The following is a 56,269-nucleotide window of genomic DNA, read 5'->3' as shown; positions in this document are numbered from 1 at the left end:
ACGGTCCAATCGCTCACGAATGCCCTCAAGAACAACGGGACACTGGTCCCGGCCGGAACAATCGAGGATCAGGGCAAGACGCTCTCCCTGCAGATCGGCAGCCCGGTGGACTCCCTCGACGTCATCAAAGGCTTGCCGCTCAGCGGGGCGAAGGCCGGCACCACAATCGGCGGCGTTGCCGACGTGAGCATCCAGGACGACGCCGCAACATCGATTACCCGGACCAACGGTAAGCCGACACTGGCCCTGTCCATCACGAAGAAGCCCGACGGCGATACCGTCGCCATCTCGCACGCCGTCAAGGATTCCATTCCCCAGATGGAAGCCGAACTCGGCTCCAATGCGCACTTCACCCCGGTGTTCGACCAGGCCCCGTACATCGAAAAATCCATCAAGGACCTCACCACGGAAGGCCTTCTTGGACTCGGCTTCGCGGTGGCAGTCATCCTCGTGTTCCTGATGTCCGTGCGCTCCACGCTCGTGACGGCCGTGTCCATTCCGTTGTCGCTCCTGATCACATTCATCGGAATATCGGCGACCCATTATTCGCTCAACATCCTCACCCTCGGCGCGTTGACCATCGCGATCGGCCGGGTGGTGGACGACTCGATCGTGGTGATCGAGAACATCAAACGGCACCTCAGCTACGGCGAGCACAAGCTCGCGGCCATCCTCAATTCCATCCGGGAAGTTGCCGGCGCCATCACGGCGTCCACCCTCACCACGGTTGCCGTCTTCCTGCCGATCGCCTTCGTGGGCAACCTGGCGGGCGAACTGTTCCGGCCCTTCGCCCTGACGGTGACCATCGCCCTGTTGTCCTCGTTGCTCGTGTCCCTCACCATCGTTCCGGTGCTGGCGTACTGGTTCCTCAAGTCGCCGTCGACGGCCGCGGAGGCGGAGGACGCCCGTGCCGCGGAGGACGCCCGGACCAAGGCGCACGAGGCAGAGCAACGCAGCCGGCTGCAGCGCGGCTATTTGCCCATCCTCGTCAAGACCCAGAAGCACCCGGTCCTGACGATCGTGGCCGCGGTCCTGGTGCTGGGCGGAACTGCGGCCATGTCCCCGCTGCTCGCCACGGACTTGCTGGGCGACTCCGGCCAGAACAGCATGACTGTGCGCCAGGTCCTTCCTGCCGGCACCAGCCTGGACCAAACCGGCGCCGCCGCCGCGCAGGTGGAATCGGTCCTCCGCGGGATCGATGGCATCAAGGACGTCCAAGTCACTTCGGGCAACGCCCAAACAGGTTTCGCCGCGCTCACCTCAAGTGGCGCTTCCAACTCGACGTTCACCGTGGTGACGGACGATAAGGCTGACCAGCAGAAACTGCAGGACACGGTCCGCTCCCGGCTCGCCAGCGCCTCGACTGCCGGGAAGGTCACCGTTGGTGCGCAGCAGGGTGGCCTGGGCACGTCTTCCAGCGTGGACATCACCATCAACGCCGCCAACTCCGCGGATCTCAAGACCGCAAGCGACGCCGTAGCGAAGGCTATGGACGGCGTACCCGGAAGTGCCGAGGTAGCCACCAACCTGGACGCCAGCCAGTCCGTGGTCCAAGTAAAGGTTGATCGCGCCAAAGCCGTCGCCGCCGGGCTGAACGAAGAGCAAGTTGCCGGTGTCCTGGCGTCCACGGTCAGTCCCATCCCCGCAGGCACTGTCCGTATCGACACCACTGACTTCCCGGTACAGATCGGCGAAGGCACGCACTTCAGCAGCATTGCCGACGTCAGGGCCATCAGTCTCCCGACGCCGGCTGGCCCCGTTCCGCTGTCAAGTGTCGCGTCGGTGGACCAGGTGGACACTCCGGTATCCATCACCAGCAGCAACGGCCAGCGGAGCGCGAAGGTGACCGTCACGCCGTCGGGCTCCAACCTTGGTGCCGTCAGCACGGCAGTCAGTGACCGGCTGGCCTCCGTGCAGCTACCGGCAGGCGTTACAGCCACGATCGGTGGCGCCACCACGCAGCAGGCCGACTCGTTCCAGCAGCTCGGCCTCGCGCTCCTGGCCGCCGTCGCCATTGTCTATGTCATCATGGTGGCCGCGTTCAAGTCCCTCATCCAGCCCCTCATCCTGTTGGTGTCCGTGCCGTTTGCGGCGACTGGCGCCATCGCTTTGCTCCTGGTCACGGGTGTTCCGCTCGGACTACCTTCACTGATCGGCATGCTGATGCTGGTGGGAATCGTGGTGACCAATGCGATCGTCCTGATCGACCTCATCAACCAGTACCGCAAACCACACGATGGCAGCCCGGGAATGAGCGTGGCGGACGCCATCACCCACGGCGCCCGGCAGCGGCTACGTCCCATCCTCATGACGGCACTTGCTACCGTATTCGCCCTGACGCCCATGGCTTTGGGCCTCACGGGAGGCGGCGGGTTCATTTCCCGGCCGCTCGCGATTGTCGTTATCGGTGGCCTTGTCTCCTCCACGGCTTTGACCCTCGTCCTTGTGCCCGTCCTCTACAAGCTGGTTGAAGGCCGGCGGGAGAAGAAGGCGCTGCTCAAGGCACTCACGCAACGCCCCGACGTCGCGAACGACGGCGTGGCCGGCCATGGCGACGGCGACCACCAGGACTGGACCACCGGAATGATTCCCAAAGTCACCGGCCGCCGATCCGCATCCAGCCCCGCGGAATAAGGGCGACACACCGGGAACAAAATGATGCTGTGCCCTGTTACAGGCGGTGATACATGCAAATACATCTATTTTGGGATAGACTGTTGACAGAGCCCGAACACCAATAGGGCAGGCAGAAAGGCACATCATGGAGATCGGCGTATTCAGCGTCAGCGACATCACCACTGACCCCACCACGGGCCACACCCCCACGGAGAACGAGCGCATCAAGGCCGCCGTGGCCATCGCAAAGAAGGTCGAAGAGATCGGCATGGACGTCTATGCGATCGGCGAGCACCACAACCGCCCCTTCTTCTCGTCGTCCCCCAGCACCACACTGGCGTACATCGCGGCGCAGACTGAACGCATCACGCTGTCAACGTCCACCACGCTGATCACGACGAACGATCCCGTCAAGATCGCCGAAGACTTCGCGATGCTCCAGCACTTGGCGGATGGCCGCGTGGACCTCATCATGGGCCGCGGCAACACCGCCCCCGTCTACCCTTGGTTCGGCAAGAACATCCAGGACGGGATCGAACTCGCCATCGAGAACTACTCCCTGCTGCGCCGGCTGTGGGATGAGGACACCGTCAATTGGAGCGGCAAGTACCGCACCCCGCTGCAGAACTTCACCTCCACGCCCCGCCCGCTCGACGGCGTCGCCCCCTTCGTCTGGCACGGCTCCATCCGCAGCCCGCAGATCGCAGAACTTGCCGCTTACTACGGCGACGGCTTCTTCGCCAACAACATCTTCTGGCCCAAGGAGCACTACCAGCAGCTGATCGGCCTGTACCGCGAACGCTATGAGCACTACGGCCACGGCAACGCAGACCAGGCAATCGTTGGCCTCGGCGGGCAGTTCTTCATGCGCAAGAACTCCCAGGACGCCGTCAAGGAGTTCCGCCCCTACTTCGACAATGCACCGGTGTACGGCCACGGGCCCTCGCTCGAAGACTTCACGTCCCAGACCCCCCTGACCGTCGGTAGTCCGCAGGAAGTCATCGAGAAGACCCTGACTTTCCGGGAGTCCTTCGGCGACTACCAGCGCCAACTGTTCCTAGTGGACCACGCAGGCCTGCCGCTCAAGACCGTCCTGGAGCAACTGGACCTCTTCGGCGAAGAAGTCCTGCCGGTCCTGCGCAAGGAATTCGAGGACCGCAAGCCTGCCCATGTACCCGACGCACCCACCCATGCATCCCGGGTGGCAGCGTCCTTCATCGCCTCGGCCAGCGAGGCGGTTGCGGATTCCGCTGGGCGGACGCCGTGACTACCAAAGCGCCCACCTCGTCCGCCGTGCGCCTCGCCGCCGAAACCTGGGAGTCCTTGTTCCGCTCCCAGGTGGCGGTGATGCGCCGGCTCCAGGCCGGCCCGGCCTTCAAGAAGCTGCCCATCAAGGAGTATGACGTCCTGTTCACGCTCTCCCGGTGCCCCACGGGCAAGCTGCGGCTGAACGAGATCAACGATCACGTCCTGCTCAGCCAATCGAGCCTGAGCCGGTTGGTTGACAGGTTGGAGACGCGCGGGCTCGTGGAGCGCAGCATCGCCCCCGACGACGGACGCGGGATCCTGCTGGGGCTTACCGCGGCCGGGCAGGAACTGCAGAAAGAGATCGGCCGGGAGCACGTCCGGGACATCGCCGAACTTGTGGCGCCGGCCCTGACAGCCGACGAACAACGTGAGCTTTTACGCCTGACCGAAAAGCTGCAGGCGTTCGTCGCAAGCAAATAGCCGCGCCGCAGCTGGCCGAAGGTCGCGCTAGCGCAGGACGACGAGCTTTGCCGGATCTTCATCCGGCAGCTCGTCGGCCACCACCGCGCTGACCTTCAAGCTCTTCAACGACAGGCTGCCGCCCACCGTGGATAGGAAGGCGGTGTCCGAGGAATCGCGTCCGGCTGTGATGCGGAGCATGGACTCGCGCGGAGCCAAGCCTGTGGGATCGATCACGTACCACGTTCCGTCGATGTGGGCCTCAGCCACGGCATGGAAGTCCATGGGGCTCAGCCCGGGCGCATACACCGCGGCGAGTCTGGCGGGGATGTCCTTGGAGCGCAGAAGGGCAATGGCAAGGTGGGCGAAGTCCCGGCAAACACCTTTGCGGTGCAGGAGCGTTTCCACCGCTCCATCCGTCCCCCGCGAGGAACCACTGACGTACCGGAGTTCGTCGTGGACCCAGTTCCGGACGGCCTGCAAAAGCTCTTCGCCGTGCAGCCCGCCGAACTCGGCATACGACGTCGGAAGGAGCCGATCGGACTCGGCGTAGCGGCTGGGCCGCACATAGCGGATGAGCTCCATCCGGGAGGACTCATCGGGGACACCAAAGCCCGCCACAGAGGCGCGGTAATCAACCGTTACCTCGCTGGGTTCGGCGAACTCCATGTAGTGGAAACGTCCGCCGTGATGGTCCGCCAGCTCAGTGAACGGAACAGCTTCGCCTTCCACCGTGACTGACAACTCTTCGGTCAACGATTCGTAGCCTGGATTGCGGGCAACAGCGATTGCCATCGCCACCTTGGTGTTGGCGACGGTCTTGAAAACGAGCTGGGCAGCAACGTTGCGTTCCATGGATCTCCGGAGTGTCGCGGCTGGACAACCCCCCGCTGTCGCCGATCTGTTTGTGTCAATCGTGGTTCTACAGATTGATCTTCAGAGACAGTAGCATCCGCTGGACGTTGGCGAATTCCGAACTCTGGTCAACGTACTTGGCGGCTTGGTCCAGGGTGTCAAAGGACTTCGCCGGAGCAACTACTTCATCCGTGGCGAAAGCATGCACGGCGGGCACGTCCCCGAAGTAGTAATTGCCCTTTCCTGCGGGCCCCACCACAAGGTTCCGGAGCTGGCAGGCCTGGCCATCAGATCCGGCCACCAAGTTGGTGATGCCGTACGAACCGAAGAACTTATAGCCCTGGATGACCCGGAACACCACATGCGGGGGGATCGTGGAATCACCGTCCGCATGGGGAAGGTCAATGGGAACGCTGCTGACCACCACGTAAGGACGCTTGGCGGCCGGATTGCAGTCCGCCGCATTTGCCGAGGGCAGGCCCGTGTGAAGGGTCGCCAGATACCCTCCCTTGGCGTCTTTGACCTCGATCTTCAGGGCGCCCGGCATGGAACCGGCGTCGGGCGTGACCGATTGCGCAATCCAGTCACTCGGAAGATCGAAGCTGACCTTCTTGGCCGCATCCGAGTACGTCTTCCACGCCGAGGCGGTCGCCCCCGCCGTCGCTGTGCTTCCTGCGGAGGGGCTCCCCGAACCGGTGGAGACGCCCGACGTCGGGGCCGTACTGGAGCCCGACGGCGTCGCGCTCCCGGGAGCCGCACTGTTGGACCCGGCTGTCCAGACGGGTCCGCCCTTGCCCTCGGAACTACAGCCAGTCGCGGCGACCACGATGAGCGCACCCAGGACGGCGACTGAAATCTTCAACGGGATCCGCTTTGCTCTCATGCGCACCAGCCTAGCGGCGCCGATCCGCCGCCTGCCCGTCCGGTTCGGCGTTTCGCACGTGCAAACCTCGCCGATGCACGCCGGGCCGCCGCTTCGGCTCGCATCGTAGGACTAGGCTGGACGCATGGCTCCCGATCAGCTTGATGAGGACGAAAACAGTGTGGCGGACATCTCCGCCCTGGACATCGCGGACTGGCGTTTGCGCACGTTTGCCTTGTACGACGACGTCCGCAAGATCGCGATGGACGATCCCTTCCAGGCCCACGTCTACTGGCGCCAGGAACGGGACCGCATGTTCGGAACCCACCCGGCCTCGGCACTGACTACCGCCAGCAAGCAGGCATTCTCGGGATTGCGCACCGCGGACTACGATTCCCGGTTTCGCCGCTATGCTTCCCTTTCTCCCGAAGGCGCGGGCCAGGAGATGAACGTCCAGACCGGAACCGACGGCGTGGTGCCGTTTGTCCGCCTCGGCACCTTCGACCTCGACGAGCTTGGCTCGTTGGCCGTGTGGCGCCTCCGGAGCTACGGCGGCGGCATCTTCGTGCCCTTCCGCGACGCTACAGCCGGCAAACCCGGAGGAAGCTACGGGGCCGGCCGGTACTTGCTGGACACCATCAAAGGCGCCTTCCACGGCCTTCGCGGATCCGGGCAGCAGGAGTTCGTGCTCGACTTCAATTTCGCCTACAACCCGTCCTGCGCCTACAACGAGGCCTGGGCTTGCCCCTTGGCCGGGCCGGCGAATCGCCTGGCCGCTGATATCCCGGTTGGCGAGCTCTACCTGCCCGTCTAAACCTGCCGCCTAAACACGCGCGAGGACGTAGGATGTCTTCATGACTTCCTCACGTGCACGCCGGATCGCCCGCGTCCGCCCGCTCTCGCCCACCGCGCCCGACGAACACTTCTTCGTGGCAAACGACGCCGTCGACTTCGCTTCCGCAGAAGGCCGGAGCTGGACTGTGGTGGACAGCCCGTTCCCGGGCTCGCCGGCAAATAGCGGCAGTGCCGGGCGGCCGGGGTGGTTTCGAGGCACTGAGGTTTCCGAGGATGCGTTCACGTTCCTGGCGCCGTCTGTTCCCGCCAACGTCTTCGGTATGGCGCACAACACCGGCCAGCCGGGCCGGGACCTGCCTGCGCAGGCGTTCCACAAAGCCGCCACAAGTGTCGTCGGACCGGGCGATGCCATCGAACTCGCCTCGGACGTCGGCTACGTGGACCCCGAAGCGGAACTGACCGTCGTCGTCGGACGCAAGGTCCGGGGGCTCACACTCCACAACGCTCGCGAGGCCATCCTCGGTTTCACGATCGGCAACGACGTCTCGGCGCGGGACCTGCAGAAGACCGACGAACTGTGGATCAGCGCGAAAAGCCAGGACACGTTTACTCCTGCGGGACCGTGGATCGTCACGGATCTCAACGACGGTGATCTTTCGATCGGCATTGTGCACAACGGCAGGGAATTGCGCACGGCCAGCACCGCGGACCTCGGATGGAAAGTGGACGAGATCCTCGTCTACCTCACTTCGTTCATGACCTTGCACCCCGGCGATCTGGTCCTTACCGGCTTCCCGGCCGAGTGCGCCAGGATCGAGCCCGGAGACATTGTGACCTGCCGCATTGAGGGCATTGGAGAGCTCAGCAACCCCGTAATAGCAGCATCTTGGGAGAAAATTCCCAGTTTGATATGACAGGCTTGAGCCATGGAGCCTCCTGCCGTGCCGGCAATTGAGACGCGGCAGACGTCCCTTTTCAGGCCAAATACAAGCAACCGCCGCAAAGGCGCGCTGCGCTATCCGGTGGTCAGGCAGCTCATCCGCTTCACCGGCGTCGGGATCATCTGTACCGTCGCCTCGCTGGCGCTGTACGCGCTGTTCCGGCCGTGGATGGGACCCCAACCTGCCAACGCCGCAGCACTGATCATCACTTCACTCATGAACACGGCCCTGAACCGGCGGCTGACCTTCAAGATCAGCGGCAACCGCAATAGGACACGGGACCACTTGAACGGGCTGATCGTGATCGCCGTGGCGCTGGTCATCACGGGCGGGAGCCTGGGCGTGCTGCATGCATTACGGCCCGAGGCCACCCTCGCCGAGGACCTCTGGACCACCACGCTGTCCGGATTCGTCGCGACCGCCGTACGGTTCACCATGCTGCGGCACTGGATTTTCCGCAGGGCCCGCCACGTTTGATTCCCAACTGATCCCCACCGCCACCCTCGCCTCGCAAGCTCGGCCAGGGAACCCTGGCGGCGTGGGCCCACGCAGTTGATGTCGTTTTGAGCCCTCAAAACGACATCAACTGCCAGCTAGTTGGGTGGGGACAGTCAGCGGCGACCGAGCCCCTGTACGCTCCCGACGGCGGCAGCCACGGCTTCCGCCGCTTGCTCCAGTTCCGCTGAAGTCACAGTGGAGTCGAAGCTGAAGCGGACAGCAGTGTGGGCCACCTCGGGCTCAATTCCCAAGGCCAGCAGGACCGGCGACGGGGCGTCGGATCCCGCGGCGCATGCCGATCCGCTCGAACAGACCACGCCAAGCCGCTCAAGCTCAAGCAGGACCGACTCTCCGCTGGTGCCCGGGAAGCAGAAGGACGCGACGGACGGCAAACGCTGCGACGGGTGGCCGGTCAGCACGGCACCGGGCACAGCCTCAAGGACAGCGCGGATGAAGGCATCCCGCAACTCCGAGACACGCCCGGCCAGTCCGGGCGGCTCGGCATGGGCGAGCGTCAGTGCCGTGGCCAGCGCAACAGCACCCGCCACGTTTTCGGTCCCGGAGCGCCTGCCCCGCTCCTGGCCGCCGCCATGGACCAGCGGTTCAAGGCGCAGCCTTCCCTTGGCATAGAGCACGCCGCTTCCCTTGGGCGCGCCGAGCTTGTGGCCCGAAATACTCAGGGCGTCTACTCCCAGTTCCTTGACGCCCAGCGGCAGCCAGCCCGCAGCCTGGACGGCGTCCGTATGGAATGGCACGCCATGTTCCGCGGCCACCTCCGCGAGTCGCCGCACGGGCTGCACCGTCCCGATCTCGTTGTTTGCATACATGATGCTGACGAGGGCCGTCTCCGGACGCAGGGCAGCCCGGAGCGCTTCAGCCGTCACAACACCGTGCCGGTCCACGGGGACCACGTCCACCTCAAACCCATGGACCCGTTGCAGGTAGAGCGCGGATTCCTCGACGGCGGGGTGCTCGATAGCGCTAATGACCACGCGATTCAGGGAAGGATCCGCCGCACGTCTGGCGAGGGAAATTCCTTTCACCGCCAGGTTGTCCGCCTCGGTGCCGCCGGAAGTGAAGGTGATCTCCCCCGGCCGGCAGCCAAGTGCCTTCGCGACCGCCGCGCGAGCCCCGGACAACGCGTTCGCAGCCGCTTCGCCGAGGCTGTGATGGCTTGAGGGATTGCCGAACTCCCCCGTCAAATACGGCCACATGGCTTCGAGGACTTCCCTGCGGACGGGTGTGGTCGCCGCGGCGTCGAGGAAGATCATCGCGTCAGCCGAGACCCAGGGTTGGGTCCTGTGCCACGTCGAGCGTCACGTCCAGGCCCAGATCCAGCGCGTTGACACTGTGCGTGAGTCCGCCGATGGAAATGACGTCGACTCCAGCGGCGGCGATGTCCGCCACAGTGTTGACGTTGACGTTGCCGCTCGCCTCGACGACGGCGCGGCCAGCCACCTGCTTCACACCGGCACGGAGCTCCTCGAGGGAAAAGTTATCCAGCATGATCGTGTCCACCCCGGCCGCGAGCACGGGTTCGATCTGCTCGGCGCGGTCCACCTCCACCTCGAAGTGCGTGGTGTGTCCCAGCTGGGCCTTGGCGGCCTTGAGCAGTGCGGTGAGCTTGGCGGAATCGCCCCCGGTCATCACTGCCAGGTGGTTGTCCTTGGCCAGAACGGCATCGGACAAGCTGTAGCGGTGGTTGGCTCCCCCGCCGCAGCGCACGGCGTAGCGTTCGAGCACCCGCAGCCCGGGGGTTGTTTTCCGCGTGTCGGTAATACGGGCCTTGGTGCCGTCGACCAGCTTGACGAACTCCGCGGTCTTGGTGGCAATGGCGCTCATGCGTTGGGCCAGGTTGAGCCCGACGCGTTCGGCCAGCAAGACCGAGCGGGCGCGACCGCTGACGCGCGCCAGGTGGGTTCCGGCGTCGAACGCTTCACCGTCGGCGAGCAACAGCTCCACTTCGGTGTCCGGGTCGACGAGCAGCATGGCGTCGCGGAACACCGTTCCGCCGCTGAAGACCCCCGGAACCCGGGCATTGAGCACGGCGGTGGCCCGGGCTTCGGCGGGAATGAGCAGCTGCGAGGTGATGTCGCCGCTCGGCGCGTCCTCCGCAAATGCCCGCTCCAGAATGTCCCGGACGGGTGCTGCGGGGAGGGTCAGGCTAGTCATTGACGAGGCTCGCTTTCCGGCGGATCGTGTATCTCTGTTGTGGTTCTTCGACGACGGTTTCACGCTGCAGTTCGGCCGTGTCACTCCGATAGTGCGCCCCCATCGATCCCCGCCGCGCCCCCGCAGCCCGCACCAACAACTGCGCAGCAAGAAGCAAATTGGCATCTTCATGCACCAAAGGATCCGCCGAATCAGCAACACCCTCAGGAACCACGACGTCGGCCCAAGCGTCGAGTGCCTCAGCAGCCTCCCGAAGCAACCCCCCGGTCCGAAGCACCCCGGCCTTGGCAGTCATCAGCCGACGAAGCGCGGTACGAGAGAAGGGCTCGGGGACCAACTCAGGCTGCCACGCGGTGAGCACCCCGGCCGGCTCGGTGGTTCCCGAAAGCGCCGTTGTTGCGTGGAGGTCCACGCCGGCCGTCGAGCTTGCGAGGCGATCGCCGGCGAGAGACCGGAGCGCAGGCGCCGAGGGAACTAGCGAGTCGGTCACCCCACCGCTCGACCGCCCCCAGCCAAGGAACCCCTCTACAGCCCGCCGTCCAAAGACAAGCCCTTCGAGCAGCGAGTTGCTGGCCAAGCGGTTGGCACCCTGGACCCCGGTGCACGCTACTTCTCCGGCAGCGAGCAATCCAGGCACAGAGGTCCGGCCGTGGAGGTCCGTGACCACCCCACCCATCCAGTAGTGGGCTGCAGGGGCAACCGGAACGGGCTCGAGGGTCCAGTCGACGCCGGCTTCGCGGGTCCGGGCGCTGATCGTCGGGAAGCGCTTCTCAAGGAAGCCCTCCCCCTTGTTCGCTTCCACGACCCGGGCGTCAAGGAAGACGTGGCCGTTGGGATCACCAAGTGAAGCCAAGTGGAGGGCGATGCTGCGGGAGACGACGTCGCGCGGCGCTAGTTCGGCGTCCGGGTGGTAGCCAGGCATGAATCGCTCGCCGTTCGCGTCCACCAGGATGGCGCCTTCGCCGCGGACCGCTTCGGAAATGAGGAGCGGATCGGCGCCGATGGGAGCTGGTCCTCCGGCAGCGGACAGGACCATGCTCGTGGGGTGGAACTGGAAGAACTCCAAGTCTGCGAGCTCGGCGCCTGCCCGCCATGCGAGCGCGAGTCCGTCAGCCGTTGCCACCGAGGGATTGGTGGTCTGGGCAAACAGTTGCCCCGCGCCACCGGTGGCGAGCAGCACGGCATCGCCGAATACGCTCTCGAGACGGCCGTTGCGCAGGAATTCAACGCCTGTCACCCGCCCCTCGGACTGGATCAGGGCGGTGGCCTGTGCATGTCCGAGCACCTGGATCTTACCGGCGTCTTGCGCGTCAAGGACCGCAAGGATCAGGGCCTTCGCGACCCCGGCGCCGGTGGCGTCTCCGCCGGCGTGCAGGATCCTCGGCGCAGAGTGGGCGGCTTCGAGCCCCAAGGCGGGATCGCCGTCGTCGTCCGCGTCGAAACGGACACCGAAACGCTCAAGCCCCACGATGTCGAGGCGCGCTTCGGTGCACAGCACACGCACAGCCTCCTCGTTGCAGTGGCCCGCGCCGGCTTTGAGGGTATCCGTGATGTGCGCGGCGACGGTATCGCCGGGGGCGGGCTCCTCCAGCACCGCCGAAATCCCGCCCTGGGCGAAGAAGGTGTTGCTGTCCGCCAGCGCCCCCTTGCTGAGCAGGACGACGTCCGCACCGGCCTCGGCGGCCAGGAGCGCGGAGTAGAGGCCGGCGATACCGCTTCCGACGACGACGAGTCGCCGCCGCGCCGGAGCGCCGGGAATGCGTTCTGCAGTCATGTCAGGCTCGATTCGACTGGTTGGTACGGGGTGCGGCCTAGAGCGGCCGTGCTGCAAGCATGCGTTCGAGGGCGATCTTGGCGTTGTCCTTGACGGAGTCGTCCACCGTGATGCGGTTGACCACACGGCCTTCCACCAGTTCCTCGAGTACCCAGGCAAGGTAGCCGGGGTGGATGCGGTACATCGTGGAGCAAGGGCAGATCACCGGGTCAAGGCAGAAGATGGTGTGCTGCGGGTTCTCCGCGGCCAAGCGGTTCACCATGTTGATCTCGGTGCCGATCGCGAAGGTGGTGGGTTCGCTTGCGGCGGCGATGGCCTTCTTGATGAAGTCGGTGGAGCCAGCGCCGTCTGCCGCGTCAACAACCTCCATGGGGCACTCAGGGTGCACAATGACGTTCACGCCCGGGAATTCGGCGCGGGCCTTCTCGATCTGGCCCACGTTGAAGCGCTTGTGGACGGAGCAGAAGCCGTGCCAGAGGATGACGCGGGAATCCAGCAGGGTCTGTTCGTCGTTTCCGCCGAGTTCCTTGCGCGGGTTCCACATTGGCATCTGCTCCAGTGCCACGCCGAGGGCCTTGGCTGTGTTGCGGCCCAGGTGCTGGTCAGGGAAGAAGAGCACCCGCTGGCCACGTTCGAATGCCCATTCGAGCACCGTCTTCGCATTGGAGGAAGTGCAGACGATACCGCCGTTGCGGCCACAGAAGGCCTTCAACGCGGCCGAGGAATTCATGTAGGTGACCGGGATGACCGGGGCACGGCCTTCGGAATCAGGGGTTGTCCCGAAGAGCTCTTCGAGCTGCTCCCAGCATTCCTCCACCGAGTCCTCGTCCGCCATGTCCGCCATGGAGCAGCCGGCGGCCAGGTTCGGCAAGACCACTGCCTGGTCCTCGCTGGACAGGATGTCCGCAGTCTCTGCCATGAAGTGCACACCGCAGAAGATGATGGCCTCGGCGTCGGGCTTGGTCAGGGCAGCGTTGGCGAGCTGGAAGGAGTCGCCCACGAAATCCGCGTACTGGACAACTTCGTCGCGCTGGTAGAAGTGGCCCAGGATGACAGCCCGGTCCCCCAGCGTCTCCTTGGCGGCGCGGATCCGGGCGTCGAGCTCGGCATCGCTGGCCAACTTGTACTCTTCGGGCAACTGGCCCTGGCGGGGCGTGGCCTTTGGAGCGTCGTCAGAGCTGGAAGCGCCGGGACCGTAAGCCGGGATGCCGGCGAGAGCTTCAGCGAGGTCGTACTCCCACGGACCCTCGGCCAGAGCGGGGCTGCACGTCGAGCCGGCAGCGGAACGGCCGCTTTCGGCTTCTTCCCGCGTGATCAGCTGGATAGCTGTGTTGACGCTGCTCATGGTGTACTCCTGTTGTCTGGCCCGAGTCCGGGCGTGCCGGTGAAGCGGTAGAGGCGGGGCGGGCGGTGTTTTCCGCCCTGGAGGTATTCACCGGTTTCCTCGATTTCCGGTGTTCCCTTGATTTGCCGGCGGAAGTTCGCCGGATCCAGCTGACGGTCCAGGACAGCCTCATAGACTTCGCGGACCTGTGCCAGGGTGAAGAATTCCCCCAGCAAGTGATAGGCGATGGACCCGTAGGCCATCTTGTTGCGCAGCCGCCACAAGGCGTAGTCCACGATCGCATTGTGGTCGAAGGCCAGTTCCGAGAGCCGGTCTGCCCGGAACCAACGGACGTTCTCGGATTCGTCGGCCAGGGCGGCTTCCGTGGGCTGCACCAAGGCCCAGTAGACAATCGAGACGACCCGCTGGGCAGGCGAGCGATGCAGGCCGCCGAAGGCATAGAGCTGCTCGAGGTATTGGGGCACCAGCCCCGTGGTTTCGCGCAGGTTCCGGGACGCGGCATCTTGGAGGGATTCGTCGTGCTGCAGCGGACCGCCGGGTAGCGCCCACATGTCCTTGAACGGTTCGCGGATGCGGCGCACCAACGGCAACCACAGCGTGGGGCGGCCGGAGCTTTCACTCGGGCGGAGGGCGAAGATCACCGTTGATATGGCCAACGACGGCGGTGCGAGCCTGCGCTCTGCGACATTGGCGGAGGTGGCGTACACGGTATTCACCCCGCTTCTTTGCTGTAGGGACCAGAAAGTTAGTTATAGTCAAAATGACTAGAACTAATGGTACGACTGTCAGCGGACAGTTTCCAAATGTTTCAGCCCGCATGCTCCTTGGCCGCAGCTTCAAGGAGCGGCAAAGTTCGGCCTTGGAAGTGGGTATTCAGCACTATCACCGACGACGAGCGGAGCACGGTCTTGGTGGCGATGAGCTTGTCCAGCACGCGTTGCAGGTCCGAGTTCGACTTACCCACTACCCGCACCATGAGATCCGAACTGCCGGAAACGGTATGGACTTCAATGAGCTCGGGAATAGCGGCCAGGGCTTCGACAACGGCGTCGTGGCCCAGATCTTGGTTGATGGTCAGCGAGCAGAAGGCGACCACGGGGTAGCCGAAGCCGGCAGGATCGGGCTGCGGAACCCAGGGAGCCACCACCCCGCGCTCGGCCATCCGGTCCAGCCGGGACTGGACCGTGGCGCGAGCGACCTTCAAGACCCTCGATGCCTCCAGAACGTATGCACGCGGGGAGTCCGTGAAAAATCGGACAATCTTGGCATCCAACTCGTCCACAACCATCAGTTTTTCCTACTTCCAACCATGAGCTATACAAATCGGCACTCCATGCCCAGATGTCGCGCCAGCTTGTAACCATCCTCTCACGAGTGTTTTTCGCCACTTCGCTTGGGGAAGCGGTAAATTCGATAAGTCCCACGAGGACCAGCTGACAAACCATCCACAAGAAGGCAAACACGAATGACAACGAAGTCCACCGCTGTTCGACCCGCCATTCCTTCGCCCGGCCTTGGCCACTCGATGAAGCCGCGCCAGCTCACCATGATGGGCCTGGGCAGCGCCATCGGCGCGGGACTCTTCCTCGGCTCGGGCGCCGGAATCCACGCGGCCGGCCCGGCAGTACTCATCTCCTACCTTGTGGCGGGCACCCTGATCATCCTGGTGATGTGGGCACTGGGCGAGATGGCAGCCGCCAACCCGAACAGCGGCGCATTCTCCGTCTACGCGGAAAAGGCCATGGGCAAGACGGCCGGATCCACCGTCGGCTGGCTTTGGTGGCTACAGCTGGTAGTGGTCATCGCCGCGGAGGCACTCGGCGCAGCAGGGCTGCTGTTCTCCGTCTGGCCGGTCATCCCGGTGTGGGCACTGGCCCTGGTGTTCATGGTGGCCTTTACCGCGATCAACCTCGCCGGGGTCCGGAACTTCGGTGAGTTCGAATTCTGGTTCGCCATCCTGAAGGTCGCAGCCATTGTCGCCTTCCTCGTCATCGGCGCAGCCTTGCTGTTCGGCTGGCTGCCCGGCGCAACTTCCCCCGGGCTCGGAAACCTCACGGGCAACTTTGCACCCTCCGGCTGGTCCGGAATCGCCGCGGCGCTCTTCGTAGTGATTTTCGCCTTCGGCGGCACCGAAATCGTTAGCGTGGCCGCGGCGGAAACGCAGAACCCCGTACACAGCGTCGGCAAAGCCATCCGCACGGTGGTGTGGCGCATCCTGGTTTTCTACATCGGTTCGGTCTTCGTCATTGCGGCAGTGCTGCCCTCCGACTCCGAAGGATTGAAGTCGCCTTTCGCCGGTGTCTTGAACCTTGCCGGGATCCCGGGAGCCGGCACGGCCATCACCCTCGTTGCCGTCGTGGCCCTGCTTTCCGCGCTCAACGCCAACCTCTACGGCGCCTCGCGCATGGTCTTCTCTTTGTCTGAGCGCGGCGAAGCGCCGGCTTTCCTGTCGCGGCTGCGCGGCGCCCAGGTGCCCATGGCCGCCGTCGGGGTTTCCGTTGCCTTCGGCTTCATCGCCACCATCCTGGAACTACTCTTCCCCGACCACGTGCTTCCGGCACTGCTCAACCTCGTAGGCTCCACCTGCCTCGTGGTCTGGGGAACGGCACTCGTGTCCCAGTTCATCCTGCGCCGCCGCGCCGATCGCGAAGGAACCGAGCTGCCGCTTCGCATGAAGGGTTTCCCCTTCCTCACCGTATTCGGACTAGCGCTGCTTGCCCTGATCTTCGTGGTGGGCTTCTCGAATGCCGAGAGCGCGGGCCAACTGATCGGCACGTTCCTGTTGATCGCGTGCATCGCCGTGGCCTGCCGGATCGGGGCAAAGGTCAAGTCCGCACGAAACGCCTAAGCAAACCCAACTGACTGGCAGTTGTTGTCGTTTTGACGCCTCATAACGACAACAACTGCGAGCTAGTTGGGAGGGGCGCCGGGTGCACAAACTGCTATGTGTTCCCACGGGATAGCTGGCAGTTCATGGCAGTTTGACTAGCCTCGAATAGGCGGATTGCCTACAATCCAAACAGTGACTACGGTCACGTCCATGGACTCACTTCTTCCCGCCGTGGCCGCAGCCGACGCCGCGCCCCTGTCCCCCGGACAACTCAGGGAGCTCTATTCCCTGATGGCTGCCGTTCGATACCTGGATACCTCGGCCGTCGCCTGGCAGCGCCAGGGAATCATCCCCGGCTACGCTCCGGAACTCGGCCAGGAAGCCGCCCAGGTCGGCAGCGCCTACGCCCTCGACACTGCACGCGACTTCGCCTTTCCGACGTACCGCGAGATGGGCGTCGCCAGGACAATGGGGGTGGACATGGTGGCGTACATGTCCACCCACAAGGCAACGTGGCACGGCGGTATGTACGATCCCCTGGCAAGCCGCCTCGCGCCCATCCAGGCCGTCGTGGCAGGATCGGTCCTTCATGCCGTTGGCTGGGCCCACGGCCAGACCCTGAGTGGTGGACAAGGAGTGGCCCTCAGCTACTTCGGCGACGGCGCTTCCTCCCAAGGCGATGTCCATGAGGCCATGAACTTTGCCGCCGTGATGAAAGCACCCGTTGTCTTCTTCATCCAGAACAACGGCTGGGCGATTTCCGTGCCCACCGAACGGCAGGTTGCCGGCGGCTCGGTGGCTGCACGTGCCGCCGGCTATGGAATCCCGGGCACTCAGGTGGACGGCAACGATGTGGTCGCTGTCCATGAGGCCACCCGCAACGCCTTCGCCCACTGCCGCGCAGGAAACGGTCCGGTTGTGGTCGAGGCCATGACCTACCGCCGCGGGCCGCATTCCACCGCCGACGATCCCGGCCGGTACCGGAGCCTCGACGACGAGCGCATCGACGCCGGCGAGGACCCCCTGGAACGCCTCCGCGAGCGCTTGCTGGCTGAAGGCGTCGCCGACGAGGCATTCTTCATGACCGCCAACCAGGCGGCCCGGGCAGAGGAAGAAGCGATCCGCACCGGAATCGAAGCCCTCGGCCCGAGGCCCGGCAACGAGATGTTCGATTTCGTCTTCCAGGAAACCACCCCCGCCCTTGAAAACCAGGCCACCCGTTGGCGCGAGGAGTCCGAACATGTCTGAGAGCACAACTGCCCTTCTTGAAGCCGGGGCACGAGACGAACAATCCGTAAAGCTTTCCATGCAGCAGGCACTCAACCGCGCTTTGGACGAGATCCTCTCCACCGATCCAAAAACGGTGGTCTTCGGCGAGGATTGCGGCCAATTGGGCGGAGTCTTCCGCATCACGGACGGACTGCAGGCCAAGCACGGAGAGTCGCGGGTCTTTGACACGCCGCTCGCAGAATCGGGCATCCTGGGCATGTCCGTGGGCCTGGCCATGGCCGGCTTCCACCCGATTCCAGAGGTACAGTTCGATGGCTTCGCGTATCCCGCCATCAACCAGATCGTGTGCCAGATCGCCCGGATGAACTACCGCAGCCGCGGCACCTTGCCGATGCCGATCACCCTCCGGGTCCCCAGCTTCGGCGGCATCCGCGCCCCCGAACACCACGGCGAAAGCCTCGAAGCACTCTTCGCGCACGTTCCGGGCCTCAAGGTTGTTTCGCCGTCGGACCCGCACGATGCCTATCACCTGCTCAAGTACGCGGCCTCGCGGCCGGACCCGGTGATCTTCATGGAACCGAAGTCCCGGTACTGGCAAAAGGGCGACGTCGACACATCCGACGCCGGGCCCCTTACCGGCGCCCGCATTGTCCGGCCAGGCCGCCACCTGACCCTCGTAGCCTGGGGTGCCATGGTGGCGCGATGCCTGCAGGTTGCGGAACTCGCGGCGGAGGACGGAATCGACGTCGAGGTCCTTGATCTGCGCTGGCTCAAGCCGATCGATGCCGAGGCACTCGCGACTTCCGTCGGAAAGACGCGGCGCGCCGTCGTCGTTCATGAAGCCCCGCTGACCTCCGGACTGGGGGCCGAAGTAGCCCAACTGATAACGCAAAGCTGCTTCGACACCCTGAAGGCACCCGTCGAGCGGGTCACCGGCTTCGACGTGCCGTATCCCTCCGGCGACCTGGAGGACGAATACATTCCGAACATTGACCGCATCCTCCTGGGGATCCAACGAGTACTGGAGTACCGACGTGGCTGAAATCAGCTTCCCCCTGCCCGATCTTGGCGAAGGCCTCATCGAGGCGACCGTGCTGGACTGGCTCGTCTCCCCCGGCGACCAGGTGGAACGGAACCAGCCGCTCGTGGAGCTGGAAACGAGTAAATCCGCCCTCGAGTTGCCGAGCCCGCAGGCGGGTAAAGTGATCCGTATCCACGGCGCGCCGGGCGAGACCATCAACGTCGGCGAGCCGCTGGTGGTGTTCGAAGTGCCGGACAATACTGCCGGCATCGTGGGCACCGTTCCGAAGGATGACGCACCGAAGCGCCGGGTCCGCCTGAGCGCTGTACTTGATGAGGACTGACACCATGAGCGGCAGGCACACCGGAGAGCACATCCACACTGTGGAAGGAACAGACCCGCATCTGTTCGTGGAAGTCCATGAGCCTGCCGAAGGCACCGACGCCAGGCTGCGTCCCGTCCTGCTGTTGCACGGCTTCTCCTCGTCCACCAAACTCAATTGGGGCGACACCGGCTGGATTTCCACCCTCAAGTCCGCCGGCCGGCGGGTCATCACGGTGGACCTTCCAGGGCACGGCCGGAGCAGTTCGCCGGAGGATCTGGACTCCTACTCCCCGAGCCGGATCCGCGCGGACCTGCTCCAGATAGTCGCCGACGCCGGTGCGCGCCCCGTGCGCGCCGGTGACCCTACCAGCGGACTCGACGTCATCGGCTATTCCTTGGGCTCCCGGCTCGCCTGGGAATTCGGGGCGACCCAGCCCGAACTCGTGCACCGGCTCGTGTTGGGCGGTCCGAACAAGGAAGACCCTCTGGCCTCCTTCGATCTCGTCGCCGCCCAGCACTACCTCGCGGACGGCACACCTATTGAAGACGAGTCCACCGCAGGGTTGCTCAAGATGGCACAGCTCTTGCCGAGCAACGATCTTTTTGCGCTCTTGTCGCTCATCGAGGCCATCAAGGGCGAACCATTCGATCCCGCCGAAGCCGTGCCCCACATGCCGATGCTCCTGGTGGCCGGTGATAAGGACGAACGCGCCGTCACCATGCCGGAGCTCGCTTCGATCGCCGCCCACGCCGGTGGCATGGTTGAACAGCTGCTCGTCCCGGGACGGAACCACAGCAACGCCGTGACCAGCCGGGTTTTCAAGGACGCTGCGGTGGCGTTCCTCGGCGTCTAATGGTGGCGGAGCGGCTGGCTTAGCCGGCCAGCCGCTCCGCATTGAGCGTCATGCGCTCCAGCACGCTGAGGGCCATGGCGTATTCGTCGATACCGATCCCCATCGAGAGGTCCTGGCGGGAGTCCTCAACGAGCCTTAGGGCTTCCGCACGTTTTGCGTGGCCCAGTTCGCTGAGACTGATGCGAGCGTCCACCATGATGATCATGCCGCGGCCTACCAGCGCGGCGAGTTCGCTTTCGCGACGCCGCGTGTCGCCGCCCCAAAAAGGGTTGAGTATTCCGTCAAGATCCTCGGGGCTAAGGGGTGTCTCGGCCAGGACATTGAGGGTCTGCCACTGCCTCCGGCTGAGTTTCAACCTCGCCAAGGTGCTGTCCAGATGCGCCTCCAATGCGGTATCCAGGCGTTTGATCCAGTAACCGATGGGCTTGTTCACATGGCCCATCGTGGCAGCGCAGAGCGGTCCCGGCAAGAAAGGTAGGCTTGATCCAGCGCTGGATGACGTGGAAGTGAGACGAATGGGCATGCGGTTCAAGGACCGTGCGGAAGCCGGACGCCGCGTGGCAGCAGGGCTTCCGCAGCTCCGGCAACGGCCGGACACCATCTTGCTGGGTCTCGCCCGTGGTGGGGTCCCCGTGGCGGCCGCTGCCGCCGTCGAGCTCTACCAGCCATTCGGCGCCATTCTGGTGCGCAAACTCGGCATTCCGGGGCGTGAAGAAACAGCGTTCGGCGCCCTTGCCTGGTCCAACGGCAGGATCGTCCGCATACTCAACCGGCCCCTCGCAGAACGCATGCTGCGGCACGGAATCACCCAGGCTTCGCTTGACGCGGTGGAGGTACGCGAGCGGGGAGAACTCCTGCGGCGCGTGAAGACCTACCCCGGTATCAGCTTCGATCTCTCGGGCAAGACCGTGGTTCTTGTCGACGACGGACTCGCGACCGGCGCAACCATGCGTGCCGCAGTCGAGGCCGTCCGCGCAGGCGGGGCGGCGACTGTGGTGACTGCGGTCCCAGTGTCATCCCTCGAAGCCCAAGCGTCCATCAGCCGGGTGTGCGATTTCATGATGTGCCTGCACACGCCGGGCAAGTTCCATGCCGTGGGCGCGTTCTACGAGCACTTCGAGCAATTGACCGACGACGACGCGGTGCGGCTTTTGGAACAGGCGGGGTAAGCTCGCTCCCAGCCGGTGCGTCGAGTCGATTCGGCTTGCAATTTTCGCCAAATCTTCACGTGGGGTTCAGGTTACCGCAGGCTTACAGGCATAAATTCGTAGTCAAGCAGGTCATTTGTTTGGTTCGGGCAGGAGAAGCCATGAGGGCCGCAGGTGTTCGCAACGGGGCGCGGTTACAGGCAACGCCTGGGCGGTATCGCCCGGGTCCGGGCCGCATACTGCTGATTGATTTCGGGCAGCAACTCTTGCTCTCGGTCTGTATGGATGGGCCGGTGCCGGGGCCGGAAGAATTCCTGTTGGGCTTGACCTGCGCCGATGTCTTTGGCGGAAGCGTCCGCTGCCTGGGCATCCGGTTCCGTGGCGGAAGCGCGCCGGGATCGTTCGACTTGCTGCATGCATCGCCTTCGGGGCGATTAAGCGCGTCGTTCGCACGTGTTGGCGTTTCAACGGATGCACCTATGTTGCACGGTGACACGGTTTCGGCGTTCTTCCCGCTCGGTGGGCTCAAAGAATCGGACGTCGCACGGATGTATCCGTTCACGGTACGTGACGGCAGACTGGCCGGCGGGAGCCCTGCTTTCGCCCGCCTCGGCGGATGAGAGACGACCACCATGCAGTTAACGGCGAGCCCCCAGGCGATCGAGGACTGACACGATTACGCTGTCGGCCGCTGATTGCTCATCACGATGTGGCTCGAGGGCGGAACCTGCGTAAACGGGAAGCCGCCGACGGCGTTTTGGCGACCGCTCGCCCCGACGGCACCATGAATGAGCTTGGCGAGTGATGGTGACGGGCCTACGCCGAATTCCTGCCTCAGCTCGGCGGAGTAGCTCTTGTAGGTGCGAATCGCGGATACGAGGTCACCGGTGGCAAGGTGTGCCTGGATCAGCAACCGGTAGGAGGACTCCCGGAATGGTTCCAGGGAGATCGCCACGGTAGTGGCGGCCTTGGTTTCCTCGGCGTTTCCATGGCTGAGGTGGTATGCGGCGATGGAGTCGAGGGCTGCTGTCCGCACTGCTCGGAAGCGTTCCTGTTCGGCCAGGATCCAGTCCTCGTACCATCCCGGAAGAAGCTCCGCTGTTCGAAGCCGTTCCCACCTCGGGTACCAATCGCTCAGTTCGGAGGCCGGGGCGTGAAGCTCGCGTTCAAGGTCGGTGATATCAACGAGTACCTGCTCACTGAGCGCCACGGAAACATCTGTGGTTCCGTCGGCGTCGAGCAGGCCGGGGAGCTCGTGATTGATGTGCCAGATGCTCACCCTGAGGCCGACCGCGGCCTGGGCATCGGAGGAGTCCGGCCAGAGAAGTCCAGAGAGGAACGTGCGCGGCCGCTCGCCGAACAGGGCCAGCGCGGTGAGAAGGCGTTGCTGCCGATGCGCTACCTTCTGCCGCCGGCCATCCCGGCTCAGTGTCCACCCATTGAGCAGGGTCAGGGACCACTGTGGATCTGGTGATGAAACCACGTCTCGTACCCCAATCGAACGTCGGATTCCTGGTGGGCAAAACGGTACGTTGTCAGAGACTAGCCAGCGTTGACTGACCCGGTCACGAGTGGCCACTACTTGAATCAAGGAACCCTGACGGATGTCCTACTTACTCGTTATCGATTCCTGCCCCGGCTGGCCTCGGAAGCCCTCGGCTGAAACGTTCACAACAAAAGCCGCGCCGCCTTGTAACGGTGCTGTAACGGGTTCGGTCCCATGCTCATGCCAACATGCACCTGACCTGGTGCATGTAACGGCGAGCGAAATCGAGGTGCGGTCATGAACGATCCAGGCCCACTTTCCCGGCGACTGTCCAAAAGAGGACGCCGTATGCTTCCCAGCTGGTGTTCCACATTCGTGCGGGTAGACGGACGGGGGTGAGAGCGGTGTCCATTGGACAGTTGGAGCCTGCCAGCGGCCGGACCCCTGTTGCTTCGGCCCCGGGGACTTCGCTCCCGGCGGCTTCGATCAGTGTGGTGATTCCCACTTTGAATGAGGCATTGAATCTGCCGTGGGTGCTCAGGCGGATGCCGTCGTACGTTGACGAAGTGATCGTCGTGGACGGTCGCTCGGAAGACCTCACCGTGGATGTAGCGCGCGCGCTTCGCTTCGACGTCGTCGTGGTGAACGAGCTGCATGCCGGCAAGGGCGCCGCCATGCGGGCAGGTTTCGCCGCGGCCACCGGGGACATCATCGTCATGCTCGACGCGGACGGCAGCATGGACCCGAGGGAGATCGGCTGGTTCGTTTCACCCCTGCAGCACGACCACGATTTCGTCAAGGGCTCCCGTTATGTCACCGGCGGCGGATCCGATGACTTGACGCGTTTGCGCAATCTAGGCAACCGTGCACTCACAGGGCTGGCGAACAGAGCCTTGCACTGTAACTTCTCGGACCTTTGTTACGGGTATATCGCTTTCCGCAGGGAATGCCTGGAAGTCCTTGAACTCAAGTCCGATGGTTTCGAAATCGAGACCGAACTGGTGTCGCGGGCGGCACGGGCGGGGCTTCGCATCGCTGAGGTGCCAAGCCATGAGCTGTCCCGCATTTCGGGCAATTCACACCTGCAGACCTTCCGCGACGGGTGGCGCGTCTTGCGCACGCTGACCCGTGAGTGCGTCGGATGGGACGCGCCGACGGCGGGAGTTCGGCCGGAGGCCCTTCGGCGGGTGAAGTACCGGTATCCGGACATGAGGTTTCCCCATGTTCCTACCGACCCGCAGACGGTCCTGACGATGCTGGCGGACGGCTAATGCCCGGCGGTGCCGGCTGGCCCACCGTCAGCGTCGTGATCTGTTGCTTCACCGAAGCCCGGTGGGAGTTGCTGCTCCGCGGGATCGCATCGGTTCAGTCCCAGACGTTCCGGCCGGAACAGTTTGTTGTCGTCGTTGACCACAACGAGGATCTGTACCGGCGATTAGGTCTGTACCGGCGGCTGACGGGTGCGCTGCTGGGGGTCGAAGTGGTGGAGAACTCGGGTCCTCGGGGCCTTTCCGGCGCTCGCAACACCGGGGTGGGAGCGGCAACCGGTGACGTCGTGGCCTTCCTCGACGATGACGCCGAAGCCGCCCCGGACTGGCTGGCGCGGCTCGTCCTGCTATATGACGATCCAGACGTGTTGGCGGTCGGGGGCCGGGTTGAACCCGTATGGGAATCAGGTCGGCCGGCGCACTTTCCTGAAGAGCTTGATTGGATTGTCGGGTGCACCTATAAAGGGTTGCCCAGAGTCGCGGCGCAAGTGCGTAACGTGATCGGCGCGAACATGTCCTTCCGCTGCGATGTCTTTGGGCGGGTCGGCGGATTCAATGCGTCCCTTGGCCGGCAAGGTGATCGTCCCCTTGGCTGCGAGGAGACCGAATTGTGCCTGAGGGCATCCATCGGTTCGCCCGGAACCCGCGTGGTTTACGAACCGGCAGCCGTGGTTCGCCACCATGTGCCGGCTACGCGCGGCACCCTGCGGTACATGTTGTCGAGGGCCTGGTCAGAGGGTGTTTCGAAGGCCCAGGTGACCCGGCTTCTCGGGCAGCGCGAAATCCTCGGACCGGAACGCCGATATGTTCGCCGTGTGCTGCCGCGCGCTGTCCTGGCCGGACTACGCTCCTACACGCACGACGGCGACGTGGGAGGTCTGGCCAGGGCGGGAGTGATCGTAGCAGTTCTGGGTGTCACCGCGATTGGCTATCTGCAGAGCCTATGGCAGTCGTCATCGTCTCCGGCGCGCGTATCCGGATCCGTCTTGTACCGGCTCATTCGCGACAACAGTGGAGGCAGGCCCAGTGATTAGCCAGCAGATCGCCACGTCCCCGGCAGTTGCCTTCGACGTCCACGGACGGGTCGCAATCAGGGTCGCTCAAGGGACGCCAGGTGAGGCGCAGCTACGTGACATGCTTGCTCCGTTCCTCGGCCCTTCGGCGTCAAACCTGCAGTTGAACATCAGCGGCGGCGTCACTCCGGTTCCCGCGCAATCCCATGCCGAAGACGCCTACCGGTATACGGACGATTCATTGTTCCTCCCGGAGGACCGGGTTCGGGTCACCCGCACGGAAAACGGGTTCATGGTTGAAGGGGCGGGCGAACTGCTGACGGCGGTCGTGCCGCTGTTGGACCACCTGTGCATCAGGCAGGATACTGCAATGGTTCACGCGGCGATGGTGAACTATCGGGGAGCGGGCATCCTGATGCCCGCATGGGGCGGCGTCGGGAAAACAAGTACGGTAGCGAAACTCTTAGCGATGCCGGGCGTCGGCTTCATGGCCGATGACTGGGGATTCATCACTGCGGAGGGGACGCTCCTGTCCTACGCAAAGCCGATGTTCATCAAGCCCCACCACCGGCCGATCTATCCGGACCTGTTCCAAGGACTCCGCAAGCCGCTCGCGCCGGGCTGGCTAACTTCGACGATCAGCAGCGTGGCCACCGCTGTACACCCTGTCATCGTCCGCTATCCACGCACGGCCGCGTTCACGCGGCGGTGGTCACCCGAGCACAGAATGGTCCATCCGGTAGACGTATTCGGCCCAGGGAAAATCGTTCCCGAGGCGCCTGCCCGGATCGCCGTCTTCCTCGAACGCTTCGACGGAGCGGAGGCCCGGTTGGAGCGCCGGACAGAAGCCTGGATGGCTGCGCGCATTGTGGGCAACTTTCATTCGGAATTGCCTTTGGTGTCGCGGCGACTCATCGAGGCCCTCGGGGCCACGGGCCTCGTGTCATTAGGCGAGCATTTCTCCGCAAAAACCTCCGTCATCACCCGTGCGTTGGGTGATGTTCCGTGCTTCGTGCTGCGCCTTCCCGCGACGTGGTCCGCCGACCGGACCTCGGACTATGTCGCAGGCACCGTCACCTCCATGGTGGACGGCCGGCCGTGAGCAGGAAGGCGGACGCCGGCAGCGTCCTGGACGTGTCTGTCGTCATCCCGGCCCGCAACGCCGCCAACTGGCTCGGCGAATGCCTGAAGTCCGTCTTTGACCAGAACCCCCGCGAGGTGATCGTCATAGACGGATGTTCGCACGACTCCACCGTGCAGATCGCCCGTTCCTACGGGGCACGCGTCATCTCCGACAGGGGGCGCGGACTGCCGGCGGCGCGCATGCTCGGTGCCCGAGCCGCGCACGCCGATCTAGTCGCGCTCATCGATGCCGACGTCATCGTGCCTCCAGGCGTTCTGGAGAAGCTGATGACGGAGTTCCAAGAAGGCGGCTTCGATGGTTTGCAGTTTGGACTAGTGAGCGAGCCCGACGGCGCCGGCTACTGGGGAGCCGCCCTTGCCTGGCACCATAACCACAGCCGGGTCCGCTCCTGGTTCGGCGTCAGTGCCACCCTGATGCGCCGAAGTGTGCTCCTCGACGCCGGGTTCGATGAAAGCTTCCGGTCGGGCGAAGATATCGAGCTCCGGATCCGGCTCGAGGAGGCCGGATGTCGCCTCGGGGTCTCTCCCACGACCTTCGTCAGGCACCGGTTCGCTGACAGCTTCGAGTACGCCCGCGACCAGTGGCTTCAGGACGGGGCCGGTTTGGCGCGCACGATGCACAAGCACCCCCGCCGCGCCGGCTGGCTGGTATTCCTGCCTTTACTTGCTACGGCTCGTGGCGTCCTGCTCTCCCTGGCCACCGCCCCCCGTTACCTGCCCTACTGGGCTGGCTTCGTCCTCTACAACTACGGGGCTTTCGGCAGCACCTTGCTTCGACTTCCCAGGCAGGGACTATCCCTCGGCGGGAACGCCATGTGGCTCGCGGCGGCCCGTATCGCCCCCATGGCTGCCGGTCTGCTGTTCTGGGCCCTTGCGGCCGTCGTGATTCCTGCCGACCATCTGGGGTTGGCCTCTGCTGTGGTCTCCGCAACAATGCTGACGGTGCAGCTGGGAATGCTCGGCGTCGGCCCAGCGACCCTTTCCGTACTGCCCGCCCAGGCTGACCGGGGCCGGACCCTGATACCGGCAAGCGTCGCAGCCGTAAGCTTTTCGTCGCTCGTCATGGCCACCGGCTTACTCGTCGTGACCTCTTTCCAGGGATCCGGCGTCGGGACTGCTTGGACGAATCCGGTCATGAGCGCCGCCTTTTTCGCCGCAGCACTCCTCGCCGCCGTCGCCTACCAGTTCGACCACATCGCCGTCGCCCAGGCCCGGGCAGATCGTGCATTGACGCGCAGTCTCGTGCAGGCCTTGTTCCAGCTCGCCACCCTCGCCGTTTGCCTTCTTACCGGCTACCGGGATCCGGCCGCGATCGTCGTTGCCGTGGCCACGGGTGCCTTGGCGAGCGTGCTCCTCGGCCTGGACCAGCTCAGACGCACCGATACGGCTCCGGAGTGGACGCAGGTGAATTGGCGCGAAGTGATGAAAGTCTGGGGTCCAGGCCTCCGCCAGCACGCACTCATGCTTGCCGACCGCGCGCCGGGCTACGTCCTTCCGCTAGTCGTGGCAGCGGCCCTGAACACCTCGGCTGCGGCGGCTTGGTACGTCGTCTGGATGCTTGCTTCAGCGATCTTTTTCGTGCCCCAATCGGCGGGCTACTCACTTCAGACCGCTATCGCGGCGGACACCTCCGACCCTCGCGCTTCTTCACGCCCAGGCTTGGTTCGGAAGGCCCTGCAGATGAGTCTCTTCCTCACCGCGCTTGCCGGGGTGCTGCTGCTGGCGGCCGGCTCACTGCTGCTGCCGTTGTTGGGGTCCAGCTACGCGTCGGCGTGGGTGCTGTTACCTTTCCTGGTCCCGGCCCTGATGCTCACTTGCGTCACACAGGTCTACTACGGGGTGTGCCGTTCCACCGGACGTTTGGCTGAATCCACGATGGTCGCGATTGCGGCGTGCGTCCTCGCGGTGGCACCAGCTCCCGCGGTCGCCCAACACTATGGGCTCACCGGAGTTTCCGTGCTCTGGCTGGTCGCCCAAATGGGCGCAGCCGTGGTCGCTGGCGGCCGGCTGCACCGTTTCTCACGGGACCACAGCCCCGCCCGGGCCGGACAGAATATCGAGCGCACGTCCGGGTCACGTGCGCACGGAGTACCGGCGCCGTGATGGTCGTACAAACCCCTTGGAGTGTCTCCACCACCCGCTTGCACCGATCCGACGTCGGCATTCTCCCCGTCGTCACCGGCCCGAAGCGTCCCCGTCCAGCCCAGCATCGGGCCGACCGGGGTGACCCGCGGGTTCCGGGCGCCCTTGCGTTGATGGCGGCGAGCGCCCTGGTCCTGGGGGTGTGGGCGCTCAAAACCGTGAACGCGCAGGACATTGGCGGGGCCGGCCTGATCCAAGTCCTGCCCTTCACCTATTTTTTTGCCCTGGGCCTGAGCCTGGCCGGTTTTGTCGGTTCACTCGGCCTCAAGGTTCTTCGCCCGTGGTTGCTCGTCGTTCAGCTTCTGGTTTTGATCGTCATTCTGCACGGGGCCGATCCGATCATTCACGGATTGCCCCGATTGGAAGCCAGCTACCGCCACTTGGGCATCACCGACTACATCACGCAGTCCGGAGGCCTGGACCGGAAGCTGGACGCATATTTCAACTGGCCCGGGTTCTTCGGACTACTGGCGATGCTCTCGAATTCCACCGGAGTCCACGATCTGACATGGGCTGCTACTTGGGCGCCGGTCGGCGTCAACGTCCTGCTCATGCCCGCGTTGCTGGCTCTGGCCCTGCGCCTTAGCTCCAGCCCAAGGCAAGCGTGGGCCGGCGTGTGGATGTTCTATCTGGCCAGCTGGGTGGGGCAGGATTACCTTTCCCCACAGGCCTGCGCCTTGCTGCTGCTGCTGACCCTGATCGCCTGTGTTCTGACAGTATTCCCCGGGTGGCCGTGGAAGCCGGCGGGCAAACTCGCTAGTCGGCTCAGGAATCTCGTGCGTCGGCTCGAACCCGGGAAGCCGGCGCCGATTCCAGCCGAACTGCCGCGGTCAGCCTTCATCATATTGGCCGCGGTGTGCGTGGTGCTCTTGGCTGGGATGACGGTCGCCCATCAACTCACACCTTTCGCAGCTATTCCTATCCTGGCGCTGCTCGCCCTGAGCGGAAGGTGCCGGCTGCGGTTCCTGCCGGTCCTGGCGTTGCTGCTTCCGGTCTGCTGGCTGGTCCTGGCCGCCACCCCTTTCCTCCTCGGCCACCTGCACACTCTGTTCGGGTCCATCGGCAACATCAACGCCGCCGCCTCTGCCTCGTTGCTCAACAGGGTGGGCGGTAGTCCGGCCCATCAGTTCATTGTCTACTCCCGGCTCGCGGAGGGCGCCGGGGTCTGGGTCCTCGCGGGACTAGGTAGCTTCCGGGGACGACGGCTACGGACGCGGTGGCTAGCCGCTGCGTTGGGGACCGTGGCACCATTCGTCATGTTCCCGCTCCAGTCGTACGGCGGTGAGCTCCTGCTCCGGATATACCTTTTCAGCCTGCCGTTCGCCGCCATCCTCGTCGTGCTTCCACTACTTCCCCGTGGCCCCAGTCCGCCCGGCTTGCGCCAGATGGCCGCGCTCATGCTGCTCGGATCAGTCATCGCCACGGCCACAGTCGCCACCCGGTATGGCAATGACGCCATCGAGAATTTCACTCCTGACGAGATCGCCCTGGTCAACCAGCTTTACACCACCGCGCCCCACGGCTCGGTCCTCATCGAGGCAGTCCACGACACGGCCTGGCGGTATGAGCACTACGCCGGATACCGGTACCAGACCCTCCTCCAATCGGAGCCGGCACGCCCTGGCGACCCCCAACCCGGCTGCGCATCGATAACCCAGCTCGTCCCATCCACAGGTGCTTACTTGATAGTCACTGCAAGCCAGGTCACCGCCGCGGACGTTCTCAACACGGGGCCGAGCGAAGGCTTGCAACACTTGATCGACAGGTGCGCCCTCCAAGGGGGCTGGTCAATGGAGTACCGCAATGCCGGCGGAGTGATCTACCACCTGCAAGGAGCACCGAATGGCATCTAAGCGCAGGAGCGTCGCTACCATCGGCGCCGTCGTGGCCGTTGTGGCACTGGCTTCGATTCCATTGTCCTTCACGGGCCCGGAGGAACTGCGCCTTGCGGTCATAGGACCGTTCCTTCTCGCCGGCCCCGGAACGGCCCTCATCCTGCTCCTGAAACCCCCTCGAATCCGAAAAGGTGCCGGATTCGAGGTACTCCCGTTGGCAGTGGCAATTGCGGTGAGCTTCAGCATTGGCTCGGCTATCCTGCTCTCAACGGCGATGCTTTACGCCGGTTTCTGGCATCCATCGGCGGCTGTGTCCCTCCTGGCCGTACTCACTCTGGGCCTCCTCGCCGCCGTGGACCGCCGGTCCCGGCGAAAGGAAACGGCGCCGTAACGAAGGGGCGGGCAATGCACCTACGCTTTCGCCCAGATTGCCACCCAGGCCACCTGCAGATGCCCGGCTGTGGCCGCCGCGGGGCAGCCGGTCAGGCAGGATTCGGTCTGGAGGATGTAATGCATCGGCGTGCCGGGGATGCCGACGGTGCTGACCCCAATCGAGACACCATCGAGGAAGAACTCAACGCGCCCAGGCGTCCATTCGGTTGTCGCGGTATGCCAGGCCGTGAACCGCGCACCGGACTGGTTTTCATGGAAGATGTTCTTGTCCGACCCGGCCTGATGGACGGCACCGTAAAAAGACTTGGACAGATCACCTTCGGGGTAATCGATCTCTCCGTCACGCGGCCACACTCCGCTATCCGGCCACAGCAGCCACGCCGTCTTGAACCCCTGCAATGCCTCGGACCTGAACCGTACCGAATACCGCCCGTACAACAGGCTGTCGTACGGGCGCCCGTTGGCCGGATGCAGCTTCGGGGAGGGTGCCGCCCCCATCGAAACACCCTTCTCGGTGTGCAGGTACATGTCGAGCATCCCATCCTTGACGCTGAGCACCTTCGATGGGTAATACCCCGACCTTCCGCCGCTTTGCTGACCGGCCGTGTCCGGTGTCCCGTCAGCGTAGTTGACGCTCCATTTTGCGCTGTACGCCGGCCCGGGGAAACTCCCAAGCGGGACGTCCCCCTCGCTGAAATCTTCACTGAATACCTGCCGCCATCCGGGCAGATCACCCACCGGCATTTGCCCCGTCGCCTGGGACTGCCCTGTGCCGGCCCCCGGCGTCGAAGTTCCGGCCGTCGCGCTTGCGCCAGGGGAAGCCGGGCCTGTCGACGGGCCGACGCATCCGGAGGAAGCCAGCGCCAACGAAGCAACGAGCACGATCATCATGCCCAGGCGCTGGACAGTCTTGAAGCTCTTGCCGTTTCGCCGATCCTCCACGTGCATGGGAGCCAGTGTGGCGGCAAACACACACCGAAACAAGTCCCGGACCGTTCCTCCATCGTCCGGGCCCGGAGCCTCTTCATCCACGGCCTCGTCTGCGAATTCACAGGGAACCCGAAGCCGGGAACCATAGCCCCGTTGAACTTAGTGTGCAACAGTGTCCGGACCGGAACGCTTCCGCGATACCCGCTACCGCCAAGACGAGGCGTGACCCTTCGGCGCAGACCTGCCGGCATGCCTGCCAGGGCCACTGCCGGCGGTCAGAAGGAATTGGGAGGAAGCAGATTCAGATGAAACCCAACATGAAATCCGGCAGAAAGGTCCTGGGCAACGGCCGTCCGCGGCACCGCCGTTCACGGGCTGAGCGCGTCGTCATGACGGCTGCGCTTTTGGTCATCACTACGGCTTGCCAAGGTCCGCCGGGTGGCAGAACACCGGTTCCGGATCCCACCACAACCATCACCGGCTCCTCCACGTCCCCGACGTCGGACTCGTCGCCCTCTTCGTCGCCGTCCGACAGCCCCGTGGCCACGGCGGCAGCCGGGAAGATCGGCCACGTCTTCGTGATCAATCTGGAGAACCAGAGCTACAACAAGACCTGGGGTCCGGATTCGGCCGCCCCCTACCTCTCCCGGACTCTGCGCAGCCAGGGCGTCCTCCTTACCCAGTACTACGGCGTCGCCCATCATTCCAACCCCAACTATCTGGCCCAGATCTCCGGACAAGCATCCAACCCGATGACGCGCAATGACTGCACCACCTACGCCCCGTTCATCCAGACCGGCACCGCGGACCCGGGCCAGGTACTCGGATCGGGCTGCGTCTACCCCGCTTCAGTCCCGACGCTCGCCGGGCAACTTAGCGACGCCGGGAAAACCTGGAAGGGATACATGGAAGATATGGGCACGCCGTGCCGCCACCCTAACCCAGGTGCAAAGGACGACTCCCAGAACGCCAAAATCAATGACCAGTACGCCACCCGCCACAATCCCTTCGTCTATTTCACCAGCATCACCGCCTCCCCCGGCTGCCAGAACAACGTGGTGGACTACACCAACCTCGCGAAGGACCTGCAGTCTGCCGCCACCACTCCGAACCTCGCTTACATCAGCCCCAACCTCTGCCATGACGGCCACGACAGCCCCTGCGTCGACGGACAACCCGGCGGACTGCAAAGCGCCGACGCCTGGCTTAAAGAGCAAGTCCCCGCCATCCTCAACTCACCGGCCTACCGGCAGGACGGCGTGCTCGTCATCACCTTCGACGAGACGGACGGTAACTCAACTGGCCCCTCCGGCCTGCCAGGAGGAACAGCTGGAGGCCTTATCGGCGCGCTTGTACTGTCTCCATTCAGCAGCCCGGGCACCAGCACCGGAACGATGTACAACCACTACAGCCTTCTCGCCACCATGGAGGACATCTTCTCGGTCCCCCGTCTCGGATATGCCGGAGCGCCTGGACTGCGGAGCTTCGGGCGGGACGTGTTCAACACGCAACCTTGACCTTGCGGAGAAGCTGCATCGGCGCTACCAAAGCAATGCTGGATTTGGTAACGCAACTGTAACCGCCCCCATGGTGCCATTGGTTCTCGACGGCATAGCCGGGTGCCTGGGCCGGTACCGTCGCAACGAGCTCGCCGCAGGCAGATCGACCCTGGCTCCCCGCTGAGCGGGATGCCCGGTACCGACCGCAGCTTGGAGGACGGAACAATGAAACGACTGTACCGGCTAGGACTCTCCGGAATGCTCGGCCTCGCGCTCGGTGCGGGCGGGATGATCGTTGTTGCGCCCGCCGAGGCAGCCTCGGTCTCCTGCCAGCCAGGAACCGCAGCACCTACTGACAGCATTCCCGGCACCACTGTGGTGGCGGACAACTTCGAATCCGGGTCCTTGTCCCCCTACACCATTGTCACCCAAGGGACGGGCACAGCCGCGGTCAGCTCGACGCTTGCCCACGACGGCTCGTGCTCCGCCTACCTGCACGCAACGATCGACGCCGGTTCGATCTCGAATATGGCGGTGCCCCTGCCAGCGGGGGCCACTCACGCCTACGCGGCCGGGTGGTTCAACATCACTACCGCCGGTGTAGCAGGCAACGACGTCCCCTACTTCCGGTTCTTCTCCGGCGCTACACGGATCATGGACATCTTCCGTTACAACAGCACTTCCAACTTCGTGCTGAGAGTCACTGCGCCAAACGGAACCTTCAGCTACACCACCATGGTCTCCACCGTTGCCCTCAACAGCTGGCACCACATCGCCATCGACGTCACCGCCAACGGGAGCGCTACGGCCGCACAGGTCTGGTTCGACGACAAGTCCGTCTATTCGTCCAGCACCCTCAACGTCCCAGCAACGTCCCTGAGTAGTGTGATGCTCGGCTCCGAACACCCGACCCAGCAGGCCGACATTTACGTCGATGACCTGATCATCAAGAACGAGTCCGCATCTTCGTCGTATTCCTTCACCGACGTGCCTTCGAACTATCCCTTCTTCAAGGAAATCACCTGGGCCGCCGACCAGGGTATTACCACCGGCTGGGTCATGCCCGACAACAGCCGCCAGTTCCGGCCCCTGGAGTCCATCAGCCGCGAAGCGATGGCAGCATTCATCTACCGCTACATGGGCAGCCCTGCCTACACCCCGCCAGCAACACCCAAGTTCGCCGATGTGCCGACGAACAGCCCCTACTACAAGGAAGTGTCCTGGTTGGCCGACCAAGGTATTACCACCGGTTACAACGACGGTCCTAACGGCACGGCGACCTTCCACCCACAGGGCTCGGTCAACCGCGACGCCATGGCGGCTTTCATCTACCGCCTGAACGGCAGCCCCACGGTTTCCGTAAGCAGCAACTTCACCGACGTTCCGTCCAACTACCCCTTCTACAAGGAGATCACCTGGCTCGCCAGCAACAACATCACCACCGGCTGGGCGAACCCTGACGGAACCACGGAATTCCGGCCCCTCACCCCGGTTGCCCGCGACGCCACTGCGGCCTTCCTCTACCGCACCAACGCCAAATACCCCAAGCCCTGAGCACGGTCAGGCAAGCGCCGGAGGGACTGACGGTTAGCACCGTCAGTCCCTCTTTCCTTGAGCGGTCCTTGGTCTGTTCACGGTTCCGAAAGCAAGCTCCTCAGTTGTGCTCGTGCCCGGCTCAGACGTTTCCACATGGCTACTTCGCTGCACCCGCAGAGGATTGCCGCCTCCGCGGCGGACAGACCGAGCCAATAAGTCAGAACGACGGCCGCCCTGTCATCAATGTGAAGCCTTTCCATCACGATCTCAAGATCGGTCGGCTCACAGGGATCCAGGGAACTTCGGGAGATTCTGCCTATTGCAAGGATCAGCCTCTCCTTCTGGGCACGGCGCCGATATTCGGTGCCAATCAGATTCCGGGCCGTCACATAGAGCCATGAGGCTGAATCCGTGCATTCTCGCCCGAGGATCTTCCATGCCAGCAAGAATGACTCACTGCAGATGTCCTGAGCCGTCTCATGATCATCGACCCTCCGCTTCACAAACGCCAAGAGTCGCGGATAGTGGATCCTAAAGTAATCAGCAAAATCGTCTTCGGGATGTTCCCCCACAGCGCCCCAAGCCGCCTTCCCTAGCTCAGTTGCATACGCCGCCGTACATCGGCACGGATATGGTCGATGTCGTCCCCGCCACGGGGTCGGTGACCCTGATTACAACGCAGGCCTGTCCACGGACAAGAATCATCCCTGGAAAAACCGTTCTGCGGCCTTGGCACCCTTTGATGGAATAGGATCGGTTCACAACCACGTTCCCCTCCTGCAAGGCAGGATTAGTTCCCCAGTCCTTGCTGGAGACAACCATCAGAACAGCGTCGTCCGGCCCTTCAATGCTCACAACACGCTCACCGATGCCCGGCTCCAGGGTCAGAGGCGCTTTCCATCCGCCGTATTGGATCCCCGCGATGGTGACCGCGAAACCGCTTAGACCGTCCTTGATCGGCCACACATATCCCGCCGGGCTGCCGATCCAAGATCTGGATGAGACCCCAATCGCTCCGGGCGTGCCTGACCCCGGAGGTTCTGGCTCGCGACCCGCGTCCTCGCTAAACGCATCCGGACATTCGAGGTTCGACGCTAATGTGAGCGCCTTAGGTGAAGAAGCTTCCGTTGGTGGCGACGTGTTTAAGGGCTGACACGCTGAGAGCCCCAACATCACGGATAACACGACTATCATTCCTTGGCCCGATTTCACTCGATTTGTCTCCCTCATCGGCGGACGGCAATCGGTCTCTATATCAACATCAGCACGCCGGTCGCTGCGCCTGCAATGCCTTCGATGATTCCAAGCGGTGAGACAGCGCGCACGATTTTGTCGGCTGCCGATGTATCGCAGGCGAAGGATTCGTCAAAGGTAGTCGCGACGGTGGTCGTCAATCGACCTACCGCGAAGGCGAGAAAAGTGAATACCGCCACCGCCCAATGCCCTTGTGAGAGGGCCCACAAAGCACACACGACAAACAGTGGAGATGCCATCGTTGTCACGAATCCAAGGCCTAGGAACCATCCAAAAACGGCCATGTAGCGTGTGGTTCCCCAGCGTTCCCATTCCCGTCGGACTTTCCACCCACCTGGCGCCACCGACATCGGGCGGGCAATGCGGAACGGCGCCAGCACCAAAAGCAGCAATCCGACAACCACAGCGGGGACCTGTATCCACAGTGCCAATGCCATCAGGACCGTAGCGGTCGTAAGCGCCCCAAGCACAAGTCCGACGGAATGGACCAAGATCGTGACCTCGGATTGTCCAGGCTTGCCAGCCAAGCGGATTGCGGCATTCCATCCACAGTCCGTTCGAGCACCTTGAAGGCCAACCAGAAGTGCGACGATCGCCATCCCGACAACCGGTGCCGCGTTTGAACCCCTCCCAAGAATAGCTAGCGAACCAGTTGTGACAACGGCGCCCACGCTCACGGCTACTAAGGCAAGGCCGAGCGCAATGACGCTCGGTCGCATATCAACGCGGCGCTGGCCAGTGATGATTTCGGTCATGACAATCCTTTCTCATCCATAACAAATGCAATTGACGGTTCCGCTCCCGCCCCCGTACCACGAGCACCTGCAGTCGCAGCATTTCCCGCCTTGGGACGTCCAGCAGTAATTGCCTGCGGAAATGCAGCCAAGGTTGAGAGGACTGCAGCTGTGGTAAGTTCCGCTGGCACAGTTGCTACCTGAGCAAAACGCACTGCTCGTGGTGCGACAGTCGGGGAGCGTGTAACAGGGAATTGCGGCGACGGCCGCCTTCTGGCCCAGGCTAACGCCAGCAACAGCCCCGAACACTGCAGCCAAGCCACCGCCGATGGCCTTTCGTCGGTTGATGGAGCGGGTGAATTTCATAATCGCCTTGCTCATGGCTATTCCTCCTCTTCGGAATGCGAATGCTTGATACCAGAGACTTCCACGCTTGAGTCCGGATCCTCGGCGATTCGAACGGCCCAATCGAGACCAGCCCTGCCGTTGATGATTGATTTCCCCACTACTCTTGCGTTCGCATCCACCACCACAGCAAAAGGCGTTCCGTTGACTTCGTTCCTTGCCGTCAGCGCTGACTTGTGGTCCCAAATGACATCTGCGTGTCCGGCGAGGGGCCGCGCCCAAGCCACGACGTCGCTCCTCCGTCCCGAGCACAGGAGGACGAATCGAACCGAATGCTCCTTGAAGTGGATCAGTTCGTCTCGAATCTGAGCACAATACTCACAGTCGGTATCAGCGAACACAATTACCGTCGGACGTCCGTCGGGAAGGTAGACGTCCCGCCCGTCAAGGCTCTTTTTGCCTAGAGACAGGACCGAACTTCCGAGGGCCGGGCCTTGCGCAGACTTGTTTTGGCTAGTGTTCATATAAAGCTGCCCGAAGTGCCGATACAGCGCCAGCACAGCGAGCGTGAGCAGGATCAGCAGCACCCACGTGGCAAGATGACTGATGATGAGCGGCGTCATGCCGGCTCGGTCCTTTCCTGCGTTGCCTGGCCGCTCCTGGGATCCCAGCTGAGTTCTTTGCGCAACCTCTGCCGATAGTCGACCAAGCGAAGCAAACTGTTCGCCAATCCGAACGCCTGAATAAACGAGATTGCCGCCAAAATGCCAACCAGCAGTTGATGCCAGTCCATGAAGCTGCTCTCGATGTCGCCCAAGAGAACTGCTGAAGCCGCCAGAAGGAGTACTGCCCGAACCGCCCCAACTCCCGGCATTTGATGATCATCTATATGTCCGAAGCAGGAGCACGCTCCTGAGCGCCGTCTCAGCCCAAGCAGTTGGAGGATTACGAATCCCAGGCTCAGCGCGGTCGCGCTGACCGGGCCTACGGGATCCAGTTCAGGTAGCAGCAGGAGACCAGCAGTACTAAGTTCGGCGACGACGATGGTAGCGAACACAGCACCAATCCATGTGCCTGCTACCCCTAACCCCCGCAGATAGTTGCTGAAGCTCCGTGGGGCGCTGAGTTTACCTGCGACCGCAAGCAGAAAGACCATCGTCACTGCGACTCGTAGAACGGTCATACAACTGCCTCGACGATCGGAACAGATCGCGCGATTCCAAGCAGGGAAGCCAATCCAGGAAGGTACTGAGGGCTTGATCGAATCGCCAAGGAAGCCCCACTAGGCAGGCTAACGGCAACGGAATGCTGAGAATCAGTGTCCCAGTGGACAGGACCCACGATTGTGTCCCATTGGCCGGAACCGGGACCCGGCACCCAATGACCGTCGAAGTAGAGGGCGCTAAGCCGCCCCAACTTAATCTTGATGGGCGGCTTCGTCTCCACGCACGTCAACGTGGCCCCGGCCGGTGAGTAGCAAATTGAGAGCATTTTAGCCTGCGCGAATCCAGACCCAGTCTTGTACCTCACGATCAGCTGATCAGGGTCATCATGGAACTCGATAGTCGAATCGCCCTCCGCGACACCGAAATATGCGTAGCCGTCGGGGATAGTTCTCAGCTTTAAAGAACTGACGTAGATCATTGCCACATCCTTCTTTTGCTTGTCCCGCCGCCCAAAGGGTGGCGGGACAAAGTCATTGCCGGGCTTTATGACCTAGTAGTTGCGCGGGACAACGGATTCCTGACTTCTTGTCGTAAAAGCGCGACCGGCTATCTTTGCGGAGTCTAGTCTTGGTCGCGTCGCGACCCGTGTCGGCTAATCGTCACCGAGTCAGCAGACGCGCAGGATCGAGCCGACTGGACCCGGGCGGCACAAAATGACGACGACGGCGAGGATCGCCGCCGCCGTCGTCGTACGCGCCGTGGCGCCTTCAGTCCTGCCGCTCGAGGAACTCCCGCACCCGGGCGCGGGCCGGCTCGCGGTCGTAGCTGTTCACGAGGGCGGCCGCCATGCGGACGGGGTCACCGAAGAAGAAGTACTCATACAGGGCCTGGCGCCCGGCGAATGCGGAAATGCTGGCATCGAAAGCAAGCTTGAAGAGGCGCACGCGCTCCGGCCCGGTCAGGGTCTTCGCCTGGAGGTACAGCTCGATGTCCGGCAGTGCCTCACTTGCCACGTCCGCTTCGCCCGGCAGGGCCATAAGACCGGACGCCGAGAACTTCCGGATGATGGCGGGGAAACGCTGGGCAACCTTGGGGTACCAGTTGCGTGCCGCATTCAGGGTGGGCCAATGCGGCAAGAACACGCCATCCGGGCTTGGAGCCGCCTGGGCTTCCGCAGCTACCATGAGGGCCTTGCCGATTTCAACGGTTTCGATCAGCTCAGCGAGGTCTTCCTGGATGTGCTGGAAACCGTCGATCCCGATCGATGCCGCAATCTCCGAGGCAAGGCCCAGGAAGAACTCGCTCTTCGCGATGGTCCGCGTGACCACCTGGTGGGTCATCAGGGCCCCGGCGCCGGTCTCGGAGTAGAAGGCATTGCACAGTTCAGGATGGCCGAGCATGAAGATGCGCTCGTTGGGAACGAACACATGGTCGAAAACGACGACGGCGTCCATCTCCTCGAAGCGGCTGGCGAGCGGCTCGTCGTGGGTGCCTCCACCGTTGTAAAGCGAGGTCCGGCACAGGTACCGCATGCCCGGCGCATCATTCGGAAGGGCGAACGCGTAGGAGTACGGAGCATCTTCCGGCGTCGAGCGCAGGAGTGTCGATGGGAACACGAGAAGCTCGTCGGCGATAGGTGCGATCGTGGCGAGCATGCGGGCGCCGTGGACCACGATGCCATCTTCCCGCTCCTCCACCACCCTGGCCGAGAGTTGGCCGCCGAGCTGCTCGGAACCTGACACCGAGCGGTTGACTTGCGGCGGGATCAGCGTATGCGTAGCCAGGAGATCGTTCTCGCGGCAATGCTCGTAGTATTTGCGGATGTTTTCGCCGAACATCGGATCGGCCTGGGCAAACCACTTTTCTGCGGCTGCGAGCGCCGTGAGGGCGCCGTTCATATAGTCACCGGTCCGGCCCAGGAATCCGAGGGAGTATTCAGCCCAGGTGCGGATGGCTGCATGCCGATGTTCGAGGTCTTCTTTGCTGCGCGGCACCAGGAACGAGGCACTCACCCGGTCACCCGTCGTCGGGGACTCATAGGTGAGGGCGTCCGCATATTTCGGGTCATGCTGCATGTCGAAGAGCTTCGCGTACGTGCGGGCCACGTTCCTGAAGGACGGGTGGTCGGCGATCTTCTCGGTGACCATTTCGCCGTCGATCAGGACGTGGGGGTTCATCGAGTTGAGCTTGTCCAGGTACTGCTGTCCGGTCCGGATTCCCATGGTTGTCTCCAATGATGGTTGAGCTGAAACGGCATGTGGCTGCGACGTTGACGGGCGCCGCGGCAACTACAGAAGATCCTCCATTCCCAATTGGCTTTCCGGGATGGTGGTGAAGGAGCTGTTGGCGAAGGCGAGCGCGTCGCCGCTGCGGTAGTTGAAGTCCACCACTTCACCCAGGTAGAGGGTGTGGTCTCCGCCGTCGTAGGCTGCCCATGGCGTGCATTCGAAATACGCGAGGACGTTGGATAGCCGGGGCGCGGTGTCGCCTTCGACCCAACGGGGTTCGGGCCCGGGACGGCCCGCGAAATGCAGGGCGAGCTGCTTCTGTTCGGCGCCCAGGATATTGACGCTGAACGGGCGCCCGGCGAGCTCGTCGTGGGCTTTGGTGTTGCGGGCGATGCTGACCAGGACCAGCGGCGGTTCCATGGACACTGAGGTGAAGGAATTGACGGTGATGCCATGCCGCTTGGTGGCGCCGTCGAACGTCACGATGGCAACGCCCGTGGCAAAGCGGCCCAGGCTACCGCGGAAATGATGTGCCCGCGGCCGCGAAGTGCGGCCCAGGGGTCCCGGTTCCGCATTCTGACTGGACTTGGCAATCATCGTTGATTCCTGGCTGGAGATTGTTCTACATGTGAGCTTGTTCTATATTTGAACAACAAATTCTCATACAGAACCATAGCCTCTCGTGTCCCACAGCACAAGACGGCGGGCCAGCCGCGTGAGACCCCAACATAGGATGGAGCGCATGATGTCTCCCAGCGCCGCGAAAAGTCTGCAGGAAACGACGGCGACGGTCTCGCCGTCGCAAACCCTCTCCCGCGGAATCCAAGCCCTGGAAATCCTGGCCGCCGCCGAACGCCCCCTGACCATTGCAGAACTTGCTGGCGCCCTGGGCGTTCATCGCTCGGTGGCCTACCGGATCCTTCGCACGCTGGAGGATCACTCCCTGCTGGTGCGCGACGACGCCGGACGCGTCCAGCCCGGTCCCGGCCTTGCGGTGCTGGCTCGGGGCGTCTCCCGCGACCTCCAGACGGCCGCCCTCCCGGAGCTGACCCAGCTTGCCAACACCCTGAACATGACGGCCTTCGTAGCAGTCTGGGACCATCAGGACTGCGTCACACTGGTCACGGTCGAGCCGCGCCACTCAGCCGCGACACTGGCACAACATCCCGGCACACGCCACCCCGTGAACACCGGGGCACCTGGAATCGCAATCCAGTCCACCATGAGCGAGGAAGAATGGGCCGCCCGCGCTCCGGCCCTGCCCTATCGGCCGGAGGCGGCCGAAGCGCGCCGGCTCGGCTACGCGGCGAGCCACGACGAAGTCATCGCAGGCTTGTCATCCTTGGCGGCCCCCGTCCAGGTGCCAGGCGGCCGACCCGCGGCGATCGCCGTCGTCTACATCCGCCGCGAACAGGACCAGGCCGCCGTCGGCGAGGCACTGGCAGCGAGCGCGGCTCGCATAGAGTCCCAACTGGCGTAAGGTCACCTACCCCTCCGAAGCGTTGGCCTCGATGCGGCCCAGGACTTCCATGAACTTGGCTTGCTCCTCCGCACCCAACCCCTTGATGAGCGAGCGTTCGGTGGCCAAGTGATCGGGCAATACGCGCTCTACCAACGCCTTACCTTCCGGCGTCAAAGTCACCACGGTGCCGCGCTTGTCATCCGGGTCCTTGGATCGCACCACCAGGCCGCGATCTGCCAGCTTATTCAGGCGCTGGGCGATGGCGCTTGAGGTCACCATGGCCGAGTCCGCAAGGGCGGCCGGGGACAGCGAGTATGGACTACCGGAGCGGAGCAGGGTTGCCAGCACGTCGAAGGAACCGGAATCAAGGCCATGCCGGGAAAAATTCCGCGTCAACTGAAGTTCCGCGGCATTCATCGCACGCGTCATGCGCCCGATAACGGCCATCGGCGAAACATCAAGGTCCGGGCGCTCGCGGCGCCACTGCTCCAAGATCCGTTCGACTGCATCACTCATGGGCCCACACTAGCATTTTGCTAAGCGCTTAGTTATTATCGCTAAGTGCTTAGCAATCGAAATTTTGTCATCGCAGCAACTGCCGTCGCACCCATCACCTGGGGGTCGACCTACTTTGTCACTAGCCAGTTCCTACCATCGGGCACGCCTTTGCTTGATGCGGTGGCACGGGCCCTTCCCGCAGGCCTGATCCTTCTGGCGATCACCCGCCGGCTCCCCCACGGTGCATGGTGGTGGAAATCTGCCGTGCTTGGAGTCCTCAACATCGGCGCCTTCTTCGCATTGCTTTTCCTCGCCGCGTACCGGCTGCCCGGTGGGGTCGCGGCAACAGTCGGAGCCGTTCAGCCGCTCATAGTCGCGGTGCTGGCGAGCCGCTTCCTCGGCGAACGCCTCGCCCGCCGCCAGATCCTGGCGGGCGCGGCCGGGGTGGCCGGCGTCGGAATCCTGGTCCTCCAGTCGCAGGCGCGCCTTGATGCCATCGGAGTGCTTGCCGCTTTGGCAGGTGCCACATCAATGGCAGCAGGAGTTGTCCTGAGTAAGAAATGGGGCCAGCCTGCCTCGCCGCTCGCGCTCACCGCATGGCAGCTCGTCAGCGGCGGCATTCTCCTGTTGCCAGTCCTGCTGTTGGTCGAAGGCCTTCCTACCCAGCCGCCCTCGCTCACTAACATTGCGGGATTCACCTACCTCGCGCTGGTTGGGACTGCCTTGGCCTATTCCCTCTGGTTCCGCGGGATTTCCCGACTGCCCGTTGGAGCAACCTCGTTCTTGGGCCTGCTCAGCCCACTGGTAGCGGTGCTTCTCGGATGGGCGTTCCTTGGACAGTCCCTCTCCTGGGGTCAGCTCCTCGGAGCGGCCATCGTCATGGCGGCGCTGGTTTCAGTATTTGTCCCGGAGCGTGGAGAGAGGGCGCAGAAGGAAGCACCGAAGGCGGCTGTCGCCCACTAGAGGCAGGCAATCCGGGTCTCTAGTGTTGGGTGGCTGGCCTGCGCCGGAGGACGAGCCCTGCAACGGCGCCGAGCACCAGAAGGGCACCCGAAGCAACCGTGGACACCACAAAAGCGGCGGCGGGACCCTGGGTCTGGGCCAACTGGCCGGCAAGGTAGGCACCCAACGCCGTACCCGCCACGATGCCGCTCGCCAGGGCGGTCATCACGGTTGCCATCCGGCCGGCCGGTGCCACGACTCCCCCGATGCTGAAGACGGTCACCATGACGGGTCCCACGGGAATTCCAAGCACCAACAAGACAATGACCATCGGCCAGATCCCGGCGGGAAGGAACAACAGGAGAGAGAACGCCGTCATCGCGGCCGCGGCGAGCAACCAACGGATGGCCAGCCCGAAGCGCTGCGGCCAATAGGCAACAGACAGCGCAGCGACGGCGGAGCTCAGGCCCATGACCGAATACATCAGCCCCGCGATTTCCGCCGTGGCGAACTGGGCGGAGAAAGCGCTCAACGCATTCTGGGTTGCACCGAAGAATGTTCCCATGCAGACCATCGCCAGCACCGGAACGGCCACCTTCAGCCAGGCCAAGGAACGGGCACTCGACTTCTGCTCCGCATGAACGCTCCCGACGTCGGCGCGCGCCTTGCGCTTTGCCGGCACCACAGCCAATTGTGAAGGATGGACGGCAAAAGCCGGCACGAGGGTGGCTGTAAGGACGGCCGCCAATGCGAGCGGAAGCCAAGGGGCTACGAGGCTGGCCAGAATACCCACCAGCGCCGGACCCAGGACGAAAGTGATTTCGTCCGCGGTTCCTTCGTAGGACAAGGCGGTGTCCAGGTCCGCGCGGCTGGACGCCACACTTCCAGGACCGGGGGCATTCGCTCCGGCTCCGGCGTTCGAATTCCGGGTGTTCAGGTTCCGGGTTGTCAGGGCCATCCAACGGACACGGGCCATGGGCCCCACCTGCGGGCAACTCGCTCCGGCAAGGAATGCTGTCACCAAAATGGCAATCGCGTCCGTGGGGGCGTTGAAATCGGGCGTCAGGTACGCGGCAACGAGCAATGCGATGACCGTCACGGCGTTGACAGCCGCGGCTACGAGCAACACCGGGCGCTGGCCTGACCGGTCTGCGAGCGAGCCGAGCACCGGCGCGCCCAAGGCTGATCCGATGCCGACGGCTCCGGCAGCCAGGCCGCCGATGGCGTAAGAATGGCTGACAGCCGTGACAAGGGTGAGGGTGCCAACGGTAAGCATCGCGAGGGGCAGCCTCGCGAAGAGTCCCAGCGGCAGGAAGTTCCGGCCGGCAAGCTCGGGCAAGCGGGCGAAGCGGCCGGGCAAACGCGAACGGCGAGGGGCAGCCTTCGGGGGCGCCGAAGGAAGTGAAGGGGCGGCCTGGAGCGCGGTGTTCGCCGCGGCGTTCTGTGGGGAGGAGTTCATGATTCCGGGTTCGCTGAATGGTGCGCATCGTCCCTCCTCCCGATGCGCGCGACCCGGTGTAACCCTCCAAGTCTACCGGACGGCTATCTAGGCTGCCGCGGCGTCGACGATTCGCACAGTGGAGCCGTTCCGGTTTTTGATCACCTGCAGCTGGCTGCTGATTCTCTGTTTCATCTCCGCAACGTGACTGACGAGCCCAACTACCCTGCCGCCGTCGCGCAGTCCCTCCAGTGCATCCATAACCTGCTCGAGGGATTGCTCGTCAAGGCTCCCGAATCCCTCATCCACGAACAAAGTTTCGATGTCCACGCCGCCGGCCTCTTGCTGGACCACATCCGCGAGCCCCAGGGCCAACGCGAGCGAAGCCATGAACGACTCCCCGCCGGACAGTGTGGCGGTGTCCCGCCGCTGCCCAGTCCACTCATCCACGACTTCCAGGCCCAGACCGGATTTCGCGCCACGGGCTGCCTTGGCGTCGGTGTGTTGCAGGGTGTACCGGCCATCGCTCATGGCGATCAGCCGCTCTGACGCCGCTGCGGCGACTTGTTCGAGGCGAGCGGCCAGCACATAGCTGTTGAGGCTCATTTTGTAGCCGTTGTCGCCCGCCCCTCTGGCGGTTTCGGCGAGCTCGTTGAGTACCCGGGCGCGTTCACGGGGGCCGCGCCCGGAGGCCGCAGCCTCTTCGTACTGCGAGCGGATCGCAGCCAGGCTGGTCACCGTCCGGGCAGCGAGTCCCGCAGCAAGAGCCAGGCGGCGGACCGTTTCTTCCGTCTGTCCGACCTCCTGCTCGAGGGCGGCGAGCTCGACGGCGGTCAGGGGCACCTCTCCGATCTGGGCTTCCTTGGCAGCAAGCACGAGATCCTCGGACTCGAAGAGTTCCGCGAGGCGGGCGCTCTCGGTCTCGGCGGCCCTGATGGTTTCGTCGAGCCCGGCGGCGTGCTGCTCGTCGAGGATTTCGAGCCGCGCGGCCTCTGCGGTGTCGAATCCGTTTACCGAAAGGGCGCTTTCCAAAGCTGTGGATGCATCGTCCAAAGCCTCCTGGGCACGTTCCAACTGCTCGCCTGCGGTCACAGCCGACTGCAGGAGCTCGCGTTGCCCGGCCAATGCCTCAATCCGGCCGCGCAGTGTGTCGAAGCCATCGCGAAGCCCGGAAAGCAAAGTGTCCAGGGACTCACGTTGTTCGCCCAGCAGGACCATGGTGGACCCAGCCTGCGCCGCAGCGGTGTCCTCGTGGAGTTGTTCTTCCTCCAAGCGGGCAATGCGCTCTGTCGCGCGGGCGAGGTCTGCCTTGCCCCGATTGAGCCCGTCGACGGCGGAACGTGCCGAGGCCAGGGCGTCTTTGGCCAAGGCCTCCGCTAGAGCGGCTTCCCTCGGATCGATGTCTCCGCCTTGGGCTGCGAGCACGGCAACTTCCTGCTCAGCGGACGCGAGCTCAGCTGACGCCTGAAGCAGTTCATGTTCGCTCTCGTCATAGCGTTCGTGGGCGGATTGCTCTTCCTCGGCAAGGGCCAGCGCGGTTAGCCCGGCTGGCGCCGGGGAAGGGTGCTCGGCGCTTCCGCATACAGGGCATCCTTCGCCATCCTGCAGCTTTGCGGCGAGCTCGGCTGCGGCGTTGGCCAGCCGGGATTCGCGAAGATCCAACCAGAGTTGGCGGAGGTCTTGGGAAAGCGCTCGGGCAAACGCGTGGCGCTTCACTGCCGCGGACTGGGAATCAAACGCGGTTGTGTAGCGGGCCACCGTCTTGACGGTGTTCTGCGCTGCTGCAGCTTCGCTTTCGCGGAGGGGCAGCTCCAAAGCGACCGCCTCCAGCGGACCCAGCTCACCTTCCAAGGCAACTGCCTGCGAGCGAAGACCGGCCAAAGCAAGGGACCGCTCCGCTTTGGCAGACTCACGCTGCCGTGCCGCGAGGTCGAGCGCATCAAGCCTGGCAGTGATGTCCTCGAGCTTTTGTTCGTCCCCGGCCCGGGCCTCCACAACGGCCATCGTTTCTTGAATCCTGGCCAGCGACGTGCCGGGGTCGCTTGCGCCCGGAGAGGCTGCAAGAAGCTTCGCCGTCGCCGACTCCGCCTTCGAGCCTGCTAGGTCGAGGGCCTTCACGGCGCGGTCTACTGCGTCGAGCTGTCCGCCGAGGACGGCGGCTTTCCGGTGACGTCCAAGTCTCTCGCGGAATTCCTGCACTTCTGCCGCGCGTCCGGAGAGCGCTTCGTGCCGGCGCGTAGCGGCGTCGAGCTTCGCGTGCCGTTGAACCCGTTCCCGGGCGGCGTGGAGCTTGTCTGCCAGCTGAAGCCGGACGGCATCGGCCGAGCTGGCAGCTTGCTGCCGCGACTGCGATTCGGCCCGAGCCCGGGTCTCGAGGGTTACGAGCCGGAGCTCAGGCGTGGACGCACTGGATCCTGCGTCATCAAGATCCGGATCAACGGCCTCGTCGATGCCCAGTTGCGCGTACTCCGCCTCCGCCCGCCGCACGAGCAATCGAAGCCCGTTCTGGTTTTCCTCCACTTCTGCGCGCGCGGCGTTTGCTTGGAGTACCAACTGCTGCTCGATCGCTTCAAAACGCTGGGTTCCGAAGAGCTTCTGCAGAAGATCCAGCCGGTCGGAAGCTTTGGAACGCAAGAAGGCCGCGAAGTCTCCTTGCGGGAGCATGACCACCCGGGTGAACTGTTCCCGGTCCATGCCCAGGACGTCACCGATTTCCATGCCGGCTTCGTCGTTGCGGGAGGTCTTTTCTTCCCACGAACCATGAACCCGTTCTCGCAGAAGCGTTTTGGCCTGCTGGGTGGTGAAGCCCTTGCGTCCACGGGCACTTGGCCTGTCCCACGCGGGCGAACGAGTGACCTCAAAGCGCCTGCCGCGCGCCGAAAATTCGCAGACAACCCGGGGCTCCGCAGCCGGGTCCGCGTGGTCGCTCCGCAAGCGTTTGCCATCCTGGCGGGCGCCCGGCACCGAGCCATACAACGCAAAGCAGATTGCGTCGAGCACGCTTGTCTTTCCTGCGCCGGTGGCGCCGTTCAAGAGGAACAGGCCTTGGGCCCCCAGCTGGTCGAAGTCAATCGACTGAGGCCCGGCAAACGGCCCGAAAGCCTCAATATCAAGCCGATGGATTCTCACAGCTCTGCTCCTTCCAGCCGGACCGTTTCCAGGGCTTCACGAAGGGCGGAAAGTTCAGCATCGTCAGCCGGCCTCCCCCGCACGTGGTCGAGAAAGCCGCAGCAAACACCAAGATCGTCCTCGGCCTCTGCGAGCCTGCTGCTGTAGCTGGCTTTGACCTTTCCCGCAGCGTCTTCAGGATCAAAGCCAAGGACCAGCGTGTCCGGGAACCGGGCACGCAGCTGTTCCATGGCCTGCGCCGGCCGCACGGAGTCCGTGAGGGTGATCTGGCAGTACGCAGTTTCGGCCCGGCGATATTCCTCCGATTCCAATAGCCCAGCGAGCTTCCCCCGGAGAATGGCCAGCTCCCGTGGTGCTTTCCACAGAATTTCCTCGACGCTTTCAACGCCGTCCGCACCGACGTCAATCAGCCATGCGCCCTTCCGATGCTTGGCCTCGGAGAACGAGTAGGCCAGGGGCGAACCCGAATACCGGACGCGCTCCGAAAGTTCCTGGCGTCCGTGCAGATGTCCAAGGGCGGTGTAGCCGAAGCCATCGAAGAGATCCAGCGGCACTGCCCCCAAACCGCCGATGCTCAAATCGCGTTCGCTGTCCGAGGTGATGCCGCCACTCGCGAACGTGTGTGCCAGCACAACGGAGTGCACCGGTCCTGTCTCGCTCCTCCGGGCAATGTCCTCACGGATGAGCTGCACCGCGGCCTGCGTGACGTCAAAGTGACTCGCAGTTTGGGTACCGAGCCGTTCGGCGACAAGCCTCGGTTCAAGGTACGGAATACCGTAGACGGCAAGCACAGGCGCACCCGCAGCTGCAGGATCGTCGTTGCTATCCAGTGGAAACAAGACAGGGGAATCGAGATCCTCAACGCGGGTCCGCAGATGGACTCCCCCGCGCTCCAGCAGCCGCGAAGCGAAACCAAGGCGGATCGCGGAATCGTGGTTGCCGCTTGTCAGCACCACCTTGGCACCGGCGTCCGTGATCCGCACGAGGGCGTCGTCGAGAAGCTTCACGACATCCAGTCCGGGAAGGGCGCGGTCGTAGACGTCCCCGGCAATCAGGACGACGTCCACCGACTGTTCCCTGATGACTGTCAGCAATTGCTCGATGAAGTTGCGCTGGGCGTCGAGCATCCCGACGCCGTGGAACGATCGTCCCAGATGCCAATCCGAAGTGTGCAAAAGCCTCATGTTTTCAAGCTAAGGGGAGGCACGGACATTATTGTCGCGGCGCGGCGGCGCCGGCCGTAATAGGGCCTTCCGGGCAGCTAGATTCCTGTGTCAGTCCCTCTTGCCGTCGAAGAAATCACGGGCGGGGTCGACGTCGGGCTTCACTTCGGCGGGCGCCGCAGCCGGCGCCACAGCCGGCGTGGAAACCTCGGCCGCGCTTTCCGGGACGGCCGCTTCAGCGTCGTCGTCGGACTTTTCGTCCCAGCCGTCGGCCGGCAACGGCTCCTCGACCTCAGCTACGGCCGCCGGAGCGGTTTCGCCGAAACCGCGGAAGATGAGGCCTGCGATCGCTGCCCCCACCAGCGGCGCGACCCAGAAAAGCCAGAGCTGCTCCACTGCCCAGCTGGAGCTGAAGATGGCGGATGCGGTGGCACGGGCCGGGTTGAAGGCAAGGTTTCCGGTGGATTGACCCAGCTGCAGCAGGACTGCGACTGTCAGGCCGACGGCGAACGGTGCTGCGAGCTTGCTGGGATTGCGTCGAGCGGTGACACCCAGGAAGACCCCCACCAGGAGCGCTGCCCCGAGGACCTCGATGAGCATCACGCCGGTCACGGGAACCTGGAAACTGGAATGCGTGCCGAATCCGGAGGTTGCCGTGTCAAAGACGGTGCGGCTGTCAGTGATCCCGGGAACTGTCCGCACGACGGCGAAAATCGCCAGCGCGCCCAGCAAACCGCCCACAATCTGGGCCCCAAGGTACGCGGCCCCATCCACGAGCTTCATCCGGCCGGCAACCAGGTGACCAACCGTGATGGCCGGGTTGAAATGCCCGCCCGACAGGTAGCCGAAGGCAAGCATGGCAGCAGTGACGGTCAGGCCGCTGGCCAGCGACGCCGGCATCGGAACCGCTTGGGGGTTGATGAAGATCAACACACCCAAGCCGATAACCACAAGGAACAGCGTCCCCAGAGCTTCAGCGAACGCCCGGGCAAGGAGCCGGGATCCGCGGGAGGAGGGAACGGACACAGTTGTGGTCATGTCGAGGGATTCCTTAGTTCGAAGTTCGGGTGGTCTGTTGCGGGGGCGAATGCTTCAGGCACGGCAACGAAGCCACGCAGCGGACCGCGCCCTTGCCCCGCAGCATCCTGTCAGCCGATTCTGGACGCTTCCTGAATCCGAGCCTAGCCGCCCAACGCGATCGCGGCGACCGCAGCGCAGGCGAGCGCGATGATGGACAGGGCGCTTGCAAGCATCAAGACTGCCGACGCTTCTTCCGCGCCATGGTGCAACTGGTGGGACCTGACCCAAACGACGCAGCCCAGGACAATGGTGGCCGCTGCGGCCGTCAAGGCGCAGATTCCTTGGTAGTCGAGCCCCGGTATCCCGGTGGGCAGTTGCCCCGCGCCGGACTTGGCCGACAGCCACCTGCGCCAGATGAAAAGATCCACCACCAGAAGCGAAATCAGCGTCCGGCGCCAAGCGAGCGTGGTGCGCTCCGGCTGCAGCCCCCGATCCTTGGCTTCAATGCTCAACGCGCCACCAGGATCAACACCGCAAAGGTGAATGCCGCCACGGCGACCACGATGGTCATGAGCAACATGACCCGCGAGAACGGCAGTGCCTGGTCGTTGCGCATGGCTGCCTCCATCTGCGCCCACCGGCGGTAGGCAAGCGTCGCGAGGCCCGCCCCGATTATTGAAAGCACGACGCACAAGACAATGCGCACGGGCTGTGGCGCGATGTTCGGAGCAAGCTGATCGATGGCGACGGCACCAGCGAGCAGCGCCAACGAAGTACGGATCCAAGCAAGGAAAGTCCGCTCATTTGCGAGGGAAAATCTGTAGTCCGGGGTCTTTCCGGTTTTCCGCCACTCGGGTTCACGCATCACTGCCTCCTGGTTCACGAGCCACCGTATCAGTGGGCAGGTGAAGACCGGCGAAGCAGCCACGGTAAATTACCACTATGAGTGCTGAACAGTCTCCCTCCGCCGTGCCATCCTTCGAGTCCCGGGTCCGCGGATGCCTGCTGGGAGGCGCCTTGGGCGATTCACTCGGCTATGCCGTCGAGTTCGACGACGTAGCCACCATCCGTTCCCGCTTCGGCACGGCGGGCCTCACCTCTTTTGACCAGCTCGACGGCGGCAGCCACTTTTCAGACGACACCCAGATGACGCTGTACACCGTCGATGGCCTCGTGGAAGCGCTCGAATGGGCCAACGACGGCGTAGCGGCGGATGAAACGGCGTGCCTCTGGCTGGCTTACCTGCGTTGGCTAGCCACACAGGGCGTGGCCTTGCCGGCGTCGGCCCCCGTTCCCCAACCGCGTTGGATTGATAGCCAGGAGGTACTCCGGCACCGCAGGCATCCGGGCAAAGCGTGCCTGAGCGGACTCGCAACGGGCCAGATGGGGACCAAATTTCGCCCCGTCAACCCGGAATCGAAGGGCTGCGGCACGGTGATGCGGTCCGCGCCGTTTGGACTGGTCCCGCATATTTCCGAGGCTGCGGTCTACAAGTTGAGCACGGATGCCGCGTCCTTGACCCACGGACACCCTTCGGCGCGGCAAAGCGCCGGCGCCTTCAGCGTGTTGGTGCACAAACTGACCGCGGGCTTGGATGTACGGACTGCGGCTGAGCATGCCTTGAGTGTGGCGTCAGCATTGCCGGATCCTGCTCCCGAGCTCCTGGACCGCCTCCGCCGGGCGCTGGAACTGTCTTCCACCGGCACGCTGCTCAGCCCGGAAGAACTCACTGCGCAACTGGGCGAAGGCTGGGTCGCGGAGGAGGCACTCGCCGTCGGGCTCTATGCAGTGCTGGCAACCGCCGCGGCGGCGGAGACGGAGCTCGATCCGACCGCCCACTTCCGTGCAGCCATCGGCTTGGCGTTGAACCACAGCGGCGACAGCGACTCCACCGCCTCGATCGCGGGCAATATCCTCGGGGCATTCCATGGGGAAGAGGCCCTGCCCTCGGACTGGCTTGAAGCCCTTGAAGCTCCTGACGTCATCCGTGGGATGGCGCAGCGGCTTATTGCTGTGACGGTGGGCTAGTAGTCGCTCGGCTAGGAGGCAATCGGCTCAAAGGCGGCGAAGCGCGATGTTGTTGCATGCTTCGCACACGTCCTCGGGGATGAGGCCGTGCTTCTGCAGGAAACCAAAAATGGCGCAACCCAGGCAGAATCCCACAAACGACTCGAGGGACGCGGCCACAATCAGCAAGGCGAGCAGGATCCAGGCACCCAGCGAGAACCCGGTGAAGAACAGGACCACGGCTGCTGTGCTGAGCACCGCGCCGATTCCCTGTGCGAAACGCTTGGGCGGACCCGGGACAAGTTTGGCGGGACCCACCCTGGGAGCCAGGAGCTTGACGGATAGCAAGGCAAACGGCGAGACCCTCGGCCCGAACAACACCCGCAGCCAAAAGCCGGCCGCGATCAGCACGAGTCCCCAGCCGAGGCCGCTCAGGAGGGTGGCCACCGCCGCAAGTACCACCAGGCCGGCCGTGATCCTCGCGGCGTATTCATTGACCGGGTTGGGGAAAGCGAAGACGGCCCGCCATCCGGACACAGCCGACGGCGAGGTCCCGACGGCGGTGCGAGCGGTGTCGATCTGATTGCCCTGTGTCATGGCTCAAGGCTAGGAGCGCTGCAACGCAACGGGAAGCTTTGTTGCTCCGTGTGAATTTCGGCGCGGCTAGCGTCCGCCGACCATCTGCAGGAACTCCCCCTCGGAGAGAACTTCGATCTGTTGGCCGCGGCTGTGCAACTCCAGGACCCGCTTTGCTTTGCCTGTGAGGCGACCGTTCCGGAGATCGCCGGCCACAAAGCCGTCGCCTACCACCAGGACCGTGGTCCTTCCGGTCACGCGACTCTCCGGTCGCGCGCCCATCTCCGCAGCCCGCTGTTTCGCTTCGGGCCGGGCAATGGCCAGCTCACCGGTGAAGACGACAGTCTGCCCGAACAGGGGGTGGCCCGGTTCCGCTGCGGGGTTGGGCGCCGGATTGGTGCCTTCTTCCGGCCAATTGCTCCAGGCCCGTCCAAGCTGGCCGGCGCCATTCCCGACGCCGGATCGGCCAGCGACCGCGTCGCGTCCTCCACCGACGGCGGCGAGCGCAGCGAGGGTTTGCTTGGACAGGCCGTCTCCGGGTTGGAAGGCCTGCTGTTTGGGTATGGCCAGGCCGAGGGACAAGTAGAGCTCAGCGATGCTGTTGGCGTTGTTCCGGTGCGCGATGTCCACCAGGATTCCGGCGCAAGCCCGGGCGTCCTCGGCGGCGTCGTGATGGTTCACGAGGGGCACGCCGGCCTCCTCCGCGGCATAGGGCAAGGAATTGGACACCAAGGAGTAGCAGCGCCGGGACAACATCACCGTGCAGACGTACTCGTAAGCGGGACCCGGGAGGCCGGAAACTTCGAGCCCGGAACGGATAACCCCGAGATCGAACGCCGCATTGTGGGCGGCAAGGATGTCCCCGCCTATGAAAGCCCCGATTTCAGGGAAGAGTTCGCCAAAGCGCAGAGCGCCCGCTACGTCCTCGGCCCGGATGCCGTGGATCCGGGTGTTGTGGTACTCGAAGTGGTCATGGTTTTCCGGCGGCCGCATGAGCCAAGAGGCTTCCTCCACCACAACTCCGCCACGGACCTTGCTCAGGCCGACCGAGCACGGAGAACCCCTGAAGCCGTTCGCAGTTTCAAAGTCAATCGCCGTAAAGTCCAATGCCACTGGTCAAGGTTACAGGTGGAAACGGGTCCGCATGACGGTCGTGACGGCCACCACGCTACGCACGCCGGGCTCGTGTTTCCCGGGGACCGGCCGGGTACCCGCCGCGGCGGCTGGCCACGATGATCGCGAGGGCTGCCGCCGTCGGGACCGCTGCTGCCAACGGTACCCACAGCGCGCCGACAGTGGTAAGGGCCAGGGCGCCGTACCCGGCCCCGACGGCGATGCCCAGTTGGATGGTAACCACCGTCAAGCCGTTGGCTGCGTCCTTGTGTTCTCCGCCGGCGCGGAGGATGGCTGCCTGGTTGTAGATACCGATGGCCCCAAAGGCGGCTCCCCACATGGTCACCAAGACGAGTTCGCCCATCCAAGTGCCGCCGAGGAGCGGCAAGAGGCCGAAGGCGACCACGAGCAGGGCGACTGCGGAAAGCAGGGAGCGCCGCGGATAGGAATCGGCAGTGAGACCGGCAATCCAGATCCCCACCAGGCTGGAGGCGCCCACCACGGACAGGGAAATGCTGGTGAAGGCATCCGGCAGGCCGGAGACGTGGAGGAACGGGGCGATGTAGGTGAAGAGCGTGAAGTGGCCCAAAAGCAAGAGCGGCCAGGCTGTGGCTACCGCGATCACGCCGGGCAGTTTCAGGGCTCCGCGGAGCGTCGGCGTAGTGTTGCCGTCCTCGTCGGGGGCGGCAGGGAGCACCCAAACGGCGAGCAAGGCGAGGACCGCACCGACTCCGGCCAGGATCAGGAAGGAGGCGCGCCACGTGAGCACAGAGCCCATCAGTGTGCCGATCGGAGCGCCGACCGCCAGCGCGATGCTGTTACCGCTGAAAACCATGGCCATTGCTTTGCCGACAGAGTGCGGTGGAACGATCCTCGACACGTAGGGGGCCATGCTTGACCACAACATCCCGTGGGCCACACCACCGAGAAGCCTCGCGGCGACTGCCAAGCCCAGGCTGGGGCTGGATGCCAACAGCACGTTGCTGAGTGCGAACGCGAGCACGGTGGCGATCAACAACGCTTTGCGGGGGACTCGTCCGCCCAGCAGCCTCGACAAGGGAAGCGCCGTGAAGACGATGACTGCTGCATAGGCGGCCGTCAGGGAACCTACGGCCGATTCTCCTACTCCGAGGTCCCGGCTGATCTGGGGCAGCAGCCCGGACGGGAGGAGTTCGGTGGTGACGGCAGTGAAGCCTGCTGCGGCGAGGATGAGAAGACCTCCCCACGGGAACCTCCGTGCTCGGAGCGATCCCTCGTTGACCTGCTGGGAAGCGGGCTGCATGGACGCACGTGTCATGCGGTGTCCTTAGGCGTCGTTGTAGGCGAGATTGCTGGAGAGGTCACGGTGGGCCTCGGCCTGAGCCCGGAGAGCCTTGGCCCGCTGCTCGAAGACACCCACAGCGTCCGCCCCTGCAGCGAACCGCAGCGGAGGCTCATCCAGCTCCGCCAGTTGGACAAGCGCGTCGGCGAGCTTGGCGGGGTCCCCGCCTTGCTGTCCGTCCATGCTGCACCAGGCGGCAACCGTCTCCTCGGTCCGCTGTGCGTAATCCTCGATGGTGGATTCCGCGTAGCTTGTGGATTCCGGCGTGAGCAACTCGGTTCGGAAGAACCCCGGTTCTACGAGCATGGTGCGGATCCCGAACGGTGCGATTTCGGGGGCGAGGGACTCTGCCCAGCCTTCGACGCCGAACTTGGACGCTGCGTAAGCTGTCAGGAACTCTCCGCCGGCGATGCCGGCGGTCGAGGAGATCGTGACAACCAGGCCCGAGCGCTGGGCCCGCAGGACCGGCAGGGCCGCACGGGTGACGTTCATGGGCCCGAACAGGGTGGTTTCGATCTGTGCCCGGAAGTCATCGGGGCTGATTTCCTCGAAGAACCCGGCGTAGAAGTTGCCGGCGTTGTCCACGAGCACATCGATCCGGCCGAACCGCTCGACGGCGGCCTGCACGGCCGCTTCCGCCGCGGCGGGGTCGGTGACGTCCAGCTTCACCGCCAGGAGGTCCTCGTTTTCGCCGATGGCTTGGGCGACTTTTTCCGGTGTGCGGCCCGTTGCGACGACCGCGTGGCCAGCTGCGAGTGCCGCCTTCGCGATGTCTGTTCCCATACCGCGGCCAGCTCCGGTGATGAACCAGACCTTCTTCCCGGTCATGCTTTCCTTCTGTCCTGCTTTGTAGTCCTGTTCAGTCATGGGGTGTCTTTCCTGCGTTGGGTGTTCCTGGCCGCGAAGGGGAAGGCAAGCCAGGGGCGTTGAATCCACCGACAGGATCGCCGGTGGTGGTTGTTTCGGGAGGCGATGCCGCCCAGCTGGCGAGAAACGCCAGCGCATTTTCGGACGGGGAGCCGGGCTCCGCCGTGAAAGTGAACAGGGTCTGCCCCTCATCGCCCGGAAGGCTCAGCGTCTCGAACTGCAGGGACAGATCCCCGGCCACCGGATGGTGGAAGCGCTTAGTCCCCGCCGTGTGGATCCGCACATCGTGTCCGGCCCACAGCGCGGCGAACAGTGCGCTGCGCGTGGTCAGCTCCCCGACCAACTCGTTCAGCACCCGGTCGTCGGGGTTCCGCCCCGATTCCGAGCGCAACATCGCGACCGTGGTCGCCGCGACCGCGCGCCAATCAGAGTAGAAATCGCCCGCGCCCGGATCGAGGAAGAGATAGCGCGCCTGGTTTGGCAGCCGCCCCGGAGTCCCCGGCACGGACTGTCCGGCGGGGTTGAGCCGTGCAGCGGGGTTGAACTGCGCAGCTGAGTTGAACTGTGCGGCGGAGCCGTACACCGGCCCGTAAAGCGCCCGGCCCAACAGATTTGCGGCCAGTACTTCCGAACGGCCGTTCTGCACGATGCCGACCGCTCCGGTCATCCCGTCAAGCAGACGCTGCACCCCGGGACGGACCCTTTGCTGCGGTGGCCGGCGCGGCGCCCGCAGCGACGGCGCGTTGGCAGCCCTTGCGAGATCCATCAGGTGCGCCCGCTCGGCCTCGT

At 64.1% G+C, this 56,269-nt stretch carries 54 protein-coding genes (2 of these 54 cut by a window edge); 24 read left to right on the top strand and 30 right to left on the bottom strand.

Going from position 1 to position 56,269, the window contains the following annotated elements:
* From NFJ07_RS03720 to NFJ07_RS03710, 3 genes are all read left to right on the top strand, one after another.
* Positions 1-2,634 carry the 3' portion of an efflux RND transporter permease subunit gene (locus tag NFJ07_RS03720; protein ID WP_269992581.1) on the top strand. It extends 591 nt beyond the left edge of the window, so only the last 2,634 of its 3,225 coding nucleotides appear in the window; its start codon lies beyond the left edge, outside the window; the stop codon is at positions 2,632-2,634.
* A 127-nt stretch (positions 2,635-2,761) separates the two neighbouring features.
* Positions 2,762-3,883, top strand: coding sequence for an LLM class flavin-dependent oxidoreductase (locus tag NFJ07_RS03715; protein ID WP_269992580.1), 1,122 nt, complete (start codon positions 2,762-2,764; stop codon positions 3,881-3,883).
* Positions 3,880-4,344, top strand: a complete 465-nt coding sequence (locus NFJ07_RS03710; RefSeq protein ID WP_269992579.1) for a MarR family winged helix-turn-helix transcriptional regulator — start codon at positions 3,880-3,882, stop codon at positions 4,342-4,344. The genes NFJ07_RS03715 and NFJ07_RS03710 overlap by 4 nt, the downstream gene beginning before the upstream one ends.
* Positions 4,345-4,371: 27 nt before the next feature.
* Here the strand turns inward: NFJ07_RS03710 and NFJ07_RS03705 are convergent, their stop codons facing one another.
* Both NFJ07_RS03705 and NFJ07_RS03700 read right to left on the bottom strand, forming a co-directional pair.
* Positions 4,372-5,178, bottom strand: coding sequence for a transglutaminase-like domain-containing protein (locus NFJ07_RS03705; RefSeq protein ID WP_269992578.1), 807 nt, complete (start codon positions 5,176-5,178; stop codon positions 4,372-4,374).
* Positions 5,179-5,245: 67 nt separating this feature from the next.
* Positions 5,246-6,061: a hypothetical protein gene (locus NFJ07_RS03700; RefSeq protein ID WP_269992577.1), complete on the bottom strand. Its 816-nt coding sequence runs from the start codon at positions 6,059-6,061 to the stop codon at positions 5,246-5,248.
* 124 nt (positions 6,062-6,185) lie between these two features.
* Between NFJ07_RS03700 and NFJ07_RS03695 the strand changes: the two genes are divergently transcribed.
* From NFJ07_RS03695 to NFJ07_RS03685, 3 genes are read left to right on the top strand one after another with little or no spacing between them, the layout of a single operon-like run.
* On the top strand, positions 6,186-6,854 hold the full coding sequence (locus tag NFJ07_RS03695; RefSeq protein WP_269992576.1) for a DUF1684 domain-containing protein: 669 nt from the start codon (positions 6,186-6,188) through the stop codon (positions 6,852-6,854).
* A 40-nt stretch (positions 6,855-6,894) separates the two neighbouring features.
* Complete coding sequence (locus tag NFJ07_RS03690; RefSeq protein WP_269992575.1) at positions 6,895-7,749, top strand: fumarylacetoacetate hydrolase family protein; 855 nt, start codon at positions 6,895-6,897, stop codon at positions 7,747-7,749.
* A gap of 12 nt (positions 7,750-7,761) precedes the next feature.
* Positions 7,762-8,253, top strand: a complete 492-nt coding sequence (locus NFJ07_RS03685; RefSeq protein WP_269992574.1) for a GtrA family protein — start codon at positions 7,762-7,764, stop codon at positions 8,251-8,253.
* A gap of 134 nt (positions 8,254-8,387) precedes the next feature.
* On the opposite strand, the gene NFJ07_RS03680 is transcribed toward NFJ07_RS03685, so the two are convergent.
* The 6 genes from NFJ07_RS03680 to NFJ07_RS03655 all read right to left on the bottom strand — a co-directional run bounded on the left by NFJ07_RS03680 (position 8,388) and on the right by NFJ07_RS03655 (position 14,853).
* Positions 8,388-9,545: a cysteine desulfurase family protein gene (locus NFJ07_RS03680; RefSeq protein ID WP_269992572.1), complete on the bottom strand. Its 1,158-nt coding sequence runs from the start codon at positions 9,543-9,545 to the stop codon at positions 8,388-8,390.
* Between the two features lie 4 nt (positions 9,546-9,549).
* Entirely contained in the window at positions 9,550-10,446 is an 897-nt protein-coding gene (nadC, locus tag NFJ07_RS03675) for a carboxylating nicotinate-nucleotide diphosphorylase (RefSeq protein WP_269992571.1), read from the bottom strand.
* The gene (gene nadB, locus NFJ07_RS03670) at positions 10,439-12,220 is read right to left on the bottom strand and encodes an L-aspartate oxidase (protein WP_269992570.1); all 1,782 of its coding nucleotides are present in this window, start codon (positions 12,218-12,220) and stop codon (positions 10,439-10,441) included. Before nadB ends, nadC begins: the two co-directional genes overlap by 8 nt.
* Before the next feature lie 37 nt (positions 12,221-12,257).
* Positions 12,258-13,565, bottom strand: a complete 1,308-nt coding sequence (gene nadA, locus NFJ07_RS03665) for a quinolinate synthase NadA (RefSeq protein ID WP_269992569.1) — start codon at positions 13,563-13,565, stop codon at positions 12,258-12,260.
* A complete protein-coding gene (locus NFJ07_RS03660; RefSeq protein ID WP_269992680.1) occupies positions 13,562-14,272 on the bottom strand; it encodes an NUDIX hydrolase in 711 nt (236 codons plus the stop codon). The genes nadA and NFJ07_RS03660 overlap by 4 nt, the downstream gene beginning before the upstream one ends.
* Before the next feature lie 101 nt (positions 14,273-14,373).
* Positions 14,374-14,853: an Lrp/AsnC family transcriptional regulator gene (locus NFJ07_RS03655; RefSeq protein WP_269992567.1), complete on the bottom strand. Its 480-nt coding sequence runs from the start codon at positions 14,851-14,853 to the stop codon at positions 14,374-14,376.
* Positions 14,854-15,030: 177 nt separating this feature from the next.
* Here NFJ07_RS03655 and NFJ07_RS03650 point away from each other — a divergent pair, with 177 nt between their 5' ends.
* From NFJ07_RS03650 to NFJ07_RS03630, 5 genes are all read left to right on the top strand, one after another.
* On the top strand, positions 15,031-16,413 hold the full coding sequence (locus NFJ07_RS03650) for an amino acid permease (RefSeq protein ID WP_269992566.1): 1,383 nt from the start codon (positions 15,031-15,033) through the stop codon (positions 16,411-16,413).
* A 192-nt stretch (positions 16,414-16,605) separates the two neighbouring features.
* A complete protein-coding gene (locus NFJ07_RS03645; RefSeq protein ID WP_269992679.1) occupies positions 16,606-17,643 on the top strand; it encodes a thiamine pyrophosphate-dependent enzyme in 1,038 nt (345 codons plus the stop codon).
* Positions 17,636-18,667 carry an alpha-ketoacid dehydrogenase subunit beta gene (locus tag NFJ07_RS03640; RefSeq protein ID WP_269992564.1) on the top strand — a complete coding sequence of 344 codons (1,032 nt, stop codon included), beginning with the start codon at positions 17,636-17,638 and terminating at the stop codon, positions 18,665-18,667. The genes NFJ07_RS03645 and NFJ07_RS03640 overlap by 8 nt, the downstream gene beginning before the upstream one ends.
* Complete coding sequence (locus tag NFJ07_RS03635) at positions 18,660-18,989, top strand: biotin/lipoyl-containing protein (RefSeq protein ID WP_234747729.1); 330 nt, start codon at positions 18,660-18,662, stop codon at positions 18,987-18,989. Before NFJ07_RS03640 ends, NFJ07_RS03635 begins: the two co-directional genes overlap by 8 nt.
* 4 nt (positions 18,990-18,993) lie before the next feature.
* On the top strand, positions 18,994-19,824 hold the full coding sequence (locus tag NFJ07_RS03630) for an alpha/beta fold hydrolase (protein WP_269992562.1): 831 nt from the start codon (positions 18,994-18,996) through the stop codon (positions 19,822-19,824).
* A 19-nt stretch (positions 19,825-19,843) separates the two neighbouring features.
* Here NFJ07_RS03630 and NFJ07_RS03625 read toward each other — a convergent pair whose 3' ends face one another.
* Positions 19,844-20,257: a MarR family transcriptional regulator gene (locus NFJ07_RS03625; RefSeq protein WP_269992561.1), complete on the bottom strand. Its 414-nt coding sequence runs from the start codon at positions 20,255-20,257 to the stop codon at positions 19,844-19,846.
* Positions 20,258-20,339: 82 nt separating this feature from the next.
* On the opposite strand from NFJ07_RS03625, the gene NFJ07_RS03620 reads away from it, so the two are divergent.
* Positions 20,340-20,993, top strand: a complete 654-nt coding sequence (locus NFJ07_RS03620; protein WP_269992559.1) for a phosphoribosyltransferase — start codon at positions 20,340-20,342, stop codon at positions 20,991-20,993.
* Between the two features lie 173 nt (positions 20,994-21,166).
* Here the strand turns inward: NFJ07_RS03620 and NFJ07_RS03615 are convergent, their stop codons facing one another.
* Positions 21,167-21,388 carry a hypothetical protein gene (locus tag NFJ07_RS03615; RefSeq protein ID WP_269992558.1) on the bottom strand — a complete coding sequence of 74 codons (222 nt, stop codon included), beginning with the start codon at positions 21,386-21,388 and terminating at the stop codon, positions 21,167-21,169.
* 63 nt (positions 21,389-21,451) lie between these two features.
* On the opposite strand from NFJ07_RS03615, the gene NFJ07_RS03610 reads away from it, so the two are divergent.
* The gene (locus NFJ07_RS03610) at positions 21,452-21,592 is read left to right on the top strand and encodes a hypothetical protein (RefSeq protein ID WP_269992557.1); all 141 of its coding nucleotides are present in this window, start codon (positions 21,452-21,454) and stop codon (positions 21,590-21,592) included.
* A 56-nt stretch (positions 21,593-21,648) separates the two neighbouring features.
* On the opposite strand, the gene NFJ07_RS03605 is transcribed toward NFJ07_RS03610, so the two are convergent.
* Entirely contained in the window at positions 21,649-22,455 is an 807-nt protein-coding gene (locus NFJ07_RS03605) for an AfsR/SARP family transcriptional regulator (RefSeq protein WP_269992555.1), read from the bottom strand.
* A gap of 407 nt (positions 22,456-22,862) precedes the next feature.
* Here NFJ07_RS03605 and NFJ07_RS03600 point away from each other — a divergent pair, with 407 nt between their 5' ends.
* From NFJ07_RS03600 to NFJ07_RS03575, 6 genes are read left to right on the top strand one after another with little or no spacing between them, the layout of a single operon-like run.
* Positions 22,863-23,729: a glycosyltransferase family 2 protein gene (locus NFJ07_RS03600; protein WP_269992554.1), complete on the top strand. Its 867-nt coding sequence runs from the start codon at positions 22,863-22,865 to the stop codon at positions 23,727-23,729.
* Positions 23,729-24,760: a glycosyltransferase family 2 protein gene (locus NFJ07_RS03595; protein WP_269992553.1), complete on the top strand. Its 1,032-nt coding sequence runs from the start codon at positions 23,729-23,731 to the stop codon at positions 24,758-24,760. The genes NFJ07_RS03600 and NFJ07_RS03595 overlap by 1 nt, the downstream gene beginning before the upstream one ends.
* Entirely contained in the window at positions 24,753-25,841 is a 1,089-nt protein-coding gene (locus NFJ07_RS03590) for a hypothetical protein (protein WP_269992552.1), read from the top strand. The genes NFJ07_RS03595 and NFJ07_RS03590 overlap by 8 nt, the downstream gene beginning before the upstream one ends.
* A complete protein-coding gene (locus NFJ07_RS03585) occupies positions 25,838-27,985 on the top strand; it encodes a glycosyltransferase (protein ID WP_269992551.1) in 2,148 nt (715 codons plus the stop codon). The genes NFJ07_RS03590 and NFJ07_RS03585 overlap by 4 nt, the downstream gene beginning before the upstream one ends.
* Positions 27,985-29,877, top strand: a complete 1,893-nt coding sequence (locus NFJ07_RS03580; protein ID WP_269992677.1) for a hypothetical protein — start codon at positions 27,985-27,987, stop codon at positions 29,875-29,877. Before NFJ07_RS03585 ends, NFJ07_RS03580 begins: the two co-directional genes overlap by 1 nt.
* Positions 29,867-30,250, top strand: a complete 384-nt coding sequence (locus tag NFJ07_RS03575; RefSeq protein WP_269992550.1) for a hypothetical protein — start codon at positions 29,867-29,869, stop codon at positions 30,248-30,250. Before NFJ07_RS03580 ends, NFJ07_RS03575 begins: the two co-directional genes overlap by 11 nt.
* A gap of 20 nt (positions 30,251-30,270) precedes the next feature.
* Here the strand turns inward: NFJ07_RS03575 and NFJ07_RS03570 are convergent, their stop codons facing one another.
* Complete coding sequence (locus tag NFJ07_RS03570) at positions 30,271-31,200, bottom strand: glycoside hydrolase family 16 protein (RefSeq protein ID WP_269992548.1); 930 nt, start codon at positions 31,198-31,200, stop codon at positions 30,271-30,273.
* Positions 31,201-31,499: 299 nt separating this feature from the next.
* On the opposite strand from NFJ07_RS03570, the gene NFJ07_RS03565 reads away from it, so the two are divergent.
* Positions 31,500-32,699 carry an alkaline phosphatase family protein gene (locus NFJ07_RS03565; protein WP_269992547.1) on the top strand — a complete coding sequence of 400 codons (1,200 nt, stop codon included), beginning with the start codon at positions 31,500-31,502 and terminating at the stop codon, positions 32,697-32,699.
* Between the two features lie 207 nt (positions 32,700-32,906).
* Positions 32,907-34,235 carry an S-layer homology domain-containing protein gene (locus NFJ07_RS03560; protein WP_269992546.1) on the top strand — a complete coding sequence of 443 codons (1,329 nt, stop codon included), beginning with the start codon at positions 32,907-32,909 and terminating at the stop codon, positions 34,233-34,235.
* Positions 34,236-34,312: 77 nt separating this feature from the next.
* On the opposite strand, the gene NFJ07_RS03555 is transcribed toward NFJ07_RS03560, so the two are convergent.
* The 6 genes from NFJ07_RS03555 to NFJ07_RS03530 all read right to left on the bottom strand — a co-directional run bounded on the left by NFJ07_RS03555 (position 34,313) and on the right by NFJ07_RS03530 (position 40,541).
* Positions 34,313-34,789 (bottom strand): RNA polymerase sigma factor, encoded by a 477-nt coding sequence (locus NFJ07_RS03555; RefSeq protein WP_269992545.1) that lies wholly within the window; start codon positions 34,787-34,789, stop codon positions 34,313-34,315.
* A gap of 678 nt (positions 34,790-35,467) precedes the next feature.
* Positions 35,468-36,226, bottom strand: coding sequence for a hypothetical protein (locus NFJ07_RS03550; RefSeq protein WP_269992544.1), 759 nt, complete (start codon positions 36,224-36,226; stop codon positions 35,468-35,470).
* Between the two features lie 362 nt (positions 36,227-36,588).
* Complete coding sequence (locus tag NFJ07_RS03545) at positions 36,589-37,173, bottom strand: TlpA family protein disulfide reductase (protein ID WP_269992543.1); 585 nt, start codon at positions 37,171-37,173, stop codon at positions 36,589-36,591.
* Entirely contained in the window at positions 37,170-37,733 is a 564-nt protein-coding gene (locus tag NFJ07_RS03540; RefSeq protein ID WP_269992542.1) for a MauE/DoxX family redox-associated membrane protein, read from the bottom strand. Before NFJ07_RS03540 ends, NFJ07_RS03545 begins: the two co-directional genes overlap by 4 nt.
* A gap of 750 nt (positions 37,734-38,483) precedes the next feature.
* Positions 38,484-39,938 carry a 4-hydroxyphenylacetate 3-monooxygenase, oxygenase component gene (gene hpaB / locus NFJ07_RS03535; RefSeq protein WP_269992541.1) on the bottom strand — a complete coding sequence of 485 codons (1,455 nt, stop codon included), beginning with the start codon at positions 39,936-39,938 and terminating at the stop codon, positions 38,484-38,486.
* Between the two features lie 66 nt (positions 39,939-40,004).
* The gene (locus tag NFJ07_RS03530; protein ID WP_269992539.1) at positions 40,005-40,541 is read right to left on the bottom strand and encodes a flavin reductase family protein; all 537 of its coding nucleotides are present in this window, start codon (positions 40,539-40,541) and stop codon (positions 40,005-40,007) included.
* Between the two features lie 148 nt (positions 40,542-40,689).
* Between NFJ07_RS03530 and NFJ07_RS03525 the strand changes: the two genes are divergently transcribed.
* Positions 40,690-41,424 (top strand): IclR family transcriptional regulator, encoded by a 735-nt coding sequence (locus tag NFJ07_RS03525; protein ID WP_269992675.1) that lies wholly within the window; start codon positions 40,690-40,692, stop codon positions 41,422-41,424.
* Positions 41,425-41,430: 6 nt separating this feature from the next.
* Here the strand turns inward: NFJ07_RS03525 and NFJ07_RS03520 are convergent, their stop codons facing one another.
* On the bottom strand, positions 41,431-41,922 hold the full coding sequence (locus NFJ07_RS03520) for a MarR family winged helix-turn-helix transcriptional regulator (RefSeq protein ID WP_269992538.1): 492 nt from the start codon (positions 41,920-41,922) through the stop codon (positions 41,431-41,433).
* Between the two features lie 45 nt (positions 41,923-41,967).
* On the opposite strand from NFJ07_RS03520, the gene NFJ07_RS03515 reads away from it, so the two are divergent.
* Complete coding sequence (locus NFJ07_RS03515; protein WP_269992537.1) at positions 41,968-42,867, top strand: EamA family transporter; 900 nt, start codon at positions 41,968-41,970, stop codon at positions 42,865-42,867.
* A 19-nt stretch (positions 42,868-42,886) separates the two neighbouring features.
* Here the strand turns inward: NFJ07_RS03515 and NFJ07_RS03510 are convergent, their stop codons facing one another.
* From NFJ07_RS03510 to NFJ07_RS03485, 6 genes are all read right to left on the bottom strand, one after another.
* Positions 42,887-44,305 (bottom strand): MFS transporter, encoded by a 1,419-nt coding sequence (locus NFJ07_RS03510; RefSeq protein ID WP_269992536.1) that lies wholly within the window; start codon positions 44,303-44,305, stop codon positions 42,887-42,889.
* 87 nt (positions 44,306-44,392) lie between these two features.
* The gene (locus tag NFJ07_RS03505) at positions 44,393-47,413 is read right to left on the bottom strand and encodes an AAA family ATPase (RefSeq protein ID WP_269992535.1); all 3,021 of its coding nucleotides are present in this window, start codon (positions 47,411-47,413) and stop codon (positions 44,393-44,395) included.
* A complete protein-coding gene (locus tag NFJ07_RS03500) occupies positions 47,410-48,597 on the bottom strand; it encodes an exonuclease SbcCD subunit D (RefSeq protein WP_269992534.1) in 1,188 nt (395 codons plus the stop codon). Before NFJ07_RS03500 ends, NFJ07_RS03505 begins: the two co-directional genes overlap by 4 nt.
* Before the next feature lie 90 nt (positions 48,598-48,687).
* A complete protein-coding gene (locus NFJ07_RS03495) occupies positions 48,688-49,614 on the bottom strand; it encodes an MIP/aquaporin family protein (protein ID WP_269992533.1) in 927 nt (308 codons plus the stop codon).
* 143 nt (positions 49,615-49,757) lie between these two features.
* Entirely contained in the window at positions 49,758-50,108 is a 351-nt protein-coding gene (locus NFJ07_RS03490) for a DUF202 domain-containing protein (RefSeq protein ID WP_269992532.1), read from the bottom strand.
* Positions 50,105-50,461 (bottom strand): YidH family protein, encoded by a 357-nt coding sequence (locus tag NFJ07_RS03485; RefSeq protein ID WP_269992530.1) that lies wholly within the window; start codon positions 50,459-50,461, stop codon positions 50,105-50,107. The genes NFJ07_RS03490 and NFJ07_RS03485 overlap by 4 nt, the downstream gene beginning before the upstream one ends.
* A 77-nt stretch (positions 50,462-50,538) precedes the next feature.
* Between NFJ07_RS03485 and NFJ07_RS03480 the strand changes: the two genes are divergently transcribed.
* Positions 50,539-51,624, top strand: a complete 1,086-nt coding sequence (locus NFJ07_RS03480) for an ADP-ribosylglycohydrolase family protein (RefSeq protein ID WP_269992528.1) — start codon at positions 50,539-50,541, stop codon at positions 51,622-51,624.
* A gap of 27 nt (positions 51,625-51,651) precedes the next feature.
* Here NFJ07_RS03480 and NFJ07_RS03475 read toward each other — a convergent pair whose 3' ends face one another.
* The 5 genes from NFJ07_RS03475 to NFJ07_RS03455 form a co-directional block, all read right to left on the bottom strand.
* A complete protein-coding gene (locus tag NFJ07_RS03475) occupies positions 51,652-52,200 on the bottom strand; it encodes a DUF4395 domain-containing protein (RefSeq protein WP_269992527.1) in 549 nt (182 codons plus the stop codon).
* A 66-nt stretch (positions 52,201-52,266) separates the two neighbouring features.
* On the bottom strand, positions 52,267-53,292 hold the full coding sequence (locus tag NFJ07_RS03470) for an exonuclease domain-containing protein (RefSeq protein ID WP_269992526.1): 1,026 nt from the start codon (positions 53,290-53,292) through the stop codon (positions 52,267-52,269).
* Positions 53,293-53,347: 55 nt separating this feature from the next.
* Positions 53,348-54,574, bottom strand: a complete 1,227-nt coding sequence (locus NFJ07_RS03465) for an MFS transporter (RefSeq protein WP_442865281.1) — start codon at positions 54,572-54,574, stop codon at positions 53,348-53,350.
* A 24-nt stretch (positions 54,575-54,598) separates the two neighbouring features.
* The gene (locus NFJ07_RS03460) at positions 54,599-55,480 is read right to left on the bottom strand and encodes an SDR family oxidoreductase (protein WP_269992523.1); all 882 of its coding nucleotides are present in this window, start codon (positions 55,478-55,480) and stop codon (positions 54,599-54,601) included.
* Positions 55,473-56,269, bottom strand: partial view of a helix-turn-helix transcriptional regulator gene (locus NFJ07_RS03455; protein WP_269992522.1) — the 3' portion only. It continues 235 nt past the right edge of the window; only the last 797 of its 1,032 coding nucleotides appear in the window; its start codon lies beyond the right edge, outside the window — the gene reads right to left on this strand; its stop codon occupies positions 55,473-55,475. The genes NFJ07_RS03460 and NFJ07_RS03455 overlap by 8 nt, the downstream gene beginning before the upstream one ends.

The organism is Arthrobacter sp. B2a2-09 (genome assembly GCF_027587375.1).
Lineage (GTDB): Bacteria > Actinomycetota > Actinomycetes > Actinomycetales > Micrococcaceae > Arthrobacter.
The sequence above is the reverse complement of the archived record's forward strand: the minus strand, read 5'-3'. Positions and strand labels throughout refer to the sequence as shown.

Excerpts from the sequence above, each read along its gene's own strand:
- NFJ07_RS03715 (WP_269992580.1), top strand. The coding sequence starts at position 2,762 with ATGGAGATCGGCGTATTCAGCGTCAGCGACATCACCACTGACCCCACC.
- NFJ07_RS03705 (WP_269992578.1), bottom strand. The coding sequence starts at position 5,178 with ATGGAACGCAACGTTGCTGCCCAGCTCGTTTTCAAGACCGTCGCCAAC.
- NFJ07_RS03700 (WP_269992577.1), bottom strand. The coding sequence starts at position 6,061 with ATGAGAGCAAAGCGGATCCCGTTGAAGATTTCAGTCGCCGTCCTGGGT.
- NFJ07_RS03695 (WP_269992576.1), top strand. The coding sequence starts at position 6,186 with ATGGCTCCCGATCAGCTTGATGAGGACGAAAACAGTGTGGCGGACATC.
- NFJ07_RS03690 (WP_269992575.1), top strand. The coding sequence starts at position 6,895 with ATGACTTCCTCACGTGCACGCCGGATCGCCCGCGTCCGCCCGCTCTCG.
- NFJ07_RS03685 (WP_269992574.1), top strand. The coding sequence starts at position 7,762 with ATGGAGCCTCCTGCCGTGCCGGCAATTGAGACGCGGCAGACGTCCCTT.
- NFJ07_RS03680 (WP_269992572.1), bottom strand. The coding sequence starts at position 9,545 with ATGATCTTCCTCGACGCCGCGGCGACCACACCCGTCCGCAGGGAAGTC.
- nadC (WP_269992571.1), bottom strand. The coding sequence starts at position 10,446 with ATGACTAGCCTGACCCTCCCCGCAGCACCCGTCCGGGACATTCTGGAG.
- nadB (WP_269992570.1), bottom strand. The coding sequence starts at position 12,220 with ATGACTGCAGAACGCATTCCCGGCGCTCCGGCGCGGCGGCGACTCGTC.
- nadA (WP_269992569.1), bottom strand. The coding sequence starts at position 13,565 with ATGAGCAGCGTCAACACAGCTATCCAGCTGATCACGCGGGAAGAAGCC.
- NFJ07_RS03655 (WP_269992567.1), bottom strand. The coding sequence starts at position 14,853 with ATGGTTGTGGACGAGTTGGATGCCAAGATTGTCCGATTTTTCACGGAC.
- NFJ07_RS03650 (WP_269992566.1), top strand. The coding sequence starts at position 15,031 with ATGACAACGAAGTCCACCGCTGTTCGACCCGCCATTCCTTCGCCCGGC.
- NFJ07_RS03645 (WP_269992679.1), top strand. The coding sequence starts at position 16,606 with ATGGACTCACTTCTTCCCGCCGTGGCCGCAGCCGACGCCGCGCCCCTG.
- NFJ07_RS03640 (WP_269992564.1), top strand. The coding sequence starts at position 17,636 with ATGTCTGAGAGCACAACTGCCCTTCTTGAAGCCGGGGCACGAGACGAA.
- NFJ07_RS03630 (WP_269992562.1), top strand. The coding sequence starts at position 18,994 with ATGAGCGGCAGGCACACCGGAGAGCACATCCACACTGTGGAAGGAACA.
- NFJ07_RS03620 (WP_269992559.1), top strand. The coding sequence starts at position 20,340 with ATGGGCATGCGGTTCAAGGACCGTGCGGAAGCCGGACGCCGCGTGGCA.
- NFJ07_RS03615 (WP_269992558.1), bottom strand. The coding sequence starts at position 21,388 with ATGCAGCAAGTCGAACGATCCCGGCGCGCTTCCGCCACGGAACCGGAT.
- NFJ07_RS03610 (WP_269992557.1), top strand. The coding sequence starts at position 21,452 with ATGTTGCACGGTGACACGGTTTCGGCGTTCTTCCCGCTCGGTGGGCTC.
- NFJ07_RS03595 (WP_269992553.1), top strand. The coding sequence starts at position 23,729 with ATGCCCGGCGGTGCCGGCTGGCCCACCGTCAGCGTCGTGATCTGTTGC.
- NFJ07_RS03580 (WP_269992677.1), top strand. The coding sequence starts at position 27,985 with ATGGTCGTACAAACCCCTTGGAGTGTCTCCACCACCCGCTTGCACCGA.
- NFJ07_RS03575 (WP_269992550.1), top strand. The coding sequence starts at position 29,867 with ATGGCATCTAAGCGCAGGAGCGTCGCTACCATCGGCGCCGTCGTGGCC.
- NFJ07_RS03570 (WP_269992548.1), bottom strand. The coding sequence starts at position 31,200 with ATGCACGTGGAGGATCGGCGAAACGGCAAGAGCTTCAAGACTGTCCAG.
- NFJ07_RS03565 (WP_269992547.1), top strand. The coding sequence starts at position 31,500 with ATGAAATCCGGCAGAAAGGTCCTGGGCAACGGCCGTCCGCGGCACCGC.
- NFJ07_RS03560 (WP_269992546.1), top strand. The coding sequence starts at position 32,907 with ATGAAACGACTGTACCGGCTAGGACTCTCCGGAATGCTCGGCCTCGCG.
- NFJ07_RS03550 (WP_269992544.1), bottom strand. The coding sequence starts at position 36,226 with ATGACCGAAATCATCACTGGCCAGCGCCGCGTTGATATGCGACCGAGC.
- NFJ07_RS03545 (WP_269992543.1), bottom strand. The coding sequence starts at position 37,173 with ATGACGCCGCTCATCATCAGTCATCTTGCCACGTGGGTGCTGCTGATC.
- NFJ07_RS03540 (WP_269992542.1), bottom strand. The coding sequence starts at position 37,733 with ATGACCGTTCTACGAGTCGCAGTGACGATGGTCTTTCTGCTTGCGGTC.
- hpaB (WP_269992541.1), bottom strand. The coding sequence starts at position 39,938 with ATGGGAATCCGGACCGGACAGCAGTACCTGGACAAGCTCAACTCGATG.
- NFJ07_RS03530 (WP_269992539.1), bottom strand. The coding sequence starts at position 40,541 with ATGATTGCCAAGTCCAGTCAGAATGCGGAACCGGGACCCCTGGGCCGC.
- NFJ07_RS03525 (WP_269992675.1), top strand. The coding sequence starts at position 40,690 with ATGTCTCCCAGCGCCGCGAAAAGTCTGCAGGAAACGACGGCGACGGTC.
- NFJ07_RS03520 (WP_269992538.1), bottom strand. The coding sequence starts at position 41,922 with ATGAGTGATGCAGTCGAACGGATCTTGGAGCAGTGGCGCCGCGAGCGC.
- NFJ07_RS03510 (WP_269992536.1), bottom strand. The coding sequence starts at position 44,305 with ATGAACTCCTCCCCACAGAACGCCGCGGCGAACACCGCGCTCCAGGCC.
- NFJ07_RS03500 (WP_269992534.1), bottom strand. The coding sequence starts at position 48,597 with ATGAGGCTTTTGCACACTTCGGATTGGCATCTGGGACGATCGTTCCAC.
- NFJ07_RS03495 (WP_269992533.1), bottom strand. The coding sequence starts at position 49,614 with ATGACCACAACTGTGTCCGTTCCCTCCTCCCGCGGATCCCGGCTCCTT.
- NFJ07_RS03485 (WP_269992530.1), bottom strand. The coding sequence starts at position 50,461 with ATGCGTGAACCCGAGTGGCGGAAAACCGGAAAGACCCCGGACTACAGA.
- NFJ07_RS03480 (WP_269992528.1), top strand. The coding sequence starts at position 50,539 with ATGAGTGCTGAACAGTCTCCCTCCGCCGTGCCATCCTTCGAGTCCCGG.
- NFJ07_RS03475 (WP_269992527.1), bottom strand. The coding sequence starts at position 52,200 with ATGACACAGGGCAATCAGATCGACACCGCTCGCACCGCCGTCGGGACC.
- NFJ07_RS03465 (WP_442865281.1), bottom strand. The coding sequence starts at position 54,574 with ATGCAGCCCGCTTCCCAGCAGGTCAACGAGGGATCGCTCCGAGCACGG.
- NFJ07_RS03460 (WP_269992523.1), bottom strand. The coding sequence starts at position 55,480 with ATGACTGAACAGGACTACAAAGCAGGACAGAAGGAAAGCATGACCGGG.